This window comes from Streptomyces sp. NPDC079167 (genome assembly GCF_040686735.1).
Classification (GTDB): Bacteria; Actinomycetota; Actinomycetes; order Streptomycetales; family Streptomycetaceae; genus Streptomyces.
Genome location: NZ_JBFBLO010000016.1, coordinates 1 through 55961, shown reverse-complemented (window position 1 = coordinate 55961; position 55961 = coordinate 1). Strand labels below are relative to the sequence as shown.

Here is a 55961-nt window from a genome sequence, read left to right as displayed (position 1 = left end):
GCGGAGGCCGACGTGCTGACCGTCTGGCGCGAGGTGCTCGGCGAGCAGTTCTGGGTGGCGAGCCGTGACGAGGCCGTCGCGGCGGGCTGGTTCGGTCCGCGGATCGACGAGCGGGTGCACGGCAGGATCGGCGACGTGGTGGCCGCCGCCCACGACGACGTGGTGATCACCGCCTCGGCCAAGGAGCCCCACGAGTCCGCGATGGTGGGCATGCACGGTTCGCTGACCCCCGTGGAACAACTGGTTCCGCTCCTCGAAGTACGCTCCTAGCCGGTCTCCTCCACCCCTCCCCACCCGCACACTCCTTCGAAAGGCGCGCCACCTCTCATGCCCGAGCTCGTGTTCTTCTCCGGGACGATGGACTGCGGAAAGAGCACTCTGGCTCTCCAGATCGGGCACAACCGCTCGGCGAGAGGGCTGCAAGGCGTGATCTTCACTCGGGACGACCGCGCGGGTGAAGGCAAGTTGTCCTCACGGCTGGGGCTCGTCACGGAGGCTGTCGAGGCGGACGAGGGGATGGACCTGTACGCGTTCCTGGTTGCCCAACTGACCAAGGGCGGCAGGGCCGACTACGTGATCGTGGACGAAGCGCAGTTCCTGGCCCCGGCCCAGATCGATCAACTTGCCCGGGTCGTGGACGACTTGGGCATGGATGTCTTCGCCTTCGGTATCACGACGGACTTCCGCACGAGACTCTTCCCCGGTTCGCAGCGACTGATCGAGCTGGCCGACCGGGTCGAGCAGCTCCAGGTCGAGGCCCTCTGCTGGTGTGGAGCCCGTGCCACGCACAACGCGCGGACCATAGAGGGCGAGATGGTCGTCGAGGGGGCTCAGGTCGTGGTCGGTGACGTGGACCGGCCGATGGGCGAGATCGGCTACGAAGTGCTCTGCCGCCGTCATCACCGGCGCCGGATGACCGCTGCGTCCGCGCACACGGGCGCGCTGTCCCCGGATGTTCTTCCTGTGTCATCCACTTGATGCCCGGGGCGCCGTGCGAGGTCGGCTGCAAGGAGTCGACGGGCGCGACAGCTTCTCCAGATGCCGGGGTAATCGCTCGGGCGGAGGCCATTCCGTAAGAGCTCTCCATACGCTGAAGCATGGCCGTTCTTGGGCCGGTCCACGATCTGGGACGGCAGCAGGTCCCGCACGGATTCCCGGACTACTCCCTTGGGCGAGCCGCCGAGCGATTTCATGTCCCACGGGATGTTCCACGCGTACTGGATCAGGCGGTGGTCGCAGAACGGCACGCGTACTTCGAGGCCGACGGCCATGCTCACCCGGTCGACGCGGTCGAGCAGCGGGGGGAGCCACCGGGTGAGGGCCGGGTGGGCGTCAGCTGCCGGGCGGTCGCACGATCGTGAACACCGCGCCCTCGGGGTCCGCGACCGTTGCCAGCCTGCCGCTGGAGGCCTCACGCGGCGGCTGCAGCACGTGCCCGCCGAGCTCCACGACCCGCGCCGTAGCCTCGTCGGTGTCGGCCACCTGGAAGTACGTCATCCAGTGGGGCCCCCGATCGCGCGGCAAGGCGTGCCCCACGCCGTGCAGGGCGGCCACCGGGCGGCCCCGCAGGTGGAGGGTCTGGTAGTCGAAGTCGGCCGAGACGACCGCCTCGGTCTCGAATCCGAACACGGTCTGGTAGAACTTGGCGACCGACGCGGTCTCCCGGGTCACCAACTCGTTCCACACGGGCGTGCCCGGAGTGCCGGCCACGGCGGTACCGAGGTGCTCGGCGGCCTGCCAGACACCGAAGACCGCGCCGCTCGGGTCGGACGCGATCAGGAGGCGGCCCGCGTTCCCGGCGTCGAGGGGCCCGACGGCCACCGTCCCGCCGCAGGAGCGGATCGACTCCGCCGTGGCGTCCGCGTCCTCGGTGGCGAGATAGGTCGTCCAGGCGATCGGGAGGTGCCGGCCGGGCGGCAGCTGCCCGATGCCCGCGACCTCCTTGCCCCCCAGCAGCGCCCGTACGTACGGTCCCAGCTGCTCGGGCCCGGGCTGGAACTCCCAGCCGAACAGCCGGCTGTAGAACTCCTGGGTCGCGGTCAGGCCGTGCACGATCAGACTCACCCAGCACGGGGCTCCAGGCGTGCGCCGGGCGGCAGCCTCGGTCATCTTCTTCTCTCTCCTCGTACCATCGGGGTGGCCGTACGGGGGGACGGAGCCCAGTGCGGTGTCCAGCGGCACGGATACGGGTGCGTACGCTCCGTGCAGATGCTCGCACCACTGAGGCTCCGAGGCACCCCGGCCGCGCCGCGTTTCCCGGCTTCCGCTCAGGCTGGAGTCCGCTTTGTTGCGATACATCCAATTCGGTACCGCGTCACCGAGGGCGGTCGCCCCTGCGCGAAGATGGCACCCATGAAGCCCATCATCACCGCATCCGAATACCTGAGCGAGTCCGCCGGTCCGCGCCCGCCGGTGCTCCTGGACATCCGCTGGCAGCTCGGCGGACCGAACGGCCGCGCCGACTACGAGGCCGGGCACATCCCGGGCGCGGTCTTCGTCGACCTCGACTCCGAGCTCGCGGGTCCGGCGGGCAGCGGCGGCCGTCATCCGCTGCCGGACCCGGAGGCCTTCGGAGCCGTCATGCGGCGGGCGGGGGTCGGCCAGGACGGCCCGGTGGTGGTCTACGACGGCGGTCAGGGCTGGGCGGCGGCCCGGGCGTGGTGGCTGCTGCGCTGGACCGGACACACCGACGTCCGCGTCCTGGACGGCGGCCTCGCCGCGTGGACCGGTGAGCTCACCACCCGCGTCCCGGAACCCGCCGAGGGCGACTTCCGGCCCCGGCCGGGCGCGCTCGGCCTCCTCGACGCGGACGCGGCCGCGGATCTGGCCCGCTCCGGCCTGCTGCTCGACGCACGGGCCGCGGAGCGGTACCGGGGGGACGTGGAGTCGATCGACCGCGTCGGCGGTCACATCCCCGGCGCGGTGTCGGCGCCGACCACGCAGAACGTCGGCGAGGACGGGCGCTTCCTGGCCGCCGACGCCCTCGCCACCCGCTTCGCCGGCCTGGGGGCCGACGGCGGAACCCAGGTCGGCGTCTACTGCGGCTCCGGCGTCTCGGGCGCCCATGAGGTACTGGCACTGGAGCTCGCCGGACACCGGGCCGCCCTGTACGCCGGTTCCTGGTCGGAGTGGTCCTCGGACGAGTCCCGCCCCGTCGCCACCGGGCCGGACCCTGCCTGACGTGACCGGGATCCGGACGGAGCGAGGGCCCGCACGCGACTGCGTACGGGCCCTCCTCATGTCACGGTCACCCGGTCCGGTCCTCAGTCCTGCTTCTTCCGGCGGGTGCCGAAGACGATCTCGTCCCAGCTCGGCACCGCCGCCCGGCGGCCCGGACGTACGCCGTCCGCCTCGGCCTGGCGGTCCGTGGTCCCGGTCAGCCTGTCGCGGTGGCCGGCCACCGCGCGGGGCATCAGCACATCGGCGTAGGCGGATCCCGCACCGGCGGACGCCGCCGCGGCCGGCGGCTCGTCGGCCTCCGGCTCCTCCTGCTGCGCAGGCTCCAGGGCGGGCGGCTCGGGCTGCGAAGGCCGCTCCGGGACGACCATGTCGCCACGGAAGCTCGGCACCGCCTCCAGGAGGCTGGTCAGCGAGTCGCGCTCGCCGGCGGACACACCGCTGACGCGCTCCTCCGGCTCCGGCGCCGGGGGAGCCGGACGCTCGATCTGCCGGTCCAGCGCACGGTCCAGCGGCCGGTCGCGAGGCAGCCGCGCGATCCGGGGCACGAACGGGAAGCTCGGCTCCGGAGCCGCGACGTCGTCGGTCTCGCCGATCAGCGAGCGCGCCTCCTCGTCGACGGCCTGCACGAGCCGCCGCGGCGGGTCGTACGTCCAGCTCGCGGAGTGCGGTTCGCCCGCGACGCGGTAGACCAGGAGGACCTCCCAGGTGCCGTCGTCCCGGCGCCATGAGTCCCACTGGACGGTCTCCCTGTCGGCTCCGCGCAGCAGCAGCCGCTCCTGCACCGCCTCGCCGAGCTGGGGACCGGTGTTCTCGCCGGGGCGCCGCACCGGAGTCTTCCGGGCGCGCTCGGCCATGAACGCGCGCTCCGCGAGCACGGGGCCCTCGAAGCGGCGTACCCGGTCCACCGGGATTCCGGCGAACTGGGCGACCTCCTCGGCGGAGGCGCCGGCGCGTATGCGCGCCTGGATGTCGCGCGGGCGGAGATGGCTCTCCACCTCGATCTCGATCTGGCCGAGCCGGGCGCGGTCGTTGCGCACGGCGGCACGCAGCCGCTCATCGATCGGAAGCGTGTACTCCGTGCTGTCTGCAGCCTTGAGCACCAGTCGTGTGCCGTCGTTTGAGACGGCCACGACACGCAGTTCGGGCATGGGAACCTCCCGGGTGGTGCCTGCCGACGTCACGTGCGTCGCTGCTTCCGCTAGTCGAGTGTGACCTGCCCGGGTTCAGCCTGCCACAACCTTGCCAAGTTACCCGGCGTGTCGGGCCTCGGCCCTGGAACACCACTGGCACGGTTACCTGTTTACGACGCGGAGTGACCGGTTGGTCGCTCCATATGTAGCAGGCACCCGTGCGATGCCGCGGCGCCGCCGGTTCGGGTGCCACCCTTCGGCCCCCTCCCGTAGGTTCCGGATACCCGTGTGGGAGTCCGGCCCCAGGGCTCGCCACAGTACTCCATTCGGGCCACGTGGGTGGACCGGCGCGCCGCCGAAGTTCTCACCGGGTACGGCAGTTGGGTCACCCGGATGTCTGCGGTATGCCCTCAATGCGTGTGCTGCTTCACAAAATCTCCAGAATCGGAACCATTTGATTCGCTCAAATGTCCCTTCCTGGTGCAAGGTGGGGTAGTTGTCGAGCAGGGGCTGATCATGGTTCAGAAGCCGCAGAGCGGTGCGGAACGCAAGGAAAGGCGCATAGATCTGAGCCTCCCGCAGGTTGCGGGCAGTGCCGTCGCGGCGGTCGCGGCGGCGGTGATGGCCTCCCAGCTCGGCGTGTACGGAACCATTGCCGGCGCCGGTGTGATGAGCGTGGTGGCCACCTGCGGAGGCTCGGTCTTCCAGCACTTCTTCCGCCGCACCGGCGAACAGATCCGCGAAGTCACCGTCCAGGTGATGCACCCTGCGGGCCGTCAGGTGACCGTGCGCACACGGGAGACGTTTTCCGGCTCGCAGCGGCCGGAGGACGACGCGACGCGGGTCCTGCGCGCGGTGGAGCCCGGCGCGGACCGCACGACGGTGCTGCGGCAGGCCCGGCCCGGGGTGGCGGGGCCCGGCGGCGCGCATCCCGGAAGCCCGGCCCCCGACGAGGCGTTCCCGGACGGTTCCTACTCCGACGCTCGTACGCACGGCACGCGCGTCCGCGGCTGGAAGCGTTCGGCCCTCGCGGCCACGGGGGTCTTCGTCCTGTCGATGGCCGGCATCACGGTGTACGAAGTGGTCGCCGGGCAGGATCTGGGGGGCAACGGGAGGACCACCATCGGCACCGTCGTGAGCGGCGAGCGCCACGGCGGGTCGACCTCCCCCTCACCCTCCCCGTCGGACAGCGCGGGCCAGGAGGACGAGGGGGATCAGGGGGACGACGGGAACGCCCCCGGCAGCGGGAGCCCGACCTCGCCCGGCACCGGCCAGGACGACGGCGGGAGCGCGCGGCCGGACCCCTCGGGCGGCGACGGTCCGGCCACCGGCCCCGCCCCCACGCCCTCGGCGTCCGGTGGGGTCACCACCCCGGAAGCCACCACCCCGGCGGAACCGGGCGACACCGGCACCACGCCTGCCGCGCCGGACCCGGCCGGGACCGAGGAGGCCCCGGACCAGCAGGGCGGGGACACCGCCGGGAGCGGCACGGACCGGTGAGCCCGTCCCCGGGTGTGCGGGAACAGCTCCCGCTCAGTCCCCGAGCACGCGGCGCAGGTAGTCGTTGGCGAACAGCCGGTCCGGGTCGAGGCGGTCGCGTACGGCGGTGAACTCGCCGAACCGCGGATAGCTCCCGGCCAGGTAGCCGGCGTCACGGGTGTGGATCTTGCCCCAGTGCGGGCGGCCGTCGTACCCCGTCATGATCCGCTCGACGGCGGTGAAGTACGCCTGGTAGGGCGTGCCCCGGTACAGATGCACCGCGATGTACGCGCTATCCCGGCCCGAGGCCGTGGAGAGCGCTATGTCGTCCGCGGGGGCGGTGCGGACCTCCACCGGGAAGCTGATCCGCAGCGGCGAGCGCTCCACCATCGCCTTGAGCTCCCGCAGGGCCCCGACCGCCGCCTCGCGCGGCAGGGCGTACTCCATCTCGACGAAGCGCACCCGCCGCGGGCTGGTGAACACCTTGTACGGGATGTCGGTGTACGTACGGGCCGACAGGGCGCGGCTGGAGATCCTGGCGATGGAGGGGATGGCGCCGGGGACCGCGCGGCCCAGCGAACACGCGACCTGGAAGACGCCGTTGGAGAGGAGCTCGTCCTCGATCCAGCCGCTCACCCGCCCGGGCGGAGCGGCGGGGCCCGCGCTCCGGTTGTTGCGCTTGGTGTTGCAGTTCGCGGTGTGCGGGAACCAGTAGAACTCGAAGTGCTCGTTCTCCGCGACGAGCTGATCAAAATCGGCCGTGACCCGGTCGAAGGTCATCGGCTCCTCGCGGGCCGTCAGCAGGAAGACCGGCTCCACCGCGAACGTGACCGCGGTGATCACGCCGAGCGCCCCTAGCCCGATCCGGGCCGTCGCGAACACGTCCGGATGTTCGTCGGCCGAGCAGCGCAGCACCGTGCCGTCGGCCGTGACCAGCTCCAGCGCGCGGATCTGCGCGGCCACCGACGCCGAGTCGCGGCCGGTGCCGTGGGTGCCGGTCGAGACGGCCCCGGCGACCGTCTGCTCCATGATGTCGCCCATGTTGGTGAGGGAGAGCCCCTCGCGGGCGAGCGCGGCGTTGAGACGCTTCAGCGGTGTGCCGGCCTCGACGGTCACGGTCATCGACCGGCGGTCGACGCCACGGATGCCGGTGAGCAGATCCGGACGTATGAGGACGCCCTCGGTGGCGGCGGTCGCGGTGAACGAATGACCTGTGCCGGCCGGCTTGACCGTCAGGCCTTCGTCGGACGCCCTGCGGAGCACGTCGGCGAGTTCGTCGACGGAGGCGGGGGACTCCACGCGTGCGGGCCGGGCGGTGACGTTGCCCGCCCAGTTACGCCACGTGTTCGCCGTCCGTGCGTAGGTGTCGGTCATCTTCCCCGCGCCCTCCCCTAGGAACCGGCTCCGCGAGCCGGCGGTACCCCAGGAACGCCACCGCGGCCGCGAGCGCTCCCGCCACGGCGGGCACCGCGTACCCCGCCCCGGCACCGGAGGCGTCGACCACCCAGCCCGCGGCGGAGGAGCCGAGTGCGACTCCGACGGCGAGTCCGGTGCTGGTCCAGGTCATGCCCTCGGTCAGCTGGGTGCGCGGTACGTGCTGCTCGACGAGGGCCATCGTGGTGACCATCGTCGGTGCGATGGCGAGGCCCGCGACAAAGAGCGCCACGGCCAGGAACGGCAGGCTCCCGGCCAGTTGGAGGGGGATCATACTCACGGCCATCGCGCACACCCCCACCAGCCACCGGGTGGACGGCTTCCCCCGCAGGTGCACCAGGCCGAAGACGGCACCGGCGAGGCAGGACCCAAGGGCGTAGACGGCGAGTACGAGACTGGCCGCCACCTTGTGGCCGCGCTCCTCGGCGAAGGCCACGGTCACCACGTCGACCGCTCCGAAGATGGCCCCGGTGGCGACGAAGGCGCTCACCAGCACCTGGAGGCCGGGCGAGCGGAGGGCCGAGCCGCCCGTGTGGTGCTCCTTCGGGTGCGGCCGGGGTTCGGTGGCACGCTGGGCCGTCAGCCAGAAGACGCCGCTCACGAGGAACACACCGGCGACCAGGGGGCCGGCCTCCGGGAACCACGCGGTGGACAGGCCGATGGAGACGATGGGCCCGAAGATGAAGCACACCTCGTCGACGATCGACTCCCAGGAGTACGCCGTGTGCAGCTGACGGCCGGACCCCCGGTAGATCTCCGCCCAGCGGGCCCGGACCATCGAGCCCATGCTGGGCACGCAGCCCGCGCCGGCCGCGAAGACGAACAGGGTCCAGTCCGGCAGCCGCTGCTGGGCGCAGACCAGGAGCCCCGCCACCGCCGCCGCCGCGACCAGGGTCACCGGGCGCAGCACGCGCCGCTGCCCGTACCGGTCGACCAGCCGGGAGACCTGCGGGCCCATCACGGCCGCCGCCATGGCCAGCGTGGCGGAGAGCGCTCCGGCCAGCCCGTAGCGGCCGGTCATCTGGGAGACCATCGTCACGACGCCGATGCCCATCATGGCCAGCGGCATCCGGCCGAAGAATCCCGCCGCGGAGAACCTCAGGGACCCGGGGGCGGCGAAGATGGCACGGTAGGGGCTGGGCAAGGGGCGCTCCGGGAAAGCCTGTCAGGTGTATGGGTGGCCGATACAGCTTACGGGCGCGGCGGACCCGCCGACGGCGGTTGCCGCACTGTCGGTGGGGGGTGGCAGGATCGGGTGCATGTCCGATCTGCGTGGTCCCGCTCCCTACGACGCTCTGCTGCTGCTCTCCTTCGGTGGTCCCGAAGGCCCCGACGACGTGGTCCCGTTCCTGGCGAACGTGACGCGCGGCCGGGGCATCCCCGAAGAACGGCTCAAGGAGGTCGGCAAGCACTATTTCCTCTTCGGCGGCGTGAGCCCGATCAACGCCCAGAACAGGGCGCTGCTGGACGCACTGCGCAAGGACTTCGCGGAACACGGCGTGGAGATCCCGGTTCACTGGGGCAACCGCAACTGGGCTCCGTACCTCACCGACACCCTGCGCGAGATGATCACGGACGGCCACCGCCGGATCGCCGTGCTCGCCACCAGCGCCTACGCCTCGTACTCCGGGTGCCGTCAGTACCGTGAGAATCTGGCCGAATCGCTGGCCGCGCTGGAGGCCGAGGGGCTCCCGGTGCCCCGGGTGGACAAGCTCCGGCACTACTTCAACCACCCCGGGTTCGTACGGCCCATGGTGGACGGCGTGCTCGCGTCGCTGGCCGATCTCCCCGAGGACGTCAGGGCGGGCGCGCACCTCGCGTTCAGCACCCACTCCATCCCGGTGTCGGCGGCCGACACCTCCGGGCCGGTGGAGACCCACGGCGACGGCGGCTCCTACGTGGCCGAGCACCTGGAGGTCGCCCGGCTGATCGCCGAGGCGGTGCGCGAGGAGACCGGCGTGGAGTACCCGTGGCAGCTCGTCTACCAGTCGCGCAGCGGCGCCCCGCACATCCCGTGGCTGGAGCCCGACATCTGCGACCACCTGGAGGCACTCCACGGCGACGGTGTCCCGGCGGTCGTCATGGCCCCCATCGGCTTCGTCTCGGACCACATGGAAGTGCTGTACGACCTCGACACGGAGGCCACCGCGAAGGCCGCCGAGCTCGGACTGCCCGTGCGCCGGTCCGCGACGGTGGGCGCGGACCCCCGGTTCGCCGCCGCCGTGCGTGAGCTCCTCCTGGAGCGCGCCGCCGCCGAGCAGGACCGCCCGGTCGCGCCGTGCGCCCTGGGAGCACTCGGCCCCTCCCACGACCTCTGTCCGGTCGGCTGCTGCCCGGCCAGGGCCCCCAAGCCGGCCGCCGCGGGCGCCGACAGCCCGTTCTAGCCACCGCCCGCATCCGCCGCCCCGGGCGCCGACAGGCCCGTCCGGCCCCGCGAACCACCTCTGGAGCGTTGTGACCGACCCCCTCCTGTCCGAACTGCTCGACCTCGCCCTGGAAGCGGCCCGCCGGGCGGGCGCGCTCCTTCGTGACGGCCGCCCCGCCGACCTCGGGGTGGCCGCGACGAAGTCCAGCCCGATCGACGTCGTCACGGAGATGGACATCCGGGCGGAGAAGCTGATCACCGGCTATCTCTCCGAGCACCGCCCCGCCGACGGCTTCCTCGGGGAGGAGGGCGCCAGCGCCGAGGGCACCAGCGGCATCCGGTGGGTCATCGACCCGCTCGACGGCACGGTGAACTACCTCTACGGCCTTCCGACCTGGTCCGTCTCCATCGCGGCCGAGAGGGACGGCGAACGGGTCGTCGGCGTCGTCGAGGCCCCGATGCGGCGAGAGACGTTCCACGCGGTGCTCGGCGGTGGTGCGTACGGCAACGGGGAGGCGCTGCGCTGCCGGCCCACGGCGCCCCTCGACCAGTCCCTGGTGGCGACCGGGTTCAACTACGTCACCGAGGTCCGCGCCCACCAGGCGGCCGTCGCCCAGCAGCTCATTCCGCGGTTGCGTGACATCCGGCGCGGGGGGTCCGCCGCCATCGAGCTCTGCGACGTGGCGGCGGGCCGGCTCGACGGCTACTACGAGCGCGGACTGCACCCGTGGGACGTCGCGGCGGGTGATCTCATCGCCCGGGAGGCGGGAGCCCTCACCGGGGGACGGCCGGGCAGGCCGGCCGACGGGGACCTGACGGTCGCGGCGACTCCCGGCGTCTTCGAGCCCCTGCAGACGCTTCTGGAAGAGCTGGGCGCCTGGCACGACTGACGTACGTGCTCCCTGAGCCCGTCAGGACCCCCAGGAGGGTGACGGGACGGGAGAGGGCCCCGGAGAGCCATCGCGGCTCCCGGGGCCCTCTCATGGCGTCTCAGACGCTTGTGGCGCCGATTTCCACGCCGTGCTCGGCGGCGAGGCGGTGCAGGTCGTCAAGCTCTCCCTGCTCGACATCCGCGAGGAAGTCGTCGCCCGTCTCGCGAGCCCTCGTGAGGTCGGACTCGGTGGTCTTGATTCGTTGCAGCAGACCTGCGGTGAAAGCGTCCATGAAGCGCCCCCTCGTCGTGGGTCGGTGGCACGGGGGTGTGCCCGGTGGTCCTCCGGCCCACGGGGCCGGAGTGCGGGTGATCACGCAGTCCCTCTGGATGCGGGACGGGCTGTGGTACGCCACATGCAGGGCGTGATCGCGGGTGTGAGAGCGTCCTCCCCGCCGCCCGCCCGCGAGAAACCTCAACTGTCGTGGAAATCCGCTCAATTCCCTGGAGCGGCGGACCGGGCCGCGCCGTCTTACCGCCGGTTTATGCGCGTTGCGGGCAGGATGGACGCGCACAGTCGGTGCCGCTGACGTGCTGCGAGCGGCCGGAACGAGGGCCACTCGCCGTTTTTTCGAAGATCTAGGGAAGGACTGCGCCGTGCGCGTACTCGTCGTCGAGGACGAGCAGCTGCTCGCCGATGCGGTGGCCACCGGGCTGCGCCGGGAGGCCATGGCCGTCGACGTCGTCTACGACGGAGCGGCGGCCCTCGAGCGCGTCGGGGTGAACGACTACGACGTCGTCGTGCTGGACCGGGACCTTCCGGTGGTGCACGGGGACGACGTCTGCCGCAAGATCGTCGAGCTCGGCATGCCCACCCGGGTGCTGATGCTCACCGCCTCCGGTGACGTCAGTGACCGGGTCGAAGGCCTGGAACTGGGTGCGGACGACTACCTCCCCAAGCCCTTCGCCTTCAGCGAGCTGACGGCGCGGGTGCGCGCCCTGGGGCGCCGCACCACGGTCGCGCTGCCGCCCGTGCTGGAGCGGGCCGGCATCAAGCTCGACCCCAACCGCCGCGAGGTCTTCCGGGACGAGCAGGAGATCCAGCTCGCCCCGAAGGAGTTCGCCGTCCTGGAGGTCCTGATGCGCAGCGAGGGCGCGGTCGTCTCTGCCGAGCAGCTGCTGGAGAAGGCGTGGGACGAGAACACCGACCCGTTCACCAACGTGGTGCGGGTGACGGTCATGACCCTGCGCCGCAAGCTCGGTGAGCCGCCCGTCATCGTCACCGTCCCCGGCTCCGGATACCGGATCTGAGGGCGTGATGGCAGCTTCCCCGGCCCCCATGAAGGCACCCCCGAAGCCGACCTGGGAACCCAAGGCGCAGGAGTCCCCGTACCCCTGGCTGCGGCCGACCATCCGGATACGGCTCACCCTGCTCTACGGCGGCATGTTCCTGATCGCGGGCATCCTCCTGCTGTCGATCATCTACATGCTGGCGGCGCAGGCCCTGCACGACGCCGGCGGCCCGGCCTTCCAGGTCTCCGGCACGAACGTCCAGATCTCCAGCGACACCTGTCCGCAGCTCGGCTCCGCCCAGAACAACGGCCAGCTCAACGAGGCGATCAAGAACTGCACCGCGGCCCAGCGCCAGCACGCCCTCGACTCCCTGCTGAACAGGGCGCTGCTGGCCCTCGTCGGCCTCAGCATCATCGCCTTCGCGTTCGGCTACGCCATGGCAGGCCGTGTCCTGTCCCCGCTGGGCCGCATCACCCGCACCGCCCGCCGGGTGGCGGGGACGGACCTTTCCCGCCGGATCGAGCTGGACGGCCCGGACGACGAGCTGAAGGAGCTCGCGGACACCTTCGACGAGATGCTGGACCGTCTGGAGCGGGCCTTCACCGCCCAGCAGCGGTTCGTGGGCAACGCCTCGCACGAGCTGCGTACGCCCCTGGCGATCAACCGCACTCTCCTGGAGGTCCATCTCTCCGATCCGGAGGCCTCACCGGAGCTCCATCAGCTGGGCAAGACGCTCCTGGCCACCAACGAGCGCAGCGAACAACTGGTCGAAGGGCTGCTGCTGCTCGCCCGCAGCGACAACCAGATCGTCGAACGCAAGCCCGTGGACCTCGCCGAGGTCGCCGACCGCGCCATCGACCAGACCAGGGCCGAGGCGGCGGCGAAGGGGGTCGAGGTCCGCGGCGAGCGGGCCCAGGCCGTCGTCCAGGGCAACGGGGTGCTCCTGGAGCGGATCGCCCTGAACCTCGTGCAGAACGCCGTGCGCTACAACGTGGCGGAGGGCGGCTGGGTGGAGACCACCACCGAGCTCAGCCACGGACAGGCGCTCCTGACGGTCTCGAACACCGGACCCGTGGTGCCCGCCTACGAGATCGACAACCTCTTCGAGCCGTTCAGGCGGCTGCGCACCGAGCGCACGGGCAGCGACAAGGGGGTGGGACTCGGCCTGTCGATCGCGCGGTCCGTCGCGCGGGCGCACGGAGGCCGTATCATCGCGGAGCCCCGCGAGGGCGGCGGTCTCGTGATGCGCGTCACCCTGCCTGTCTGAGAGGCTTCACGGTGTGAACGCGCATTGGATCGCTCTGTTCGCTTTGGGCGGAATTTTCGGACCCTGTCTCCGTTCTGTCCCTGTGTGATCGATCACAGGGGCGTATTCCGGTCCCTCCACTCTCCGTGATCACAACTCTGTCCGAAAGCCTGGAAACGTCCGGGTTTCCGGGGGTCGATATCACGGGAAGTACACGGGGTGGCGCCCGTGAACTGCAGCAATAGGACCGTGTACGGTCCCCATCGCCACCCAAGCTGATCGCTCACGAGGGATCCGGTTGGGTGTCGATTGAGTAACAGACCTTGATGTGAGGCAAAATCTCCGCCTCAGGTCGGGCACAAGTCCGGCCTCTCACGCGTTACGTGCGCTGAGACACCGCAGACACCCATGAGGGGGAGAGCGACATGGCAACGGATTACGACACCCCACGCAAGACCGACGACGACGTGGACCAGGACAGCCTCGAAGAGCTCAAGGCTCGTCGGAGCGACAAGACGGCATCCGCCGTTGACGTGGACGAGTTCGACGCGGCAGAGGGACTGGAGCTGCCCGGCGCAGACCTGTCCAACGAAGAGCTGGCCGTGCGGGTGCTGCCCAAGCAGGCCGATGAGTTCACCTGCATGAGCTGCTTCCTCGTGCACCACCGGAGCCAGCTGGCGCGCGAGAAGAACGGCCAGCCCATCTGCCGCGACTGCGACTGAGGCAGGCCGGCCGTGGCAGGCGACACACCGTTCCGGAAGCGGCGCTTGCGGCGCACGAAGTCGTCGGAGGCACATCAGGGCGGCACAGGCCCGGCAGAGGGCGAGAACCCCGCTGCCGAGCACCAGGCCGCCCTGCCTGCCTCTCCCGGCACACCACCTGACGACGAGCGGGGCCGTCCGGCCTCGCTCGAAGCGGTAAGGGCGACGGATCCGTCACCCGGGCCCGGGCAGGACGGACCACAGGAGCCCCCCAAGGGTTCCGGCCGCCTGCACACACTGAAACGAGGCGTACGCAAGAGCCGGGAGAGCGCCACGGCGGCGGTCGGCATGGTGGCCGACCGCATCATCGACACGGCTCCCCGAGTCCCCGTGCGGGACCTCGCCACCCTGCGCAGACAGTTCCCGGGGCTCGGCCCGGAACAGCTCGCCGACAAGCTCGTCGCGGGCGCCTGCAACGCGACGGCGACCGTCGGCGCGGGCATCGGTGCGGCGGCGATGATGCCCGTACCCCCCGCCATGCTCGCCGAGCTGGCGGCGGAGATCACCGGAGTGGCCGCCATCGAGATGAAGCTGGTCGCCGAGCTCCACGAGGTCTACGGCCGGCGCCCGCCGGGCAATCTCGGCCAGCGCAGCACGGCGTATCTGACGGCCTGGACGGAAGAGCGCGGCATCGACGTCTCACGCCCCACCACGCTCAACGCGGCGCTGGGCGGGCAGATGAAGCGCGAACTCCGCCAGCAGATCATGAAGCGCACCGTGCGCGACCTGCCGAACCTCATCCCGTTCATGATCGGCGCCGCCGTCGGCGCCCTGATGAACCGACGGGACACCAGAAGGCTCGCCGACCGGGTCAGGAACGACCTGCGGCGCGGACAGGTCCCCTGGGACCGCCTCCCGGAGCTCCCCCCGCTGGAACAGCCCGAGAAGCTTGCCCCGGAGCTGCCCGAGGGCCTGGACGACCCCGGCCGCTGACCGCTCAGGCGGGTACGGGCGCGAGGGCCGCCACCAGAGCCTGCGGCTCCCGGGTCGACAGGTAGAGATACGGCGTCGGGTCGTCCGGATCCGTGACCTTCACCCGCACCGCCGTCGGGACGTAGCTGCGCAGCAGCATGAACGCCCGGGGATCCGCCTTGTACGAGCGCCAGGCGCGCGCCTCGTCCCCGTCCAGCACCTCGGCGTCGCCGAGTGCTTCGAGGGGGATCCGGGCATCGCCGGCGACGAGGGCGCCCGCCACGACCCGGATGCGCGCGGAACCGTACGAGCTCACGCCCACGCATGCCGCGGCCGTGCCGGCGACCAGACCGCCGAGCATCGGCAGGGCGCCGAGCGGCAGGAGTACCAGCGCACAGGCGACGCCGATCCCGAAGGCGATGAGCCACCACGAACGGGGTGCGGTGAGACGTTCGTCGAAGGGGGGTGCGGAAGGCTGCATGAAAGCAAGCTTGGCACGGCGCGACCCGCGGCCGGCCGCGCGGGTAAGGTCTGCGGCTGTGAGTGGAACATCTGCACGTCTGACGCCCCCGGCCGGAGCGGTGAAGCCTGTCCGCCATCCCGATGCCCCCGAGCCGGGCGAGCTCCTCGGGTCCCACTACGAACACTGTTTCGGCTGTGGCGGCGGACAACCGCACGGACTGCATCTCCAGGCGACGGCCGGAGAGGGCGTGAGCGTCACCGCCGAGTTCACCGTGAAGCCCGCCCATCAGGGCGCTCCGGGGCTGGCGCACGGCGGAGTCCTGGCCACGGCGATGGACGAGACGCTCGGGGCGCTGAGCTGGCTGCTGCGGGTCATCGCGGTGACCGGCCGGCTGGAGACCGACTACGTCCTGCCGGTGCCCGTCGGCACGGTGCTCTTCCTGGAGGCCGAAGTCACCGCGGTGCACGGCCGGAAGATCTACTGCCGCGCGACGGGACGGACCGGCGGCCCCGAAGGGCCGGTCGCGGTCCGCGCGGAAGCCCTCTTCATCGAGGTCAAGGTGGACCACTTCATCGACAACGGGCGGCCGGAGGAGATCCAGGCCGCGATGTCCGATCCGAACCAGGTCAGGCGCGCCCGCGCCTTCGAGGTGAACCCCTGATGCGCCACCCCGTCGACGTACTCATCCGCAGGGTCGACCCGGACGTGCCGATCCCCGGCTACGGACACCCGGGTGACGCCGGTGCCGATCTGGTCACCACCGAGGCGGCCGAGCTCGCCCCGGGCGAGCGGGCGGTGCTCCCCACCGGGGTGTCGATCGCCCTGCCCGACGGCTACGCCGCCTTCGTCCACCCCCGCTCCGGCCTCGCCGCCCGCTGCGGAGTGGCCCTCGTGAACGCCCCGGGGACGGTCGATGCCGGGTACCGTGGAGAGATCAAGGTCATCGTGGTCAATCTCGACCCACGCGAGACCGTGAGGTTCGAACGGTTCGACCGGATTGCCCAACTGGTCGTCCAGCAGGTCGAGAAGGTGCGCTTCCACGAGGTGACGGAACTCCCCGGCTCGGCGCGGGCCGAGGGGGGCTTCGGATCCACCGGCGGTCACGCCGCCGTGGACGGCGTCACGGGCGGTAACACCCAGGGTGGGAACAGCTACGCTTCGGTCGTATCCGACCGGGAAGGACGTTGACGTGTTCGGACGTCGCAAGAACAGTGGTTCCGCCAAGGACACGGCGGACGAAGCGCGCGAGGCCGAGCAGGTCGCCGACGAGCTCGACGACACCGCCGAGGGCGGTTCGCGCCGTAGGAACCTTCCGCCGGCCCCCCGCCCCGACGGGCCGTGGGACATCTCCGAGGTCTCCCAGCCCGGCGAGGGCCGGGTGGACCTGGGCGGCATCTTCGTGCCCGGGGTCGAGGGCATGGAGCTCCGCGTGGAGGTCGCCGGTGACGCGATCGTCGCGGCGACCGTCGTGCTGCGCGACAGCGCGGTACAGCTGCAGGCTTTCGCCGCTCCCAAGAAGGAGGGCATCTGGGGCGAGGTGCGCGAGGAGATCGCCTCGGGCATCACCCAGCAGGGCGGGGTCATCGACGAGGTCGAGGGCCCGCTCGGGTGGGAACTGCGCGCCCAGGTCCCCGTGCAGCTTCCGGACGGGAAGAACGGCGTACAGCTGGTGCGCTTCATCGGCGTCGACGGTCCGCGCTGGTTCCTGCGCGGGGTGATCTCCGGCCAGGGTGCCGTCCAGCCGGAGGCCGCCGGGCTCCTGGAGACGATCTTCCAGGACACCGTCGTCGTGCGTGGTGACGGCCCGATGGCGCCGCGTGACCCGATCGTCCTGAAGCTTCCCAACGACGCCCAGATGGTGCCCGAGGGTGTGCAGCAGGAGGACCAGGAGAACTCGAAGTTCTCCGGCGGCATGGGACAGCTCCAGCGCGGCCCCGAGATCACCGAGGTGCGCTGACCGCACCCCGGTTCGCCGGGAGGCCGGTGGGCGGTGCCCCGGGGAGGGGGCGCGGCCCACCGGCCTTTCCATTGCCTCACCGGCTGCCTCATGCACATACTGGCGGCTGCCTGAGGAGAGCGGTACGCACGGCGGCGTACGCACGGGGGAGAGCGATGACACGGAGCACCGACGGACAGACCGGCACGGCCCTGGCCGAGAGCCCGGCCGACGGCCCCATGGTGAGGGTCGAGGACCTGCACCGTTCGTACGGGAGCGGCGCTGCCGCCGTACACGCCCTGCGGGGGGTCTCCTTCGAGATCCCGCGCGGAGAGCTCGTCGCGCTCAAGGGCCGCTCGGGATCGGGCAAGACCACCCTGCTCAATCTGGTCGGCGGACTCGACACCCCGGACAGCGGCCGGATCACCGTGGGCGGCACCGACCTCGCCGGGCTCGGCGAGGACGGGCTGCTGGAGCTTCGCCGGGACAGGATCGGCTTCATCTTCCAGTCGTTCGGCCTGATCCCGATCCTGACCGCCGCGGAGAACGTCGGCGTACCCATGCGCCTGCGCAGGACCGACCCGCACGAGCGCGAGGAGCGCGTGGCGCTGCTGCTCTCCCTGGTGGGACTCGGTGACCACGCCCAGCAGCGGCCCGGGGAACTCTCCGGCGGCCAGCAGCAGCGTGTGGCGATCGCCCGCGCGCTCGCCAACCGGCCCGCCCTCCTGATCGCCGACGAGCCCACCGGGCAGCTCGACGCGGAGACCGGGCTCGCGGTCATGCAGCTGCTGCGGGCGGTCGTGCGCAGCGAGGGCGTCACCGTCCTGGTCGCCACGCACGATCCGCAGCTGCTCGGCTTCGCCGACCGGGTCCTGGAGATCGGCGACGGAGACATCGTCGAGCACGTCTGACCTGCTGAGCCGCGTCAGAATCGCGTCAATACGGACCCCCGGCGCGCCTCTCCTGGCCCTGGGCGAGAAATTCCCGGGGTAGCTTCGAACCCGGCTCCCCGTATCTGCGGTGGCCGGTGCAGGGAAGACAATGGGGCCATGGGACGCGGCAAGCTACGGATCTACCTGGGTGCGGCACCCGGCGTCGGCAAGACCTACGCGATGCTGTCCGAGGCCCACCGACGGGTGGAACGGGGCACGGACTGCGTCGTCGCGTTCGTCGAGCACCACGACCGTCCGCGCACCGAGGTGCTGCTGCACGGCCTGGAGCAGATCCGGCGCCGTGACATCGAATACCGCTCCGCGGTCTTCGCCGAGATGGACGTCGACGCGGTGCTGGAAAGGGCGCCGGCCGTCGCCCTCGTGGACGAGCTCGCCCACACCAACGTGCCCGGCTCCCGCAACGCCAAGCGCTGGCAGGACGTCGAGGAACTCCTCAGGGCCGGCATCGACGTGGTGTCCACCGTCAACATCCAGCACCTGGAGTCCCTCGGCGACGTCGTCGAGTCGATAACAGGGGTGCGGCAGCAGGAGACCATCCCCGACGAGGTCGCCCGGCGGGCCGACCAGATCGAGCTTGTCGACATGTCGCCCCAGGCGCTGCGCCGGCGCATGGCCCACGGCAACATCTACCAGTCGGACAAGGTCGACGCCGCCCTGTCCAACTACTTCCGCCCCGGCAACCTGACCGCCCTGCGCGAGCTGGCCCTCCTCTGGGTCGCCGACCGGGTCGACGAGTACCTCCAGCAGTACCGCGGCGAGCACGACATCAGCGCCCCCTGGCAGGCCCGTGAGCGCATCGTCGTCGGACTGACCGGCGGACCGGAGGGCCGTACGCTCATCCGCCGCGCCTCCCGGATGGCCGCGAAGGGCTCCGGCAGCGAGATCCTCGCGGTGTACATCGCCCGCAGCGACGGACTGACCTCCGCGTCGCCCAAGGAGCTCGCTGTCCAGCGCACCCTCGTGGAGGACCTCGGGGGCACCTTCCACCACGTCATCGGCGACGACATACCCTCGGCGCTCCTCGCGTTCGCCCGGGGCGTCAACGCCACCCAGATCGTCCTCGGCTCCAGCCGCCGCAAGACCTGGCAGTACATCTACGGCCCCGGGGTCGGTGCCACGGTCGCCCGCGAGTCGGGACCCGACCTCGACGTGCACATCGTCACGCACGAGGAGGTCGCCAAGGGGCGCGGGCTGCCGATCGCGCGCGGGGTCCGGCTCAGCCGCACCCGGATCCTCTCGGGCTGGCTCGTCGGCGTCGGCGGGCCGTCCCTCCTGACCCTGCTCCTGCACGGAATGGAGAACGGACCGGGACTCGCCAACGACGTCCTGCTCTTCCTCTTCCTGACCGTCGCCGCCGCGCTGCTCGGGGGCCTGGCCCCCGCGCTCGCCTCCGCGGCGGCGGGCTCCCTGCTCCTGAACTACTGGTTCACACCGCCCACCCACACCCTGACCGTCCAGGACCCGGAGAACTTCGTCGCCATCGTGATCTTCTTCGCGGTGGCGGTGGCGGTCGCCTCCGTGGTCGACCTGGCGGCCCGGCGCACCCACCAGGCCGCACGACTGCGCGCCGAGTCGGAGATCCTCTCCACCCTCGCCGGCAGCGTCCTGCGGGGCGAGACCGCCCTGGACGCCCTGCTCGACCGGGTCCGTGAGACCTTCGGCATGGAATCCGTCGCCCTCCTGGAACGGCAGAACGACGTCGAGCCCTGGACCTGCGCCGGATCGGTCGGGCCCGCGCCGGTGGCCCGGCCCGACGACGCGGACGTGGACATGCCGGTCGGCGACCACATGGCGCTGGCGCTCTCCGGACGGGTGCTGCCCGCCGAGGACCGCCGGGTCCTCGGCGCCTTCGCCGCGCAGGCCGCGGTGGTGCTCGACCGGCAGCGCCTGGTGGGGGAGGCGGAGGCCGCCAGACGGCTCGCCGAGGGCAACCGGATCAGGACCGCGCTGCTCGCCGCCGTCAGCCACGACCTGCGTACCCCGCTGGCCGCCATCAAGGCAGCGGTGAGCTCCCTGCGCTCCGACGACGTCGCCTGGTCCGACGCGGACGAGGCGGAACTCCTCGCGGCCATCGAGGACGGCGCCGACCGCCTGGACCACCTGGTCGGCAACCTGCTCGACATGTCCCGCCTGCAGACCGGCACGGTGACCCCGCTGATCCGCGAGCTCGACCTCGACGAGGTCGTCCCGATGGCCCTCGGCGGCGTACCCGAGGGCAGCGTCGACCTGGACATCCCCGAGACGCTGCCCATGGTCGCCGTGGACCCCGGACTGCTGGAGCGGGCGGTCGCCAACATCGTGGAGAACGCCGTCAAGTACAGCTCCGGCCGGGAACGCGTCACCGTCGCCGCCAGCGCCCTGGGCGAACGCGTCGAGCTGCGGGTGGCCGACCGGGGCCGTGGAGTCCCGGACGAGGCCAAGGAACGCATATTCGAGCCGTTCCAGCGGTACGGCGACGCGCCGCGCGGCGCCGGGGTCGGCCTCGGGCTCGCCGTCGCCCGGGGCTTCGTGGAGTCCATGGGCGGCACGCTGGACGCCGAGGACACCCCGGGTGGCGGCCTCACCATGGTCCTCACGCTCACGGCCGCGCCGGGGCAGGTGCGGGCCGGCCCCGTCCCGCCCGTGCGCGTCGCCTCGTGAGATCCCCGCGGCGCGCCCCCGTCCCGTACACGTTTCCAGGAAAGGCAGGTCCGCGATGACCCGGGTGCTCGTGGTCGACGACGAGCCGCAGATCGTGCGCGCCCTCGTGATCAATCTGAAGGCGCGCAGGTACGAGGTGGACGCGGCGCCCGACGGGGCGACCGCCCTCCAGCTCGCGGCGGCACGCCACCCCGACGTCGTCGTCCTCGACCTCGGGCTGCCCGACATGGACGGCGTCGAGGTGATCAGGGGCCTGCGCGGCTGGACCCGGGTGCCGATCCTCGTGCTCTCCGCCCGCCACACCTCAGACGAGAAGGTCGAGGCCCTGGACGCCGGTGCCGACGACTACGTCACCAAGCCGTTCGGCATGGACGAGCTGCTGGCCCGGCTGCGCGCCGCCGTGCGCCGGGCCGAACCGGTCGGCCAGGACGTCGGCGACGACCTGGTGATCGTCGAGACCGAGGGTTTCACCGTCGACCTGTCGGCGAAGAAGGTGCACCGTGAGGGCCGCGACGTGCGCCTCACGCCCACGGAGTGGCACCTGCTGGAGGTCCTCGTCCGCAACGCCGGGCGGCTCGTCAGCCAGAAGCAGCTGCTCCAGGAGGTCTGGGGGCCCTCGTACGGCACCGAGACCAACTATCTGCGGGTCTACATGGCGCAGCTGCGCCGCAAGCTGGAGGCCGACCCCTCGCACCCCAGGCACTTCGTCACCGAGCCCGGCATGGGCTACCGCTTCGAGCGGGGACGGTCCGTCCCCGAGTGACCGGCCTCACTCGTTCGGGTGGCATCCGTACGGGCCAGCCCCCGCCGCGGGAGACCGGTACCCTTCGGGTATGAGCGCTGTTCCCCGATCCGAGAAGTCAGGCGGGACCTCGAGGTCCGGCCGCTTCCGCCGCATGCTCGACCGGCTGTCCAGCTCCCAGGAGGACCTGGAGTCCGAGGAGCTGCAGGAGGACACGCACGCGTCGGGCTGCACGCGCATCTCCGAGTGCTCGGACCGCCAGATCGTCAAGGTCACTGGTACCTTGCGGACGGTCACCCTGCGGCCGCGTGCCGGAGTGCCCGCCCTGGAGGCGGAGCTCTTCGACGGCACCGCGCCGCTCGACGTGGTCTGGCTGGGCCGGCGTTCCATCGTCGGCATCGAGCCGGGCCGCAAGCTCATCGCGTCGGGCCGCGTGGCCATGAGCCACGGCCGCCGGGTGCTGTTCAACCCCAAATACGAACTCCGACCGCTCGGCAAGGAGTAGCCGGTGACGTCTCTCGACAAGCCGACGTCCGAAACGGACCAGCCCCACCGCACCGACCAGCAGGACTCCGACGCGAAGGCGGTCACGGAAGCCGCGCTCTTCGAGGCCTTCGGCGGCGTGCGCGGCATGGTGGAGACAGTCCTGCCCGGGCTGCTCTTCGTCACGATCTTCACCGTCAACAAGAATCTGACGGCCTCGGCGGTCGCCGCGCTGGCCGTCTCCCTGGCCCTCGTCGTCGTACGGCTGCTCCGCAAGGACACCGTCAAGCACGCCTTCAGCGGCGTCTTCGGTGTGGCCTTCGGTGTGCTCTTCGCGAAGATGACGGGCAACGCCAAGGACTTCTACCTCCCGGGCATGATCTACACGCTCGGCCTGGCCCTCGCGTACCTCGTCACGACCCTCGCGGGTCTGCCGCTGATCGGACTGATCCTCGGCCCGGTCTTCAAGGAGAACCTCTCCTGGCGCACCCGGAACCCCGGCCGCAAGAAGGCGTACGCCAAGGCCAGCTACGCCTGGGGGCTGATCCTGCTCGCCAAGTGCGCGATCCTCTTCCCGCTGTACTGGTGGGCCGACACCGCTCAGCTCGGATGGGTGCTGGTCGCGCTCAAGATCCCGCCTTTCCTGCTCGCGGTGTATCTGACCTGGGTCTTCCTCGCCAAGGCGCCGCCGCCCATCGACGTCTTCGCCGAGATGGAGGCGGAGGAGCAGGCAGAGAAGGACCGCAAGGCGGTCCGGGACGGCCTGGCCCCCGAGTTCGCGCAGGCCGAAGAGGACCTGGCCACGGGCGTGGCCGGCACGGACCGCGACCCCGGTCCCGCCAGGCACCGGCGTACGGACTGAGTCCGGACGGGCCTGGACTCGGTCCGCCACTCGCAGGAAGGGGCCCGGACCGTACGTCGACGACGTACGGTCCGGGCCCCTTCCGTGCGTCGGAACGCGGCCCTGCCTCAGTCCTCGGCGGGCTCGCGGCGGACCGACAGCAGGTCCTCCAGCTGCTCCTCGCGGGCCTGGGCGGCTACGAACAGCAGCTCGTCACCGGCCTCCAGGGTCTCCTCGGGGCTCGGCGTCAGCACCCGGGTGCCGCGGATGATCGTGACGAGCGAGGTGTCCTCGGGCCAGGCCACATCACTCACCCGGATGCCGGCCAGCGCAGACTCCGGGGGCAGCGTCAGCTCGACCAGGTTGGCGTCGCCGTGACTGAAGCGCAGCAGCCGGACGAGATCGCCGACGCTCACCGCCTCCTCGACGAGGGCGGACATCAGACGCGGGGTGGAAACCGCGACGTCGACGCCCCAGGACTCGTTGAACAGCCACTCGTTCTTCGGGTTGTTCACGCGGGCCACCACCCGCGGGACGCCGTACTCGGTCTTCGCCAGCAGCGAGACGACCAGGTTGACCTTGTCGTCACCCGTCGAGGCGATCACGACGTTGCACCGCTGGAGCGCCGCCTCGTCGAGCGACGTGATCTCGCAGGCGTCCGCGAGGAGCCACTCGGCCATCGGGACGCGCTCCACCGAGATCGCGGTCGGTGCCTTGTCGATCAGCAGCACCTCGTGCCCGTTCTCCAGGAGCTCGGCCGCGATGGAACGGCCCACCGCACCGGCCCCGGCAATCGCGACGCGCATCAGTGACCGCCCTCCTCGGGACCTTCGGCAAAGGCCTCCTCGACCTTCGCGATCTCGTCCGTACGCATCATCACGTGGACCAGGTCGCCCTCCTGCAGAACCGTCTGCGACGTGGGCAGTATGGCCTCACCCAACCGGGTGAGGAAGGCGACGCGGACGCCCGTCTCCTCCTGCAGTGTGCTGATCTTGTGCCCGATCCAGGACGGCGTGGTGTGCACCTCCGCGAGCTGCACACCGCCGCTCGGGTCGCGCCACAGCGGCTCCGCGCCCGACGGCAGCAGCCGCCGCAGCATCTGGTCCGCCGTCCAGCGGACCGTGGCGACCGTGGGGATGCCCAGACGCTGATAGACCTCGGCACGCCGCGGGTCGTAGATGCGCGCCGCGACGTTCTCGATGCCGAACATCTCGCGGGCCACGCGGGCGGCGATGATGTTGGAGTTGTCGCCGCTGCTGACGGCCGCGAACGCTCCGGCCTCCTCGATACCCGCCTCACGCAGGGTGTCCTGGTCGAAACCGACCCCGCTGACCCGCCTGCCGCCGAAGCCGGAACCGAGCCGGCGGAACGACGTGGGGTCCTGGTCGATCACGGCGACCGTGTGCCCCTGCTGCTCCAGGGTCTGCGCGAGAGCGGCTCCGACGCGCCCGCAGCCCATGATGACGATGTGCACCTTGCGCCTACCTCGCCGTCCTGGTCGTCCGGATGACCTGCGAAAACACCCTGCTCACACTTCTCTCTCAGCTTGCGGGGCAAACAATCGGGCAACCACCTTCGGCGTTGCCCGTGGATGAGCTTATGCGGCGACGCCCGGACCGCCTCATCCGAGTGTGCGTATCGCACGGGCCGATGAGCAAAGCGAGGCGGGCCGCTGGGCGGGAGGGGGAGCCACCGAGGGGTGACGCCGATCCGCACCGCAAGGATTTCGTTAAGGATTCCATGGACTTTTGCGGTGAGGGCGGGTAATTATGAAGGTTTTCCGGTCGCCCAGGGGGTGGTGCCTCGGCGGCGTGTCCCCGCAGCGCTTACGATCCTCACCGTGTCCAAACTGACCGACGTGCCCAAACGGATCCTGATCGGCCGGGCGCTGCGCAGCGACAAGCTGGGGGAAACACTCCTCCCCAAGCGCATCGCGCTCCCCGTCTTCGCATCCGACCCGCTGTCCTCCGTTGCGTACGCACCCGGAGAAGTCCTCCTCGTGCTGTCCATCGCGGGCGTGTCGGCATACCACTTCAGCCCGTGGATCGCGGTCGCGGTCGTGGTCCTGATGTTCACCGTCGTCGCCTCGTACCGGCAGAACGTGCGCGCCTACCCGAGCGGGGGAGGCGACTACGAGGTCGCCAACACCAACCTCGGCCCCAAGGCCGGTCTGACCGTCGCCAGCGCCCTCCTCGTCGACTACGTCCTCACCGTCGCCGTGTCGATCTCCTCGGGCGTGGAGAACCTCGGCTCCGCCATCCCCTTCGTCGTCGAGCACAAGACGTTCTGCGCCATAGGCGCCATCGTGCTGCTGACGCTGATGAACCTCCGGGGCGTCAAGGAGTCGGGCAAGCTCTTCGCCATCCCGACCTACCTGTTCGTGGCCGGGGTCTTCGTGATGATCCTCTGGGGCGCGTTCCGGGGGCTGGCTCTCGGCGACACCATGCACGCGCCCACCTCGAACTACGAGATCAAGCCCGAGCACCAGGGGCTCGCCGGCTTCGCCCTCGTCTTCCTGCTCCTGCGCGCCTTCTCCTCCGGATGCGCGGCCCTCACCGGCGTCGAGGCGATCAGCAACGGCGTCCCCGCCTTCCGCAAGCCGAAGAGCAAGAACGCCGCGACCACCCTCGCGGCGATGGGCCTGCTGGCCGTCACCATGTTCTGCGGCATCATCGGCCTTGCCATGGCCACCGACGTGAAGATGGCGGAGAACCCCGCGAAGGACCTGCTCCACAACGGTGTCGCGGTCGGTGCGGGGTTCACCCAGGACCCGGTCATCTCCCAGGTCGCCGCGGCGGTCTTCGGCGACGGGACGTTTCTTTTCGTCTTCCTCGCGGCGGCCACCGCCCTCGTGCTCTTCCTCGCCGCGAACACCGCGTACAACGGTTTCCCGCTGCTCGGCTCGATCCTCGCCCAGGACCGCTACCTGCCCCGCCAGCTGCACACCCGGGGTGACCGGCTCGCCTTCTCCAACGGCATCGTGCTCCTCGCCGGGGCCGCGATCCTGCTCGTCTGGATCTACGGGGCGGACTCGACCCGGCTGATCCAGCTCTACATCGTCGGTGTCTTCGTCTCCTTCACGCTCAGCCAGACCGGCATGGTGCGGCACTGGAACCGCCATCTGCGTACCGAGAAGGACCCGGCCGCGCGCCGGCACATGATCCGCTCCCGGGCGATCAACACCTTCGGCGCGTTCTTCACCGGACTGGTCCTGGTCGTCGTCCTGGCCACCAAGTTCACCCACGGTGCCTGGGTCGCGCTGCTCGGCATGGTGATCTTCTTCGGCACGATGACCGCGATCCGCAAGCACTACGACCGGGTCGCCGAGGAGATCGCCGCGTCCGACACCCCGTCCGACGACACCGTGAGGCCCTCGCGGGTCCACTCGATCGTCCTGGTCTCCAAGCTCCACCGGCCCACGCTGCGCGCACTCGCGTACGCCAAGCTGGTGCGCTCGGACCAGCTGGAGGCGCTGTCCATCAGCGTCGACCCGGACGAGACCAAGGCGCTCAGGAACGACTGGGAGCGGCGCGGCATCGACATCCCGCTGAAGATCCTCGACTCGCCCTACCGCGAGGTGACCCGGCCGGTCATCGACTACGTCAAGAGCCTGCGCACGGACCGCCCGCGCGACGTGATCAGCGTCTACATCCCCGAGTACGTGGTCGGCCACTGGTACGAGCACCTGCTGCACAACCAGAGCGCGCTGCGGCTCAAGGGCAGGCTCCTCTTCACACCCGGGGTGATGGTGACCTCGGTCCCCTACCAGCTGGAGTCCTCCGAGGCCGCGAAGGTACGGGCCAGGAGGCGTGCGGACTGGATCGCCCCCGGATCGGTACGCCGCGGCCCCGTGGAACGGCGCCACAAGGATCCGAGCCAGAAGGGCTGACTCCGCGCTCCGCCTGTGGTAAGCGGCCGGCTTCCGTCCACGTAGACTGGTGGGCTGTTGTCCGGCCGTTTCGCCGTTTTCCCCTCTTCCTGACCTCTGGAGCCACCCCCTCATGCAGAACGAATCCACGTCGCCGCAGGCCGGGGAGTCGCAGGCCAAGGAGTCCGAGGTCAAGGAGTCCGAGGTCAAGGAGTCCGAGGTCAAGGAGACGCAGGCCGGCGAGTCACAGGCCGGCGAGTCACAGGCCGGCGAGGACCTGGTCGGCCGGGAGTACGAGGTCGAGGTCGGCCCCGTCGCCCACGGCGGCCACTGCATCGCCCGTACATCCGAGGGCCAGGTGCTCTTCGTGCGCCACACCCTCCCCGGCGAGAAGGTCGTCGCCCGGGTCACCGAGGGTGGGAGCGACTCCCGCTTCCTGCGCGCCGACGCGGTCACGGTCGTCGAGGCATCCAAGGACCGGGTCGAGGCCCCCTGCCCGTACGCAGGGCCCGGCAAGTGCGGCGGCTGCGACTGGCAGCACGCCAAGCCCGGCGCCCAGCGCCGCCTCAAGGGCGAAGTGATCGCCGAGCAGCTCCAGCGCCTCGCGGGCCTCACGCCCGAGGAGGCCGGCTGGGACGGCACGGTCATGCCGGCGGAGGGCGACAAGCTCCCGCCGGGCGAGGTCCCCGCGTGGCGCACCCGCGTGCAGTACGCCGTCGACGCGGACGGCCTGGTCGGACTGCGCAAGCACCGTTCGCACGAGGTCCAGCCCATCGACCACTGCCTGATCGCCGCTCCCGGCGTCTCCGAGCTCGGCATCGAGAAGCAGGACTGGCCGCAGATGGCCACGGTGGAGGCGATCTCCGCGACGGGCTCCCACGACCGCCAGGTCATCCTGACTCCCCGTGAGGGCGGCCGCCTCCCGCTCGTCGAGCTCGACAAGCCCGTCTCCGTGCTCCGCGTCGACGAGAAGGACGGCGGCGTCCACCGCGTCCACGGCCGTGCCTTCGTCCGCGAGCGCGCCGACGACCGTACGTACCGCGTCGGCTCGGGCGGCTTCTGGCAGGTGCACCCGCAGGCGGCCGACACGCTGGTCCGCGCGGTCATGCAGGGCCTGCTGCCGCGCAAGAACGACATGGCGCTGGACCTCTACTGCGGTGTCGGCCTGTTCGCCGGCGCCATCGGCCAGCGCATCGGCGAGAAGGGCGCGGTGCTGGGCATCGAGTCCGGCAAGCGCGCCGTCGAGGACGCCCGGCACAACCTCAAGGACCTGGACCGGGTCCGCATCGAACACGGCAAGGTCGACCAGGTGCTGCCGCGAACGGGCATCACCGAGTGCGACCTGATCGTCCTGGACCCGCCGCGCGCGGGCGCGGGCAAGGCCACGGTCAAGCACCTCGCGTCGCTGGGCGCCCGCCGCATCGCGTACGTGGCGTGCGACCCGGCGGCACTGGCGCGGGACATCGCGTACTTCCGGGACGGGGGATACAAGGTGCGGACGCTGCGGGCGTTCGACCTGTTCCCGATGACTGCGCACGTTGAGTGCGTGGCGATTCTGGAGCCTGTCGCAAAGGGGCTCTGACCCGCGGCCTTCTCGGGTTTTCCAGATGTGGTCGGTGGTGCTCGACCTGTTTCCCGAAGTGCACGACGTGTGCCGGTGTCGAGGAACGCGCAGACGGCTCGGTCGAGCGCGTCGCCGTCGAGGCGTTCCAGCAGGCGGCGGATGGTCGCGGGGTGCGGGGCGGAGGTCTGCCCGGTGAACGGGTCGGGGGTGTAACCGAGTGTCCGCAGGGCCCAGGGCTGCGCGTCGGTGATCCATTCCCCGATCGCGACCAGCGACTTCGTACCGGACAGGACGGCGGCGGCCACCGCGCAGACCAGTGCGGTGAAGGGGTGGCCACGTCGACGAAGCGATCGCCCGCCGACTCGGCATGAAGGTCCGCACCTGCCGCGGCCACATCGCCGAACTCTCCGCCGCCCTCGGCAGCGGCAGCCGCGCCCGACTCGGCTACGTCATCGCCCGCTCGGGCATCCTCGGCGACCGCACGGCCGACCCGGCGGACCGAAACCGGCCCTCCTCCCCCGTACAACCATCCGCCGATCTCCGCTGTCTTGATCCCCGTGAAGAAGACGCTCATCGCCTCCGCCGCCGCACTCGGCGCGCTCGCCGCCGTCACCGGCCCGGCCGCGGCCCCCGCCGCAGCCGCCTCCGACGCCCTGTGGCTCTGGTCCGACCCGTACGAGATCACCCTCGCGGGCCCGTCCGAGGACGGCTCCCCCGCACCGTCGCAGTCGCTGACCGTGCAGATCAGCCACGACAACACGGCGACCACCGTCCCGGCCGGCACGCTCACCGTCGACGCCTCCGGAGTCGCCTCGTTCGCCGACGTCACCTGGCCCGCGAACTGCCGCCCGGAGAACGAGACCACCGCCGTCTGCACCACCCCCGAACTTCCCGGCGGCGCCAACGCCCCCGCCGCGCGGATCGGCCTGACCACCAAGCCGGGCGCCACCGACGGCAACGACGGCTACGTCCGCTACACCGCCCAGGCCGGCGGCATGAACGCCTACCCGGGCGAGACCTACGTCGCCGTCAACGACGGTCCCGCGCTCGGCCTCACCCAGGCCGAGTACCGCACCGGCATGGCACCCGACCAGCCCTTCGACTCCTCCGTCGTCCTCGGCAACCAGGGCAACCGCACCGCCGACCGCACCCTGCTCACCGTCTTCACCTCCCGCGGTATCCGCCTCGGCATGTCCGTCCCCTCCAACTGCGAGTCCACGAACGCCGTCACCGGCCGTACGTTCCTCTGCGTCCTGGACGAGCGGACGACCCCGGGCTCGTACCACTCCCTCCCGCTGAAGTTCCGCACCAAGGACATGGCCCTCTTCGACCGCGTCGACTATTCGGCGCAGCCCTACTCCGAGCAGGCACTCGCCGAGGCCCGCGCCGGCCGCGCCTTCACCCCGGGCGCCGGCCCGGAGCTGAACCTCACCCCGGCCGCCGCCCCTTCCGACGAGCTCCAGCCATACCGCAGCTTCACGGTGAAGACCGTCAACCAGGCCGACTACCGGCTGACCGCCTCCACCGTCTCCGGCGCGGCCGGCGACACCGTCCCCGCCACCGTCACCGTCCACAACGCGGGCCCCGCCTGGGTCGCCTCCCTCGGCGCGGGCGAACCCGCCGCGACCGTCGACATCGACATCCCCGCCGGCACCTCGGTCGCCTCCGCCCCCGACGCCTGCTGGTCCCAGTCCGAGACCCGCTACCGCTGCAACACCCCCATCTACCTCACCGAATCCGGCAAGCCGGCCACCCACACCTTCCCCCTCCACATCGACGAGGTCATCCCGAACGCCACCGCCCGCGCCGCCCTCTACAACGACGCCTACGAACCCGCCGTCCGCACCTTCGACCCCGACCTGACGAACAACACGGCCACCCTCATCGTCAACCCCTCGACGAGCTGACGCACGCGCCCTCCGGCTGCCCGGCCCGACCCCTGCGCCGGCCCTGTACGAGCCGGGCAGCCGCCCCCCGCACCGCCCCGGTAACCCCACCCACACCACCCGTGGGCGACTGGCCCGCCCAGAGGGCGCGCGCCGAACCGGCCGACATCATCGCCGCGCTCGACGCCCTGAGCTGAGGCGCCGTCCGTCAGGCAGCCGCCCGGGTTCGGACGAAGGTGTGCCGGTGAGCACCGGGTATCCGGATGCGTCCGGAAGCGGCGGCGCATGGTGGCTGAACTCCCGGTGCGGCCGCAGGACCATGTTCCGGGCGATCTGTGAGGCGTAGGCGGCGCCGTGGTCGGGGCCCACCAGATGAAGGCACAGGTCGGTGGTGCAGGGATCGCTCGACCGCCGTACCAAGCTGCGGTGTTCTCGCGCCGGCCGACGTCGGGGCGAACGATGTCGACGCCGCCCCGTCGAGGCCGTCATCCAGCCTGACCTGCTGCTCCGGACGCGTCTGACGGTGACCGGGAGGGCCAGTGGGGTGCGGCGTGGGCCAGGGCTCGGCCCTCCAGTATCGCGACCAGCCGTTCGAAGAGGTGGACAGCGGCGGAGCCGCTCCAGGTCTCGGTCAGGACTTCGAGCGGCAGACCGGGGTCACGGAAGGGCAGTTTGCGCCAGTGGTCGATGACGGCGAGGTAGGTGATCAGGGCCTGCTTGCCCTCGATGAAGGGGGCTCGGGCGAGGCGGTCGGCCTCGGGCTCGTAGGCGTCGATGAATTCCTTGTAGCGCCGGTCGATCTCGTCGATGTCCCACCCGTTGCGGACCAGTGACGTCAGGTCCTGGCCCGCGGCGTAGTGTCCGACGAAGACGGCGCACTGCCCGGACAGGTTCAGTTCGGCGATGATCGCTTGCGCGGCCGGCAGCATCCGGGCGGGTGCGATCCATACCGCTGAGCCGGTGTTGCCGAAGCCGAGAGACGTGAGGTGCGCGGTCAGCTGGTGGCGCTTCGCCCTGGCGGACTCCGGCACGGAGAAGTTCACCAGGCACCAGCCGTCTCTCAGGTCAGCGGGTTGCCGTGCGTGCCAGATCACCTGGTCGCCGGCAGCCAGGGCTTCCAGGGCAGTGGCAGTCAGAGCGTAGCCCCGTACCCCTGAGCGGGACTCCGACTCCAGCCAGCCGCGCTTCTTGAGGCGGAAGACCGCGGTCCGGACACTGGACGCGTCCAGACCCGACTGGGCGAGCAGCTCCACCGTCGCCCCGATCGGCATCCAGCCGCCCATCTTGCGGACGACGGCGCCCAGGAAGCTCACCAGCAGGGTGCGGGATCGGTGCGTCGATGCGGTGGTCTGTGCTTCCTGGGTCCGGCTCACCCGACTCAGTATGGCCGACGCTCAGCAGGCGCTCGCGTACCCCCCTGAAGTGCGGCGATCCATTCGGGCGGCCAGGGCCGGCCGGCGGCTTCTCCGGACGGGGCACGGTCGATGTGGGCGGTCACGTAGCGGCCGTGCGCTGCCCGGTGGGCCGGGCGGCCCTGGAACTCCTCACCCCATACGTCGAAACGGAACGTCATCGACGTGGTTCCGATGGCGGTGAGTTCCACCGTGGTGCGGGTCTTCTGGCCGAAACGGAGCGGTGCCTCGAAATCCACCTCGTAGTGGACGCGCGGTGCGGCCGGGAAGTAACCGTGGAGACCCCGTTCGTCCATCAGCCGCGCCTCCGCCGCCTCCACGAAGCGTATGACGGTGCTGTTGTGGTAGATGCCCGCGGCATCGGTGTCGATCCACTCGATACGGGTCCGGTGGACGCCGACGGCCTTCGGTACCTGGGACGAGGAGGTCACTCGGATACTCCGCGCGGACCCGGTGTCCACCGCAGGTGCGTAGAGCCCGTCTCTCCCTCCCGCAGGAGAGACAGCCGGGGCGGGATCTTGTCGGTACGCGATGTCGGCGGCTTGCGGCGCCCCGCCTTCCACTGCACCGGCCATTCCGCGCCCGCGCCCCGGTACTCCTGCTCGGCAGCCGCGTGCAGCGTCCACTGCGGGTCGTACAGATGGGTGCGGCCCAGGGCGCACAGGTCGGCGCGGCCGGCCAGCAGGACGGAGTTCATGTCGTCGTAGGAGGAGATGGCGCCCACCGCGATCACCTTCACACCCGCGGGGCCGGCGGCCTTGTGACGGATCATGTCCGCGAAGGGTGTCTGGTAGGAGCGGCCGAAGGCGGGCTTCTCGTCCTTGGTCACCTGCCCGGAGGAGACGTCGATCGCCGCGGCACCGTGCTCGATGAAGGCGCGGGCGATGTCCACGGCGTCACCCTCGGTGGTGCCGTCGGGCACCCAGTCGGTGGCCGATATGCGGACGGTGACGGGGATACGGGACGGGACGGCCCGCCGTACTGCGTCGAAGACCTCCAGCGGGAACCGCAGCCGGTTCTCCAGGCAGCCTCCGTACGCGTCGGTGCGCCGGTTGGCGACGGGCGAGAGGAAGGACGACAGCAGGTAACCGTGGGCCGCGTGCACCTCGATGAGGTCGAATCCGGCCTGTACACCTCGTTCGGCGGCGGTGGTGAAGTCGGCGACCACCTTGTCCAGGTCCTCGCGCGTGGCCTCGCGCGGGATGTGGCAGCCCGGGCCGTAGGGAAGGGGGGACGGGCCGGTCACCTCCCAGTTGGCCTCGTCGAGGGGCTCGTCGATGCCCTCCCACATGAGCTTCGTGGACCCCTTACGGCCGGCGTGGCCGAGCTGCAGGCCCACCTTCGCGCTCGTGCGTGTGTGCACGAAGTCGGTGACGCGGCGCCAGGCGTCGCGCTGCTCGTCGGTCCACAGCCCGGGGCAGCCCGGGGTGATCCGTGCCTCGGCTGAGACGCAGACCATTTCGCTCATGACCAGACCCGCTCCGCCAAGGGCCTTCGAGCCCAGGTGGACGAGGTGGAAATCGCCGGGGACCCCGGCCTCCGCGGAGTACATGTCCATGGGGGAGACGATGACCCGGTTCTTGAGTTCCAGTGGCCCGATGGTGACCGGCTGGAACATCGCGGGAGCGACGCCCGGGGATTGTTGGCTCCGGGCGAACTCGCTCTCGATCACCGCGGCGAACTCGGCGTCGCGTTCCCTCAGGTTGTCGAAGGTGATCCGGCGCGAGCGGGTCAGCAGGTTGAAGGCGAACTGGGCAGGTTCCTGGTCGGCGTACATGCCGATGTTCTCGAACCACTCCAACGACGCCTGCGCGGCGCGCTGGGTCGACTCGACGACCGGCTTGCGCTCTGCCTGATAGGCGTCAAGCGCCTCGGTCACGGTGGGGTGCTCGTGGAGGCAGGCCGTCAGGGCGAGGGCGTCCTCCATGGCGAGCTTGGTGCCCGAGCCGATCGAGAAGTGCGCCGTGTGGGCGGCGTCGCCGAGCAGGACCACATTTCCGTCGTGCCAGCGTTCGTTGCGGACCGTGGTGAAGTTCAGCCACTTGGAGTTGTTCGTCAGGATCCGGTGTCCCCGGAGCTCGTCGGAGAAGATCTCGGCGATGCGGGCGACGGCGTACTCGTCGGAGACACCCGGCGGGAACGCCGCGTCGGCGGTGCGGTCGAACCCTGCCCGTTGCCATACGTCTTCGTGCATCTCGACGATGAAGGTCGAGCCGTTCTCGGAGTAGGGGTAGCCATGGATCTGCATGGTGCCCCACTCCGTCTGCTTGACGAAGAACTGGAACGCTTCGAAGGCGAGGTCCGTTCCCAGCCAGATGTACTTGTTCCGACGACGGTCGAGCGACGGACGGAAGACGTCGGCGTACTTGGTGCGGACGGCGGAGTTGAGGCCGTCGGCGGCGAGGACCAGGTCGTGGGAGGCTCGCAGCTCGTCCACGTCGGGTGCCTCGGTGCGGTAGTGGACGGTGACGTCGAGCTCGGCGACCCGCTGCTGAAGGAGCTGCAGGAGCTCCTTCCGGCTCATCGCTGCGAAGCCCTGCCCGCCGACGGTGAAGCGGTGTCCGTCGAACTCGATGTCGATGTCGGTCCAGCGGGCGAATCTGCTCTCCATCGCGGCGTGGACGGTCTCGTCGGCGTTGTCGATGCCGCTGAGCGTCTCGTCGGAGAAGACGACACCGAAACCGAAGGTGTCATCGGGCGCGTTGCGTTCCCAGACGGTGATCTGGTGGGCGGGGTCCATCTGCTTCATCAGGGCGGCGAAGTACAGACCTCCGGGGCCCCCGCCGGTGATTGCGATCTTCATGGTGTTTCCTCAACGATCCGGCGGAGCTTGAAATGCTGGAGCTTGCCGCTGGGATTGCGCGGCAGTGAGTCGGTGAAGCGCACGTCACGCGGGTACTTGTAGGGCGCGATCTGTTGCTTGACGTGGTCCTGGATGTCCTTGGCCTTCGTCGCGTCCCCGGTCACGTTCTCGCGGAGTACGACGAACGCGCACACGACGGAGCCGCGGTCGGGGTCGGGCCGGGAGACCACTGCCGACTCCACGACGTCCGGGTGGGTGTCGATCGCGGCTTCGACCTCGGGGCCGGCGATGTTGTATCCCGACGAGAGGATCATGTTGTCGTTGCGTGCCTGGTACCAGAAGTAGCCGTCCTCGTCGCGCAGAAAGGTGTCTCCGGTGACGTTCCAGCCGTTCACGACATAGTCGTCCTGCCGGCTGTCGTCCAGGTAGCGGCAGCCGACAGGGCCGATCACGGCCAGTCGGCCCTCTGCGCCGGGGCCGAGTTCCTCGCCGTCCAGGCCGAGGATGGCGGCGCGGTAGCCGGGGACCGGTTTGCCGGTCGCCCCCGGGCGGATGTCGTCACCGGCGGCGGAGATGAATATGTGCAGCATCTCTGTGGCGCCGATTCCGTCGACGACCTTCAGGCCCAGCTCTTCGCGCATCTGCTGCCACAGGTCCTGGGGGATGTGCTCTCCCGCGCTGACCGCGCAGCGCAGCCCGGCGAGCTGCTCGGCCTGCCCGGACTTGAGGATCTGCTTGTAGGCGGTCGGTGCGGTGGCCAGCACGGTCACGCCGTTGTCCGCGACGAGCCCGGCCAGCTGCGCGGGGGTGGCCGCCTCCGTCAGCAGCGCGCAGGCACCTGCGCGCAGGGTGAAGACGACCAGCATGCCCAGACCGAAGGTGAAGGCCAGGGGCGCGGTGCAGGCCACCACGTCGTCGGGACGGAGCCGGAGGGTGCTCTGTCCGAAGGTGTTGTCGATCGAGAGGAGGTCTCGGTGGAAGTGGACGGTGATCTTCGGGACGCCGGTGGTGCCCGAGGTCGGCCCGAACAGCGCGACGTCGTCCGCAGCGGTGTCGGCCGCATGGAACCGCCCCGACTTGGAGGCGGCCCGCTCGCTCAGGTCGTCGAGGCCGTCGCCTCCGTAGGGCACTACGCGCAGGCCGGGTGCGACCGTGTCCCGGACGGCGAATACGTCGTCGAGGAAGCGGTGGTCGACGAGCGCGATGGCCGGCTCTGTCTTCTCCACGACCGGCGCCAGCTCCCTGGCGCGCAGCGCGGACATGATGGTGATGACGATGCCGCCGGCCCTGAGCACACCCAGCCACGCGGCCACGGTCCACGGGGTGTTCGGGGAACGCAGCAGCACCCGGTTCCCGGGCACCAGACCCAGGTCCTCGGTGAGGACCTGGGCGACCTGACAGGAGCGCCGCTGGAGTTCGCCATAGGTCCAGGACTCGCCCTCGGGGGTGCGCAGGGCGGGTCGGTCCTCGCCGTGGAGGGCCACCTGGCGGTCGATCAGCTCGGTGGACGCGTTGAGCCGTTCCGGGTACTGCAGCAGGTCGGTCGTGAACTCCAGGACCGGCCACCGGTCGGTCGGGGGCAGATGATCGCGGGCGAAGGTGTCGTCGTGGCCGCTGGGTGACAGGGTCATCGGTGCTCTTCCTGGGAGGCGCGGATCATCCCTTCCTGGACCACGGTGGCCAGGTGTGTGCCGTCGGGTGTGAAGAAGCGGCCGGCGGCAAGACCGCGCCCCGCATCGGCTGCCACGGCCTGCTGGACGTAGAGCAGCCAGCCGTCGGCGGCCTGCGACTGCGGGGCACGGTGGAACCACATCGCATGGTCCAGACTGGCGGTGACCAGCCCCTCCCGGGCCCAGGACAGGCCGAGGACGCGCAGAAGGGGCTCCAGGATCGTGTAGTCGCAGACGTAGGCGAGGGCGGCGGTGTCCCGCTGGCGGTCGGTGAGTCCCTCGACGGGCCGCAAGGCATCGAACGGCCTGAGCCAGACGGCCTGGTGGGGGGCCTGCCTGCCTTCGACGGTCAGGTACACGGGGCCCGGCACGTGCCGTATGTCGAATCCACGTCCGGCCGACCAGTAGTCCTTGGACCTCGTGGTCATCGTCCCGCCCTTACGGCCCGCCAGGTATGCGGCGGAGCTCGGCAGTTCCTCCGGGCGGGCCAGATCCGCGGCGCCCAGCCAGTCGGGGGGCCCGTCGGTGTAGCTCGCCCCGGGCTCGCCGACCGCGAAGTTGGCCAGGCACACGTAGAGGGCTTTGCCTCCCTGGTAGCCGCGGACCTGCCGGGTCGCGTAACCCCGGCCGTCGCGCAGCACTTCCACTTCGTAACGCACCTTCTCGCCGATCTCGGCGGGGCGCATGAAGTAGGAGTGCATGGAGTGCAGTTGTTTGCCGTCGGCGACGGTCCGCATGGCCGCGGCGGCCGCTTGGGCGACCAGGTCACCGCCGTACGCCTTGGGCCACGGGCAGGGCTGCGTCTCCGCCGTGAACGCCAGATCGAGGTGCTCGGGCTCCGCGGGGGTCAGGGTGACAGCGGCGCTGAAGATCTCCGAGGTGATGTCGGTCATCAGGCCCGGTCCGTCCAGTGGAGGAGTTCCTCGTCCGGGACCTGGGGGAGATTGACCACGATGTTCTCCGGGGTGCGCGTGGTCATCCAGGTGAGGGGTTTGTTGCGGTCGAGGTTGCACTCGACGTGCGGCATGAACGGCGGGACGAAGACCCAGTCCCCCTCGGACATGTCGATGTAGTCCTCGAACCTCTTGCCGAAGTAGATCCGCGCGCGGCCGGACAGCACGTAGCCGCCGGTCTCCGCCTCACCGTGGTGGTGGGGGACGGAGCGGTAGCCCGCGTCGTTGCTCACCTTGCCGAACCAGATCCTGGTGGCCGGGGTGTGCTGGGCACTGACCCCCGAGATGCGGGTGGCACCGTCGGACTGCCCGGTGCTGCCGGGCTCGGCTCCGCCACGCGTGACGACCGGGACCACCAGGCCGCTGTCCGTGGCGTACATCGAGTTGTCGCCCTCGAGGGCGTACGAGTCGTAGAACCCGGGAGTACCGGAGTTGGGGTGCATGGGGAGCTCCTCGTCGTTGACGGGTGGTGCGTGGTCAGCTTTCGAGCCGAAGGGTGTTGCGCAGGGTGCCGATGCCGGGTATCTCGGTCTCGACGACGTCTCCGTCGGCGAGGAACCACTGGGGCTTGCGGGCCGCCCCGATGCCGCCGGGGGTTCCGGTCAGGACGAGGTCGCCCGGGCGCAGCACGGTGAAGGTCGAGATGTAGGCGAGCAGGTCCGCGGCGTCGAAGACGAGCGTCCTGGTGGTGTCCCGCTGGACTTCCTGACCGTTGATCCGGCAGATCACGTCGACACCCGCGGCGGGATCCAGCTCGTCCGGCGTGACGATCACGGGCCCGACGGGAGTGGTCGCGTCCCATGTCTTGCCCTGGAACCACTGGAGCGTGCGGTACTGCCAGTCGCGCACGGAGATGTCGTTCGCAACGGTGTAGCCGGCGATCCCGTCCAGCGCCGCCGCCCGGTCGGCATGCCGCAGCGGCGTGCCCACCACGACGGCGAGCTCGGCTTCCCAGTCGACCTGCAGCCCCTGCGGCATGACCAGGTCGTCACCGGGACCGGTGAGCGTGTCGGCGTACTTGGCGAAGAGCGTGGGATAGGCCGGAAGGTCTCGCCCGGTCTCCGTGATGTGGTCGGCGTAATTCAGACCGCAGCAGATCACCTTGCCGGGGCGGGGCAGCGGCTGTACCGGGACGGCACCGTTGAGCATTTCACCGGCCAGGTCGGCCGCACGTGCCGGCGACGTCGTCGCCAACAGGGCGGACAGGTCGGCGGCAGGCAGTGCCCGCCAGAGATCCCCCTGAAGAACGGCGGCGGACGTACCGGCCGCGTGTGCGACGGTCGCGAGGCGCATGGTCGTTCCCTCTCTTTCTGTGCCGCCAACCTGCAAGCACATTTCATTTCTCCTACGGTCGTCACCATATTGTCAATAGCTGTTACGGTGGCGATCAACCAGCACCCGTCTCGCAGGAGTCCCCATGGCGACCACATCGACCCCCGCACCCGTCAACCCCGCTTCGCTGCCCCGGCCCAGCGGCTATTCGCACGGAACGCTCGCCGGCAACACGCTCCACCTGGGCGGCCAGACGGCGCTCGACAAGGGCATGGAGATCGTGCCGGGCGGCATCGTCGAGCAGTTCCGGCAGGCATTCGGCAACGTCCTTGCGACCCTGTCCGAAGCGGGTGGCATACCGGAAGACCTGGTGAGCGTCACCATTTACCTCACCGACATCCCCGACTACCAGGCTCACGGCAAGGAGATCGGAGCGGTCTGGCGGGAGCTGGCGGGCCCGGTCTATCCCGCGATGGCCGGCATCGGCGTCACCGCGCTCTGGCAGTCGGAGGCCATGATCGAGATCGCGGGCGTGGCGGTCATCCCCGACGAGCGCCTCGCCTGCCCGGCGCAGTCCTGACCGACAGGCCCCAGTGCGGCAGGCCCGGCTGCGCCCCGGTCCTGCCGTACGACGGCGGGGCCGATGGTGACGTCACCTCCCGACCGAGCCGCTCGTACATTCGTAATCGTTGACGCCCGCAACAGAGGGGCGATACCTTCCGGGGAGTCGTCGCCGATCAGGAGCGGCGACCTGAAGCACCGACGTCAGGACGGGCCGCGTTCACGATGCCGCCGGCGGCCCGCCGGAATGCCCCGTCGGCGGTCCGGTGCGTGCCACATCCGGCACCTGCGGCCCGGCACCGGCGGCTCCCCACAGGTACAGCGATCCCGACTTCCGACGAGAGGCTCCCTTCGCCATGCCCGTTCCCGGCACCCCTACCCGACGCGGCGTGCTCGGTGCCGCGCTCGGCCTCGGTGCAGGCTGCGCCTGCACGACGGCCACCCCGGTCGCCGCCCGCCCCGCCTTCTCCGGGCCCGCCCCGGTCTCCGGCGGCCCGCCCCCGGACAAGGGGACGCACCTGGTCATGCTCGGCACCCAAGGCGGCCCCATACCGGGGCGGCGCGCAGCTACCGCGACAGCCCTCGTGGTGAACGGCGCGATCTACCTCATCGACGCGGGCAGCGGACTGCCCGTGAGGTTCTACGAGGCAGGACTCGACTTCGCCTCGGTGCGCGGCATGTTCATCACACACCTGCACTCGGACCACTACGCCGACGCCTTCACCTTCTTCTCCGTCAACTGGACCAACTGGCGCTTCCCCTCGCAGCAGATCCAGGTGTACGGCCCGGGCCGCGCGGACAGGAGCGACGAGGGTACCGGCCCCGTGCCGGGGCTGCCGTCCGAACCTCACGCCGCACCGGTGCGACCGGAACTCCCCACGCCGGGCATCGTGGACTTCTTCGAAGCCTCCATCAGCGCCAACGCCTATGACATCAACGAACGGCTCCGCTCCACCCGGCGGGCGGACGGCGTACCCATGGACCTGACCGGCACCAGCGGCAACGCACTGATGGTGCCCCACGGCATACGGCTGCCCCCCGCCGCCGCCTTCTCGAACCGCGTTCCGGAGATGAGGCCCATCCCGGTGTACGAGGACGACCTGGTCCGGGTGACCGCGATCCTGGTCGACCACCCCCCGGTCTTCCCGGCTTTCGCCTTCCGGTTCGAAACGGAGGACCGGACGATCGTCTTCAGCGGCGACACGTCCCCCAACGACAACCTGATGGAATTCGCACATGGCGCCGACGTGCTGGTCAACGAAGTCATGGACATCGAAGCCGCCACCGCACAGTTCGACGGCATGCCCATCCAGAAGACCATGCAGGAGCAGTTCAGCACCGCGCACTCACCGTCACGCGACTGGACCTCGCCGGTGACGGGAAGGACGAAGCCCGGCGTGGGTACGGTCGCGCGCCGGTGCGGGGTCAAGTCCCTGGTGCTCAACCACGTCTACCCCGGTGACGGCTCCGTCCCTGACAGTGCCTTCTCCGGCGAGGCGCGCAGGACCTTCCGGCGCCCCGTCGTCGTGAGCAACGACCTCATGGTCCTTGACACCGCGGAGCTCAGCGGCCGCCGCGCGTGAGTTCGCGGCCCCGTCCCGTGGCTCCCCGCCGCCCGGAGGCGGGCCGCGGGGAGCTCACGGGGCGTGTCACCGGCCGGCGGTCCCTCCGTACAGGTCCCGGCGCGCGGTAGTGAAGCGGCGCAGGGCGTCGGGCAGCGGGCTGACACCGATACCGGGAGTGCGCGGGACCGGCAGGTGGCCGTCCTGGAGGACGAACGGCTCGGTGATGTCCTCGGCGAAGTAACGGCTGGAGGCGGAGGTGTCACCGGGCAGGGTGCAGCCGGGCAGGGCCGCGAGGGCCAGGTTCGGGGCACGGCCGATGCCTGTCTCCAGCATGCCGCCGCACCACGCGGGCACGCCGTGGGCTGCTGCGACGTCGTGCACGCGGCGGGCCTCCAGATAACCGCCGACCCGGGCGGGCTTGATGTTGACGACGCGGCAGGCGTCCGTCGCGATGGCCGATGCGGTGTCGCGGGCGTTGTGCAGCGACTCGTCGAGGCAGACCGGGGTGGCGATACGGCGTTGGAGCAGCGCGTGGGCGTGGAGGTTGTTCTCCTCCAGAGGCTCCTCGATGAGCAGCAGACCGAACTCGTCGAGGCGGCGCAGATGGTCGGCGTCGGCGAGGGTGTAGGCGGTGTTGGCGTCCACCTGGAGCGGAAGCTCCTCGCCGAAGCGTTCGCGGACGGCGCGGACGGGCTCGATGTCCCAACCGGGTTCGATCTTCAGCTTGATCCGGACGTAACCCTCGGAGAGATAGCCTGCGACATCGTCCAGAAGGGCGGGGACCGAGTCCTTGATGCCGACGGAGACCCCGGCGGGCACCCGTTCGCGCACGGCGCCGAGGTAGGTGGCCAGAGACATCTCGTGGGCACGCAACTCGGCGTCGAGCACAGCCGTCTCCAGGGCGGCCTTGGCCAGCTCGTGACCCTTGACCTTCGCCATGGCGGGAGCCAGGCCGGCCGTCGTCAGGCCGGGGCGACGGGCGACCCGGGGCAGCAGGAAGTCGCGGATCACGGTCTCCGCACCTGCCACGTACTCGGAGCAGTACAGCGGCTCCGGGTCGGCGGCGAACTCCGACCAGCCCTCCGCCTCGTCGGTGACGACGCGGAGCAGGAAGGTGTCCTTCGTCGTCATCGTGCCGAATGACGTACGGAAGGGAGTGACCAGGGGGATGGCGACGTGGAGGATCTCGACGCGGTCCAGTTTCATGCCGGGTTGCCTTTCTGCGTACGCGCGTTGCCGAGGGTGAGGGTGTACCAGCCGTCGCGGGACATCGATGTGGCGGTGTATCCGTCGGCGAACGCCTGGGTGAGGACGTCACGCACCGCGTGGCGCCAGCGCAGTGCGAGCGCCGGATCGGCGGCGCGCACTTCCACGATGTCGTCGGGGACGCGGCAGCGGACCGTGTCCCCGGTGCGGGTGGCGAGCGGGGCGCCGTCAGGGGCGGTGGCGAATGCCGTGCCGGTCCCCACCGGGGGGTCCGCAGCAGGCGCCCGGGAGCCCGCCAGGTCCCAGGTGACGGTGAGGCGGTCGCTCTCGTCGCCGCCGTTGAGACCGTCGGTCATCGGCCCGTAGAAGTCGGGGAGGTACTCGGTGCCGGCGGCGCCCAGCTTGACCAGGTTGAAGCGGGCGTTACGGCCCACCAGCGGGTCGAACGTCCAGCGCATGGTGCGGGCCCCGCGGTCCAGCGCCCACACCCGCTGCGCCTGTTTCACGGCGAGCCCGACGCCCCGGTCGCTGGTACGGGCCGCGGCCACGAAGGAGTACACGTCGCGCGCTCGCGGCTCCCCGAACACGGCGACGGCCGCGCCGCACAGTTCGCCCTGGCGCGTGTACGCCGCGTGCACGGCCCCGCCCGCGTGCACGAGGCTGTGCAGTACCTCGGCGGGATAGGGCGGGGTGCTGCGCGGGGTCTGCCACACGTCGCTGAAGAAGTCGACGACGGCCGCGATACCGGCTACGCCGTGGACGGTGCGAGTCGTGACGCCGGCCGCGCGCGCAGCGGCCTCGGCGCGCTCACGTACTGAGGGTGCTGCTGTCATGCCCTGAGTCTCCGTGGCCCGAGCAGGAGTCTGGTTGTCTGCGGGTACAAGAGATGCCTAAGGTCGTGTTGCGATCGGCCAAAGAGTGGTCGGCGCGGGCCCTTGGTGAGCGGCAGCCTCCGGTGCCGACGGTTCTGCCGCGAACCGGGAGGTCTCATGGACGCCCCCACCCTCAGCGATTTGCTCGACGTGCTCGGCGGGTCGTCCGTGCGGGCGGTCGCCTCGCCGGGCGGCCTCGGCGTGCCGGTCGGCGAAATTCTGCTGTACGACGCCGGGACGCCGCTGCCGCACGCTCCGGGCGCCGTACTCCTCGCGGTCGGGGTGCGGGCGTCGGAGGCAAGCCACCTGTTGCACGCCGCTGCCGGCGCCCGGATGGCGGCGGTGGTCGTACGGGGCGCGGACGGGCCCCTCGCGGAGGCGGAGAAGGCCGGGATCGCGCTGCTCACGGTCGACGAGGACGCGGCCTGGCACCGGGTGCATCTGCTGCTGTCCTCGGCCGCGGGGGCGCGGGCCGGGAGCGCACCCACCGCGGCCGGGGACCTGTTCGCCCTGGCCGACGCCATCGCCGCCGCGGTCGGCGGGGCCACCGCCATCGAAGACCCGCGCCAGCGCATCCTTGCCTACTCGACCGTGCCCGGACAGGCCGTGGACGAGGACCGGCGCCAGGGCATCCTCGGCCTCCAGGTCCCCGACAGCCCGGAGAACGCCGAACAGTACCGTGCCCTGTTCGCAGCGGACGCGCCGCTGCGGCTCCCCGCCATCGACGGTGAGAACCTGCCCCGGCTCGCCGTCGCCGTGCGGGCGGGCGGCGAGACGCTCGGCTCTCTCTGGGTCGTCGACGACGGCGGCCTCGCCCCTGACGCCGTGGACGCTCTCGACCAGGGCGCCTCCACGGCGGCCCTGGTGCTGCTGCGGGCCCGAGCAGCACAGGAGCTGGCCCGCAATCTGGGCGGCGACCTGCTGCGTCGGGTCCTGGACGGCACGGCCGACCCGGCCACCGCCGTGCACCGGCTCGGCCTGGGCGGAAGCGCCGACCCGGTGCGTGTGGCGGCGTTCGTCCCGGCGGGCGCCAGCACCGCACCGGACGTCCAGCAGACGGCGCTGCGCCTGCTCGACCTCGTACGTCTGCAGTGCGAAGCGCGCTACGGACGGCATGCCTGCGTCCTCGTCGACGGGGTCGTGTACGCGCTGCTCCCGGCGGCCGACGAGCGTGGTGCCCACCGGCACAGGCAGCTCGCGCAGGACATCGTGGACAGAGCCGAGCAGGCCCTGCGGATGCCGGTGCGGGCCGGTCTCGGTGCCGTGGTCGCGGGGATCGCGCAGGCAGCGGGCTCCCGGGACGACGCCGACCTCGTCCTGCGCTGCCTCGACGCGGAACGCCCGGTCGCCCTGGTCGATGACGTCCAGGCTCGGGTGACGTTGCTGCGTCTGGGCGAACTGGTCGACGGGCGGAGAGAGTTCGGAGGCGGCGCCTGGGCGCGGGTCCTGGCGCACGACGCGGCGCACGGCACGGAGTACTCCCGGACGGTGACGGCCTGGCTCGAGGCGGGCTGTGACATGGCGGGCGCTGCGGAGCGCCTCGCCGTCCACCCCAACACGTGCCGCTACCGCCTCCGGCAGGCCAGGGAACAGGTGGGCCTGCAGCTCGACGATCCCGACGAGCGGCTGGTGCTCTGGCTGCAGGCCAGGCTGTCGGACGCGGTCTGAAACCGGCGGGACGACGCATCGGCCGACAGCCCCCGCTCATTTCAGCCAGGCGGCCAGCTTGTCCTCGCAGTCGCCGAGCTGGGCCACCGGCACGAACTCGCCGGCCGTATGCGCCAGGGAGGGGTCGCCCGGCCCGAAGTTCAGCGCGGGCACACCCAGCTCCGTGAACCGGGCCACGTCGGTCCAGCCCAGCTTGGGGCGCGGCTCGGCGCCGAGGACATCGACCAGCGAGGCCACCTCCGGCCGCTTCAGACCCGGCAGCGCCCCCGGCACGATCTCCGTCACCTCGAAGGTGTGGTCCTCCGGGGGGAACTGCTCAGCCGGGAAGAGCCCTCGCACGTACTCCTCGGCCTCGTACGGCGAACGGCTGGGCGCGAAGCGTGCGTTGAGGGAGATGACACAGGTGTCGGGGACGACGTTCCCGGCCACCCCGGCGCGTACGGAGACGGCGCTGAGCCCTTCCCGGTACTCCAGCCCGTCGATGACGACCCGCTCCGGCACATGGTCGGCAAGGCGTTGCAGTACGGCTGCGGCGCGATGCGCGGCGTTGACGCCCATCCAGGCCCGCGCCGTGTGGGCCCGGGCGCCCCGCACGGTGATGTCGGCGCACAGGACACCCTGGCAACCCGCCTCGACACCCGCGTCGGAGGGCTCCATCAGGATCGCGAGGCCGGCGTCGAGCAGCAGTTCCGACCGCTCGGTGGCGATGCGGTGCAGCCCGTTGCGGTCGCCCTCGACCTCCTCGCACTCGTAGAAGACGTACGTGACGTCGCGGGCCGGCGCGGTGAGCGCTGCAGCCAGCCGCAGGGCCACGGCCACGCCGCCCTTCATGTCGCAGGACCCGAGTCCGTGCAGCCGCTCGTCCTCGAGCCTGGCGGGCAGATTGTCCGCGGCGGGCACGGTGTCGAGATGACCTGCGATGATCACGCGCTCAGGACGGCCGAGCTCGGTACGGGCGACGACGGAGTGGCCCAGCCGTTCCACGCTCAGGTGTGGCAGGGTGCGCAGGGCCGCCTCCACGGCGTCCGCGAGGGACTCCTCCTCACCGCTCTCGGAGGGGATGTCGACGAGGGCGCGGGTCAGCTCGACGACGTCGGCCGTGAGATCGAGGACGTGGCTCATGACTGCTGCTCCTTCGAGGCGCCGAGCTTGGAGTGCTTCATCCCGTACAGCCCGTACACGGCCAGTCCGAGCGCCATCCACACGCCGAACGTGATCCACGTGTCCGTGCCGAGGCTGAAGAGCATGTACACGCAACAGACCACGCCGAGAACCGGCACCAGCGGCGACAGCGGCACCCGGAAGCTGCGGGGCGCGTCGGGGCTGCGGCGGCGCAGCAGGACGACGGCGACGTTGACCAGCGCGAATGCGAAGAGCGTACCGATACTGGTGGCGTCGGCCAGGCTGCCCAGCGGGACGAGCGCGGCGAGTACGGCGATGAAGGAGGAGACGATCACGGTGTTGGCGCGCGGCACCCCGCTCCTCGCGTGCACCCGGGAGAAGACAGGGGGCATCAGGCCGTCGCGCGACATGGCGAACAGGATGCGGATCTGTCCGTACTGGACGGTGAGTACGACGCTCGTGGTCGCTACGACCGCCCCGATCGACAACAGGATCGGCCAGAGGCTGCCACCGCCCACGGCCCGCGTGAGGACCTCACTGAGGGTGGCCTCGGTGCCTTCGAAGAGACGCCACGGCATGGCGCCGAGCGCGGCCACCGCGACCAGGACGTACAGGACGGTGACCAGGACGAGGGAGAGGATGATCGCGCGCGGCAGGTCACGCTGCGGGTTCTTCGCTTCCTCGCCCGCCGTCGACGCGGCGTCGAAACCGATGTACGAGAAGAAGAGCGAGGCGGCGCCCGCGCTCATCCCGGCGGCGCCGAGGGGGAACAGCGGCTGGAAGTTGCCCGCGCGGAACGCGGTGAAGGCCACGGCGCAGAACATCACCAGGGCGGCCACCTTCACCCCCACCATGACGACGTTGACCACCGCGCTCTCCTTGGCGCCGCGAAGCAGAACCACCATGGAGAGGACGACGATGACGGCGGCCGGGACGTTGACGACCCCGCCGGCGCCGGGCGGGGCGCTGAGCGTCTCGGGCAGGGTGACGCCGAAGACCAGGTCGAGCAGCTCGTTCACGTACTGGCCCCACCCCACGGCGACCGCCGCGACCGAGACCCCGTACTCCAGGATGAGACACCAGCCGCACACCCAGGCCACGAGTTCGCCGAGTGTGGCGTACGTGTAGCTGTAGGAGGAACCGGAGCGGGGGATCATGCCCGCCAGCTCGGCGTACGACAGGGCCGAGAAGAGCGCCGTGACCCCGGCGAGGACGAACGACACGATGATCGCGGGCCCGGCCTTGGGCACCGCCTCGCCCAGGACGACGAAGATGCCGGTGCCGAGCGTGGCGCCGACGGACAGCAGGGTCAGCTGCCACATGCCCATCGTGCGCCGCAGCCCGTTCTCGGCCGGCGCCGCGCCCGACACGTCCTGCCGTCTCGTCAGCTTCTGTGTCAGGCCACCCTCAGGGCCTTCGCCCGGACGCGTCTGGACCGTCTCCACGGCACCGCTCCCCTCGCCACGCACTGGTTGTCGCCCCGATGATCCTGAGTGGCGCCCGCAGGAGGGTGAGAACATCCGCCATAAAGGAGCAGGGTGTTTTGGCCTGTAGGCCAAACGCCTCGCGGCGCTCAGGGCTGTCCCGCAAACTGCCTGCTCGGGGGCCTGATGGCATGATCGAGGCGTGATCGGTGAACCTGCTCAGTTCGGAGCCAAGAAGCATGTCCTGTTTGATGTCGATGGCACGTTGATCGATGCCGTGGACAACCAGCGCCGGGTTTGGCGCGTGTGGGCGGAGAGATACGGACTGGATCCCGATGAGGTCTACCAAGTGGCGCTGCGGACCAGACCGATGGAGACCTTCGCGCAGGTCACTCCTGACCGTGACCCGCGGGAGTGCCTGGCCGCGCTGCACGACCTGGAGGACGAGGATGTGCGGTCCGGCGTGTACACGGCCTTCGACGGGGCCTCCGAGCTGCTGGACGCTCTGCCCTCCGGGGTGTGGGCGTTGGTGACGTCGAATTACGAGCACCGGGTGCGCGGACGCTTCGCCCGGACCGGCCTGCCGGTCCCGGACGTCGTCGTGGATGCCGCCTCCGTCGCGGAAGGCAAGCCCTCACCAATCCCCTATCAGCTGGCTGCCAAGCGGCTCGGTGCCGAGCCGGGGGACTGCCTGGTCATCGAGGACGCCCCCTCCGGGGTGCAGTCCGGACTGCGTGCCGGCATGACGGTGTGGGGAGTCAACACACCCCTCGCCGTCGACGGCGTGCACCGGCACTTCCGGAGCCTGCGCTCGGCGGTCCTCGACATTCTCGCCTTCACGTCCGGAACCCACCCTCACGAGCCGGAGGGCTCAACCCCAGTGAAATGATCTTGCGATGGCTGGTGTGATCACGGCGTCGGAGTCGTCTTGGATATCCCCGTTCACCGGGCTGAGCCCGCGCCAGTTCGCAAAGCCGGTGACGGTGCTGCGCCGCACAGGTGTCGATGCGGTCCACCGGGGCCGGCCATGGGGTCTGTCGCTGGGCGACCGAACGTTGCTGGTCACGGCATACTGGCGCACGAATTTGACGATGTGCCAGGTCGCTCCGCTGTTCGACATCTCGGGCAACCTCGGCGCCGCTTCGCGAAGGACGCCGTACTCATCGTGGACGGCACCCTGGCCCCGACCCGCGACCATGAGGTCGCCGAACAGTCGAAGAACTACCGGTACTCCACCAACCAACAGGTCGTCATCGACGCCGACCCGGCCCGGTCGTCGTGGTCGGACGGCCACTGCCGGGCAACCGCAACGACTGCAGGGCGTGGGGCGATTCCGGCGCCAAGGCCGCGGTTGGCCCCACCACGACGATCGCTGACGGCGGCTACCCCGGGACTGGCCTCGTGATGCCGCACCGTCGCCGCGCCGACGAGGAACTGACCGAGTGGGAACAGGAGCACAACCGCTCGCACAAACTGGTCCGGGCCCGCGTCGAGCATGCCTTCGCCCACTTGAAGACCTGGAAGATCGTGGTGCCGTTGACTGACGCGCACTGGGTGAGGACTGACCCCTTATCCCCGGACCGGAACGAGAAGCGGGGGGCCGGTGGCGGGCCCACCGTGAGGTGATCGACGCGATCGCCTGCGCATTCCAGGTGCGGGGCATGATGAGTGAGTTGGGGTGCGAAGCGGGCGGGGACGGACCGCCGGGAAAGCTGGCTTCGGCAGCCTATTCACCGACGGTCGGCTGTGACGTTCGTTTGACGCTCCAGGTACCCACACGCAGGGACGGCGAACTGAGAAACGGTGTCTGACCTGGGCTTCTCGGTGATGCGCTCCGGCCGACATCTTTTCGATGACCCACCATGTCGAGTGCGTGGCAATCCTGGAGCCTACCGTAAAGGGCGTTTGACCTGCTGTTCTGTGGTTTGGATGGGTCGCTTGACATGTTTCGCTCTGCGCAACGGGTCGAGCAGGCGGCCTGCCCCTTCCAGGCCATCTCGCCTGCGAATTCGTGTGGGGTGGGAGTGCAGCGGCGACGTCCTCAGAATCTCCTCCGGAACATCTTGACGCTCGGATGACGCTCGCAGCGGAAGGCTGAATCTGCCGAACCTCGTCGGCCATGGCTGTTCTGACGAGTTGTCCGCACGAGGAGGAGTCCGCCCGCACGGTGTGGGACTCCTGGTGTCAGCGGTCGCAGGACCCTGGCGGCTGTGGCGCTGCTGCACTCCGGTGGTGATGTACTGGGTCGTTTGCCAAGCGTCTATGGGTCGGGCAGTCCGCTTCGTGGTGTCAGCAGTCGTGAGTTCCGACTTGGACCGTAGCCGAGCATCCATCACCACTGGCCGCCACAGAACTTCCCGCCCCGCCAGCCGTTAGCCTGGGGATCCACGACATCAGCGCTGTCCCCGGCCTTCGCCGGCTGGCTGACAGGTGGATGGCTGCACTGGGCTTCCACGCGCGCCGTCCCGCTGCGGGTCTGTACAGACCCCCCTACAGCCGCCTGCCGTACAGGCGTTGCAGCACGATCCCCACGCCGTCGGCGTCATTGCCGGGTGCCACCTCGTCGGCGACCGCCAGCAGCTCCGGATGCGCGCCGGCCATGGCGACCCCGTGCCCGGCCCAGGCCAGCATGGGGGCGTCGTTGGGCATGTCGCCGAAGGCGACGGTGTCCGCGCCGGTCAGGCCGAGGCGGCGGGCCACGAAGGCGAGCCCCGTGGCCTTGTCGAGGCCGATCGGCAGCAGCTCCACCTCGCCGGGCCCGGCCTTGGTGATGCCGACCAGGTGCCCGGCGGCCCGGAGCGCCGCTTCCGCGAGGCGCTCCTCGTCGAGCGTGCGGTGCTGGACGTAGAACTTGCGCACCGGGGCGGCCCACAGCTCGGCGCGGTCCCCGACCGGGACGACCGGCAGGTTCCCGACGGGGTCGTGGCGGTAGCCAGGTCCGGTCAGCACCTGGCCGTCCAGCCCGGCCAGGTCGGAGGCCAGCGACAGCGGCCCGACCTCGGCCTCGATCTTCGCGACGGCCTCGAAGGCGAGGGCGCGGTCGAGGGTGACCGAGGTCAACTCCCGGTGCGCGTCGGCGTCGTAGACCTGCCCGCCCTGACCGCACACCGCGAGCCCGGTGTATCCCAGGGCGTCCAGCACCGGCCGGGTCCAGGCGACCGAGCGTCCGGTGACGACGACGTGGTGGGCGCCCCGCCGGGTGGCGAGCGCCAACGCGGCACGGGTGCGGGGGCCCACCGTATGGTCCGGGCGCAGGAGAGTGCCGTCCAGGTCGGTGGCGATCAGTGCGAAGGGGCACCGGACCCGATCGACGCGTGGTGCGGGGGTGGCGGGCATGGTCTCACTGCCCGAACAAGGAGTTGAGGACGCGGATCATCGGAAGGCCCCGGACCAGGTCGGGGCTCTTGACGGCGGTCAGCTCGGTCTCCCACAACTCATGGGGCGTCTGGCCGTGGACGGGGACGACCCCGGGCGGTGCGTCCAGCAGGGGCCAGTCCACCTCGCCGCTCGGCAGTTTGAGGGCCGTGCACACGGCACGGACCGCGTCCTCGGCCGCCAGCGGCGCCAGGGTGAGTTTCGACGGGCTGGTCACCACCACCCTGCCGTCGAGGAACTCGCGGCCGAACTCATGGGCGACCGTGCCGCTCTGCGGCAGCAGCCCGGACTTGGTCGCGGCGTACCCGGACAACAGATCGGCCCCCTCCAGGGTCCGCGAACCGACCAGGGAGCGGAGGGTGGCGAGAGCCCGGCGGGCCCACCAGCCGGCCAGCTCACCGGAATCCGGATCCGTGCCGTCGAACGACTGGAAGTCGGAGATCAGCCACGTGGTCCGCCGGTCCGGCCCGATCCTGCTGGCGAGGAAGAGCCCGTGGTGCTCCCGCTCCGGAAAGATCGCGCTGACGGCCGGGAGATCCCCCCGGAGCACCAGCATGTGCGATTTCCGGCACTGGACCACGCAGGGCAGCCCCGAGCGTTCCAGCACGCCCGCCGCGCCCGCACCCGCCGCCACCACGGCGACGCGGCTGGTGACCGAGACCGTGGAGCCGTCCGGCTCGGTGTACTCGGTGGTGACCCCGTTCCCGTCCCGGCCGGTGCGGATCACCTCTCCCCGTGTGACACACACACCGGCCTTCTCCAGCCGCTCACCGAGAGCGTGCAGGAGATGGCCCAGATGCAGGGTGGACTCGCTGCTCCGGAAACAGGAAGTGATGCGCGACGCGAGCCAGGCCGGAGGGTCGACCCGCTCCACCGGCAGCCCGGCGGAAGCCCAGTAGGCGGCGGCGCCACGGGCCGCTTCCTCGCCGGCGAAGGCCACCGTGGACCGTTCGGTCACGGGGGTCAGATGCGCCGCCAGCCGGTCCCAGCGGGACCTGGCCAGAGCGAACAGCGACGGCAGCCGCGGCTCGGCCGTGCCGTATGCGTAGCCCTGGTGGAGGTACCCGTGCGACCGCCCCGACTGGCCTCCGCCCGGCCGGCTGCTCTCCACCAGCACTACACCGATATCGCGTTCGGCCAGGGCCAGCGCGGTCAGCATGCCGACCATGCCGGCGCCGATGACGACGACATCATTGCGATGGTGCATGCTCTTTCCCGTCTTGGAGGACATCTGGGCGTCAGCAGGGGGCGTGAGGCTTTCCGTCCGGCATCACCCGGTCAGAGAACGGGTTCGATCGCGGCGATGAGACCGGAGGTCTCCGAGATCCGGACCAGCCACTTCTCGCTGGACACCGTCTCCAGCAGCAGACTCGACGGGCCGCTCCTGGTCGCCGACCACAGCGGTCCGAGGCCGACCAGCAGCAACCGGTCCACGCCGTCCGCCGATCGGCAGACGACGTCCCCGCTGACCAGTGAGACCTGTATGTCTCCCCCCAGGGAGACGTGCGCCTCAGAAGCCATCGCCGGCCCCCTCGATCAGGGCCATCGCTGCCAGCGTGGCCGAGTCCGGAACGCGTCCCGCCTGCACCGAATCGCGCAGTTCCGACCAGGACGAAGTCCGTACGTGGAGGTCCCGCTCGAAGACGTCGCGGGAGGTTTCGCCCCGCCCGGCGGCATCGCCCACGAACACGTGGCACGAGGTCGTGGCGAATCCGCTGCTCTCCGCGAAGCTCCCGACCCGGCGCAGCCCGGTGACGCGCAGACCCGTCTCCTCCAGGACCTCGCGGCGGGCCGCCGACTCGGGCGATTCCCCTTCCTCGATCCCGCCCTGGGGAAACTCCAGGCTGGGCGCTCCGTCGAAGGTGGGCCGAGGCAGGTCGACCAAGACCACCCGGCCGTCTTCGAGCCGTACAACGACGAGCACCGAGTCCGGCTTGCTGACCATGAAGTACTGGTGCGTATCGCCCGCCTCACCCTCGTAGTCCTTGCGGACGACGGAGAACCAGGGATTACGGTGCACCGTCTCGCGGTTCAGTTCACGCATGGCGCCTCACATCACGTCAGGGGTGTCAGATAGACCTTCGACAAGACGTGGTTGCCGCCGCACAGCTGTGCGTAGTCGGCGGCCAGTGCGCGCGCGGTCGCGGTGGCCGCGGCGTCGTGGACATCGTTGCCGTCGATGCTGTCCAGCAGCCTCACGCCCATCAGCGTTCCGGCGAGCAGCGGCTGTCCCCGGTACAACTCGTCGCGGTGCACGCCGCGTTCGTTCACCGCGCAGCCCGAGTGCTGGGCGATGTCGAGGACGATGCGCTTGGTGATCGAGTCCAGCACTCCGGAGTCCAGCGAGGGAGTGGTGACGCTCTTCCCGCCGACCAGCAGCACGGCGGCCCCGTCGGCCTCGGCGACATGGCCCCTCTCGTTGAGGATGAGCACGTGCTCGACCCCGTGCTTCAGGCGCTCCCGCTCGAACAGGCGGAAGTCCAGATAGGAACCGCCGGCCTTGGCCATCGCTCCGATGGGCCCGCCGAACCGCCGGTGGCCGCTGACGACGGCACGGGCCTGCGGCGGGGCCGTCGGGTTGAACTCGAACCCGCCGATGTACAGCCCTCCCGCGCTGTCGGGCGACAGCGTCGACCGGCCACTGGTGGCGTAGAACGTCGGCCGCAGATAGACGTCCGAGCCCGGGTGGGCGGAGGCGACCTCGGCCAGCGCCGACCACAGTTCGGACCTGGTCGCCGAGGTCGGGATGTCGGCCAGGTGCGCGGAGGCGAAGAGCCGGTCCACGTGCGCCGGGCCGGCCAGGATCCGGTGCATACCGGTGCCGGCGTCCCAGAACGCGGTGATGCCCTCGAAGACGTTGGCGCCGCGGAGGGCCGATTCGTCCCAGACGTGGACTCGCGCCTCCTCCCACGGCACCACGGCCCCGTTGAACCACATGACTCGATCGCCCATGGCTGCACATCCCGTTCACTTGAAAGGTTCGTCACATAGCGGGGACATCGACGGACAGCCGGACGGTGCTGATGTCGAGTCGCGCCCGGCCCTCCGTCCAGATCTGGAAGGGCACGTCCACGTGGTCGAACTCGACACCGATGCCGACGAGTTCGGACAGGGGGACGACGACTTCGGCCCACTCCCCGTAGGGCAGCGCGGCCAGCCGTGCGGAGATGTCCAGGGCGGGCTGCTGCGGGTAGTCGTCGTGGCAGGTCAGATGGAACGGCCCGGTCGGCGCTTCGAACACCCGCACCTGGAACGTCAGCCTGCCCCCGCTCGCCACGTAGCCGCGAAGGTCCCGGAACCCGCCGTCGCGGGTCTGTGCGTAGACGAAGGTCTGGATGCCCTTGAAGGACAGCGACAGGCCGTCACCCCGGCCCAGGTGGTCGATCGGCTCGGCTTCGAGGAACGGGGACGACGTGGGGCCGTCCATGCGGAGCGGACGTGGGTCGTAGTCCTCGGCGGCGGTCCGGAACTCGTACGTCGTGTCACCGCGCAGAGCGATCGGGATGGCGGTGATGTCGTCCAACAGGGCTTCCGGGAGCCGGGGCTCCGCGTCCAGCGGCAGTTCGCCGAGGTTCTTGAGGCCGTCCTCGTGGCTCTCGGCCAGCGTCAGCCCGTAGCCGTAGGGGAAGAGCGGGGTGTCCCGGCCGGTCGGCAGCACCTCGCCTTCCGGCGCCTCGTAGTGCGGTATGTGAGGGGGTATCCGGTTGGTCGTGAAGGAGGTCCGGGTGGCGGGCCAGCCGAAGGACAGGCGGCCCTGGAAGTCGTGACCGGGGCCGCCTCCCGCATCCTGGAAGAGCACGTCGGCGATGCCGGACGCGTCCGGTCCCGGCAGCCACGCGGCGACGAAGGCGTCGGAGAGGTTGATCTCCTCCGTGACGTACAGCGGACGTCCGCCGAACATGACGGTCACCACGACGGCCCCGGCCCGGCGGAGCCTGCGCAGGGTCTCCAGATCCTTCGCGTACCCGGGCTTCAGCTTCGCGTACGACAGCGAGCGCCAGGGCTTGATGCTGCCGAGCATCTCGGCGTACGCGTCCTCGCCCATGGCGACCACGACGACGTCGAATGCTGCCGGGTCCGTGTGCTCCAGGTAGGGGTCCACCTTGCAGCGGTCCGCACCGACGGCCTCGCCGACCGCCATCGCGAGGGTGCTGCCGGAGGGGAAGTCCTTCAGGTCGATGTCATCGCCCTGCCAGCTCACCGTGAAACCGCCGGACTGCTTGGAGAGCGCCTCCGCCGCGCTGCCAGCCACCAGCACCCGTGAGGTGCGGGGGAGCGGCAGCACGCGGTCGTCGTTCTTCAGCAGAACCAGCGACTTGCGTACGGCCTCGCGGGCCAGGGCCCGGTGCTCGGGGTGCCCCAGAACAGTGCCGTGACCCGCCAGCGAACGCGCCAGTGGCCGAGGTTTCTCCCAGAGGCCGGCCCGGGCCTTGACCCGCAGCACCCGCAGCACCGCGTCGTCGATCCGCGACATCGGGATCGCACCGCTGCGGATCTCGTTCAGGGCGGCGCCGTGCACGGCCTGCCACTTCACCTTGGTGGAGATCATCAGCACGTCGATGCCGGCTCGGATGGCGTTCCCGGCGTCGCCGTCGGAGCAGCCTTCGACGTAGGCGTGGGCGTCCCAGTCGCCGATGACGATGCCGTCGAAGCCCATCCGCTCCTTGAGCACGTCGGTGATCAGGTAGTGGCTGCCGTGCAGCCGCCCCTCGTCGCCCCAGGCGCTGTAGGAGACCATCACGGACTGGGCGCCGGCCCGGATCCCCGAGATGAAGCCCATCGCGTGGACGTTGCGCAACAGGTCCTCGTCGCAACGGGTGTAGCCGCGGTCCTCCCCCTCGAACGTGCCGCCGTCGCCCACCCAGTGCTTCACGCAGGACAGCACCCGGGTGTCGGTCCGGAGCTCGTCGGCGTCGCCCTGGAGCCCCCGGACCATCTCATCGGCGTAGGCGTGGACGATCTCAGGGTCCTCGGAGTACCCCTCGTAGTGCCGGCCCCAGCGCCGGTCCCGGGGCGTGGCGACGGTCGGCGCGAACGTCCAGTCCATCCCGGTCGCGGCGACCTCCCGTGCGGTGGCCGCGCCGATCCGGCGGACCAGCCCGGGCTCACCGGCCGCGCCCAGGCCGATGTTGTGCGGGAAGATCGTGGCTCCGTGCACGTTGTTGTGGCCGTGCACCGCGTCCGTGGCCCACATGAAGGGGATTCGAAAGCCCCGGTCGCGGTACGCCTCCTCGGCCGCCTGCCAGAAGCCGTCCAGCACCGCGGCCCACTCGGTCGCACCGGCCCGGCGGTCCTCGCCCGGCCACCGCCCGGCGCCGTTCAGCCCCGACCCCAGCCGGTACGCGCGCACGTCCTCGGGGGTGAGTTCCCACAGGTCGGGCTGAATCATCTGCCCGAGCTTTTCCTCGACCGTCATCCGGGCCAGAATGCCCCGGACGAATTGTTCCAGATCCGCATTCTCGGGCAGATCCGAGCGCAGGTCGGGCCAATCCGGCAAGTAATCCAGCCGAGCCATGTACTTCTCCCCACCTTCGCACGCCGCCCGAGAGCCCTCCCGCGCCGTGGTGGACGTTTTCACAAGGCCCATGATTCGTCAATCATGGGCGTCGCCCCTGTTCCATCCGAGGGGAATGCGCCCTTCGCGGCCCGGGTGGTAACTGTGCCGTCTCCCAATGGGAGTTGTGACCGGAAACGAAATCGGCGAACGCGAATGTTCCGCGGTCCCGGCGGCGGGTTCGCCGTACACGTGATGCCATAATGGAAAAGTGAAGTCGCCCGGAATTTTCCGAATCACGAGAACGCCTTCCGCATCCGGTATTCGAACTCGGACTTAGACCGTGTCCTATGTGGTGAGTCGAGCGAGTCGTTTATAGCAGCAGAGGGCGGCGGCGAGGCCGAGAAAGGCCAGGTAGTTGCGGGGGTGGCGTTCGTAGCGGTGGTTGAGTCTGCGGTAGCCGGTCAGCCAGGACATGGTGCGCTCGATGACCCATCGGCGGCGTCCTAACCGTTCA

The 55961-nt window shown here is 70.6% G+C and carries 52 protein-coding genes and 4 pseudogenes (1 of these 56 running past the window's edge); 27 read left to right on the top strand and 29 right to left on the bottom strand.

Features of this window, described 5'->3' with window-relative positions:
- On the top strand, positions 1 to 270 hold the final stretch of the coding sequence (locus AB0P41_RS28430) for a nucleotide pyrophosphatase/phosphodiesterase family protein (protein ID WP_356710262.1). 918 nt of this gene lie to the left of the window's left edge; 270 of the gene's 1188 nt are visible here — the last part of the coding sequence; its start codon lies off the left edge, out of view; it ends in the stop codon at positions 268 to 270.
- 57 nt (positions 271 to 327) lie between these two features.
- Positions 328 to 978 carry a thymidine kinase gene (locus tag AB0P41_RS28425; RefSeq protein ID WP_356710264.1) on the top strand — a complete coding sequence of 217 codons (651 nt, stop codon included), beginning with the start codon at positions 328 to 330 and terminating at the stop codon, positions 976 to 978.
- Here AB0P41_RS28425 and AB0P41_RS28420 read toward each other — a convergent pair.
- Together AB0P41_RS28420 and AB0P41_RS28415 are read right to left on the bottom strand one after the other, a co-directional pair.
- Positions 900 to 1415 (bottom strand): asparagine synthase-related protein, encoded by a 516-nt coding sequence (locus tag AB0P41_RS28420; RefSeq protein ID WP_356710266.1) that lies wholly within the window; start codon positions 1413 to 1415, stop codon positions 900 to 902. The two genes, AB0P41_RS28425 and AB0P41_RS28420, sit on opposite strands and share 79 nt — an antisense overlap.
- Entirely contained in the window at positions 1333 to 2109 is a 777-nt protein-coding gene (locus AB0P41_RS28415) for a VOC family protein (protein ID WP_365934875.1), read from the bottom strand. Before AB0P41_RS28415 ends, AB0P41_RS28420 begins: the two co-directional genes overlap by 83 nt.
- Positions 2110 to 2352: 243 nt before the next feature.
- Between AB0P41_RS28415 and AB0P41_RS28410 the strand changes: the two genes are divergently transcribed.
- On the top strand, positions 2353 to 3180 hold the full coding sequence (locus tag AB0P41_RS28410) for a sulfurtransferase (protein WP_365934873.1): 828 nt from the start codon (positions 2353 to 2355) through the stop codon (positions 3178 to 3180).
- A gap of 83 nt (positions 3181 to 3263) precedes the next feature.
- Here AB0P41_RS28410 and sepH read toward each other — a convergent pair whose 3' ends face one another.
- The gene (gene sepH / locus AB0P41_RS28405; protein ID WP_104789620.1) at positions 3264 to 4328 is read right to left on the bottom strand and encodes a septation protein SepH; all 1065 of its coding nucleotides are present in this window, start codon (positions 4326 to 4328) and stop codon (positions 3264 to 3266) included.
- 498 nt (positions 4329 to 4826) lie between these two features.
- On the opposite strand from sepH, the gene AB0P41_RS28400 reads away from it, so the two are divergent.
- Positions 4827 to 5810 carry a hypothetical protein gene (locus AB0P41_RS28400; protein ID WP_365934872.1) on the top strand — a complete coding sequence of 328 codons (984 nt, stop codon included), beginning with the start codon at positions 4827 to 4829 and terminating at the stop codon, positions 5808 to 5810.
- Positions 5811 to 5843: 33 nt separating this feature from the next.
- On the opposite strand, the gene AB0P41_RS28395 is transcribed toward AB0P41_RS28400, so the two are convergent.
- Entirely contained in the window at positions 5844 to 7163 is a 1320-nt protein-coding gene (locus AB0P41_RS28395; protein WP_365934870.1) for a D-arabinono-1,4-lactone oxidase, read from the bottom strand.
- Positions 7123 to 8367 carry an MFS transporter gene (locus tag AB0P41_RS28390; protein WP_365934868.1) on the bottom strand — a complete coding sequence of 415 codons (1245 nt, stop codon included), beginning with the start codon at positions 8365 to 8367 and terminating at the stop codon, positions 7123 to 7125. Before AB0P41_RS28390 ends, AB0P41_RS28395 begins: the two co-directional genes overlap by 41 nt.
- 115 nt (positions 8368 to 8482) lie before the next feature.
- Here AB0P41_RS28390 and AB0P41_RS28385 point away from each other — a divergent pair, with 115 nt between their 5' ends.
- On the top strand, positions 8483 to 9607 hold the full coding sequence (locus AB0P41_RS28385) for a ferrochelatase (RefSeq protein ID WP_356710278.1): 1125 nt from the start codon (positions 8483 to 8485) through the stop codon (positions 9605 to 9607).
- A 70-nt stretch (positions 9608 to 9677) separates the two neighbouring features.
- Positions 9678 to 10478 (top strand): inositol monophosphatase family protein, encoded by an 801-nt coding sequence (locus AB0P41_RS28380; RefSeq protein ID WP_356710280.1) that lies wholly within the window; start codon positions 9678 to 9680, stop codon positions 10476 to 10478.
- A gap of 100 nt (positions 10479 to 10578) precedes the next feature.
- Here the strand turns inward: AB0P41_RS28380 and AB0P41_RS28375 are convergent, their stop codons facing one another.
- Positions 10579 to 10752, bottom strand: coding sequence for a hypothetical protein (locus AB0P41_RS28375; protein ID WP_164992724.1), 174 nt, complete (start codon positions 10750 to 10752; stop codon positions 10579 to 10581).
- A gap of 364 nt (positions 10753 to 11116) precedes the next feature.
- Between AB0P41_RS28375 and AB0P41_RS28370 the strand changes: the two genes are divergently transcribed.
- From AB0P41_RS28370 to AB0P41_RS28355, 4 genes are all read left to right on the top strand, one after another.
- Positions 11117 to 11770 (top strand): response regulator transcription factor, encoded by a 654-nt coding sequence (locus AB0P41_RS28370; RefSeq protein WP_031089418.1) that lies wholly within the window; start codon positions 11117 to 11119, stop codon positions 11768 to 11770.
- Positions 11771 to 11777: 7 nt separating this feature from the next.
- Positions 11778 to 13019 carry an ATP-binding protein gene (locus tag AB0P41_RS28365; protein WP_356710281.1) on the top strand — a complete coding sequence of 414 codons (1242 nt, stop codon included), beginning with the start codon at positions 11778 to 11780 and terminating at the stop codon, positions 13017 to 13019.
- Positions 13020 to 13423: 404 nt separating this feature from the next.
- Positions 13424 to 13720, top strand: coding sequence for a DUF4193 domain-containing protein (locus tag AB0P41_RS28360; RefSeq protein ID WP_003965732.1), 297 nt, complete (start codon positions 13424 to 13426; stop codon positions 13718 to 13720).
- Between the two features lie 12 nt (positions 13721 to 13732).
- A complete protein-coding gene (locus AB0P41_RS28355; protein ID WP_365934866.1) occupies positions 13733 to 14692 on the top strand; it encodes a hypothetical protein in 960 nt (319 codons plus the stop codon).
- A 4-nt stretch (positions 14693 to 14696) separates the two neighbouring features.
- Here the strand turns inward: AB0P41_RS28355 and AB0P41_RS28350 are convergent, their stop codons facing one another.
- The gene (locus AB0P41_RS28350; RefSeq protein ID WP_356710285.1) at positions 14697 to 15152 is read right to left on the bottom strand and encodes a DUF3093 domain-containing protein; all 456 of its coding nucleotides are present in this window, start codon (positions 15150 to 15152) and stop codon (positions 14697 to 14699) included.
- Between the two features lie 58 nt (positions 15153 to 15210).
- On the opposite strand from AB0P41_RS28350, the gene AB0P41_RS28345 reads away from it, so the two are divergent.
- From AB0P41_RS28345 to AB0P41_RS28310, 8 genes are all read left to right on the top strand, one after another.
- The gene (locus tag AB0P41_RS28345) at positions 15211 to 15795 is read left to right on the top strand and encodes a PaaI family thioesterase (RefSeq protein ID WP_356710287.1); all 585 of its coding nucleotides are present in this window, start codon (positions 15211 to 15213) and stop codon (positions 15793 to 15795) included.
- On the top strand, positions 15795 to 16322 hold the full coding sequence (dut, locus tag AB0P41_RS28340; protein ID WP_014153608.1) for a dUTP diphosphatase: 528 nt from the start codon (positions 15795 to 15797) through the stop codon (positions 16320 to 16322). The genes AB0P41_RS28345 and dut overlap by 1 nt, the downstream gene beginning before the upstream one ends.
- 1 nt (position 16323) lies before the next feature.
- A complete protein-coding gene (locus tag AB0P41_RS28335) occupies positions 16324 to 17091 on the top strand; it encodes a DUF3710 domain-containing protein (protein ID WP_356710289.1) in 768 nt (255 codons plus the stop codon).
- Between the two features lie 155 nt (positions 17092 to 17246).
- Positions 17247 to 17981: an ABC transporter ATP-binding protein gene (locus AB0P41_RS28330; protein ID WP_356710291.1), complete on the top strand. Its 735-nt coding sequence runs from the start codon at positions 17247 to 17249 to the stop codon at positions 17979 to 17981.
- Between the two features lie 138 nt (positions 17982 to 18119).
- Entirely contained in the window at positions 18120 to 20663 is a 2544-nt protein-coding gene (locus tag AB0P41_RS28325) for an ATP-binding protein (RefSeq protein WP_365934863.1), read from the top strand.
- A gap of 55 nt (positions 20664 to 20718) precedes the next feature.
- Positions 20719 to 21426, top strand: a complete 708-nt coding sequence (locus AB0P41_RS28320; protein WP_356710295.1) for a response regulator — start codon at positions 20719 to 20721, stop codon at positions 21424 to 21426.
- 70 nt (positions 21427 to 21496) lie between these two features.
- The gene (locus tag AB0P41_RS28315) at positions 21497 to 21910 is read left to right on the top strand and encodes an OB-fold nucleic acid binding domain-containing protein (RefSeq protein WP_356710297.1); all 414 of its coding nucleotides are present in this window, start codon (positions 21497 to 21499) and stop codon (positions 21908 to 21910) included.
- Between the two features lie 3 nt (positions 21911 to 21913).
- Positions 21914 to 22750 carry a DUF3159 domain-containing protein gene (locus AB0P41_RS28310; RefSeq protein WP_365934860.1) on the top strand — a complete coding sequence of 279 codons (837 nt, stop codon included), beginning with the start codon at positions 21914 to 21916 and terminating at the stop codon, positions 22748 to 22750.
- A gap of 107 nt (positions 22751 to 22857) precedes the next feature.
- Here the strand turns inward: AB0P41_RS28310 and AB0P41_RS28305 are convergent, their stop codons facing one another.
- Together AB0P41_RS28305 and AB0P41_RS28300 are read right to left on the bottom strand one after the other, a co-directional pair.
- Positions 22858 to 23535 carry a TrkA family potassium uptake protein gene (locus AB0P41_RS28305; RefSeq protein WP_104789637.1) on the bottom strand — a complete coding sequence of 226 codons (678 nt, stop codon included), beginning with the start codon at positions 23533 to 23535 and terminating at the stop codon, positions 22858 to 22860.
- The gene (locus AB0P41_RS28300; RefSeq protein ID WP_356710301.1) at positions 23535 to 24203 is read right to left on the bottom strand and encodes a TrkA family potassium uptake protein; all 669 of its coding nucleotides are present in this window, start codon (positions 24201 to 24203) and stop codon (positions 23535 to 23537) included. Before AB0P41_RS28300 ends, AB0P41_RS28305 begins: the two co-directional genes overlap by 1 nt.
- Before the next feature lie 366 nt (positions 24204 to 24569).
- Here AB0P41_RS28300 and AB0P41_RS28295 point away from each other — a divergent pair, with 366 nt between their 5' ends.
- Positions 24570 to 26618, top strand: a complete 2049-nt coding sequence (locus tag AB0P41_RS28295) for an APC family permease (protein ID WP_365934856.1) — start codon at positions 24570 to 24572, stop codon at positions 26616 to 26618.
- A 112-nt stretch (positions 26619 to 26730) separates the two neighbouring features.
- A complete protein-coding gene (locus tag AB0P41_RS28290) occupies positions 26731 to 28179 on the top strand; it encodes a TRAM domain-containing protein (protein ID WP_365934854.1) in 1449 nt (482 codons plus the stop codon).
- Positions 28180 to 28322: 143 nt separating this feature from the next.
- Here AB0P41_RS28290 and AB0P41_RS28285 read toward each other — a convergent pair.
- Positions 28323 to 28466: pseudogene (locus AB0P41_RS28285) on the bottom strand (ISAs1 family transposase); the annotation flags it as partial.
- Positions 28467 to 28492: 26 nt separating this feature from the next.
- On the opposite strand from AB0P41_RS28285, the pseudogene AB0P41_RS28280 reads away from it, so the two are divergent.
- Both AB0P41_RS28280 and AB0P41_RS28275 read left to right on the top strand, forming a co-directional pair.
- Positions 28493 to 28633: pseudogene (locus AB0P41_RS28280) on the top strand (helix-turn-helix transcriptional regulator); the annotation flags it as partial.
- An 85-nt stretch (positions 28634 to 28718) separates the two neighbouring features.
- Positions 28719 to 30068, top strand: a complete 1350-nt coding sequence (locus tag AB0P41_RS28275) for a hypothetical protein (protein ID WP_365934852.1) — start codon at positions 28719 to 28721, stop codon at positions 30066 to 30068.
- Positions 30069 to 30338: 270 nt separating this feature from the next.
- On the opposite strand, the pseudogene AB0P41_RS28270 reads toward AB0P41_RS28275, so the two are convergent.
- The 8 genes and pseudogenes from AB0P41_RS28270 to AB0P41_RS28235 all read right to left on the bottom strand — a co-directional run.
- Positions 30339 to 30434: pseudogene (locus tag AB0P41_RS28270) on the bottom strand (AraC family transcriptional regulator); the annotation flags it as partial.
- A 98-nt stretch (positions 30435 to 30532) separates the two neighbouring features.
- Positions 30533 to 31420: a PaaX family transcriptional regulator C-terminal domain-containing protein gene (locus AB0P41_RS28265; protein ID WP_356710334.1), complete on the bottom strand. Its 888-nt coding sequence runs from the start codon at positions 31418 to 31420 to the stop codon at positions 30533 to 30535.
- A gap of 5 nt (positions 31421 to 31425) precedes the next feature.
- Entirely contained in the window at positions 31426 to 31890 is a 465-nt protein-coding gene (locus AB0P41_RS28260) for an acyl-CoA thioesterase (RefSeq protein WP_365934850.1), read from the bottom strand.
- The gene (locus tag AB0P41_RS28255) at positions 31887 to 34262 is read right to left on the bottom strand and encodes a bifunctional salicylyl-CoA 5-hydroxylase/oxidoreductase (protein ID WP_365934848.1); all 2376 of its coding nucleotides are present in this window, start codon (positions 34260 to 34262) and stop codon (positions 31887 to 31889) included. Before AB0P41_RS28255 ends, AB0P41_RS28260 begins: the two co-directional genes overlap by 4 nt.
- A complete protein-coding gene (locus AB0P41_RS28250; RefSeq protein WP_365934846.1) occupies positions 34259 to 35893 on the bottom strand; it encodes an AMP-binding protein in 1635 nt (544 codons plus the stop codon). Before AB0P41_RS28250 ends, AB0P41_RS28255 begins: the two co-directional genes overlap by 4 nt.
- Complete coding sequence (locus AB0P41_RS28245; RefSeq protein ID WP_365934844.1) at positions 35890 to 36825, bottom strand: acyl-CoA thioesterase domain-containing protein; 936 nt, start codon at positions 36823 to 36825, stop codon at positions 35890 to 35892. The genes AB0P41_RS28250 and AB0P41_RS28245 overlap by 4 nt, the downstream gene beginning before the upstream one ends.
- The gene (locus AB0P41_RS28240) at positions 36825 to 37328 is read right to left on the bottom strand and encodes a cupin domain-containing protein (protein ID WP_356710344.1); all 504 of its coding nucleotides are present in this window, start codon (positions 37326 to 37328) and stop codon (positions 36825 to 36827) included. The genes AB0P41_RS28245 and AB0P41_RS28240 overlap by 1 nt, the downstream gene beginning before the upstream one ends.
- Positions 37329 to 37362: 34 nt before the next feature.
- Complete coding sequence (locus AB0P41_RS28235) at positions 37363 to 38178, bottom strand: fumarylacetoacetate hydrolase family protein (RefSeq protein ID WP_365934842.1); 816 nt, start codon at positions 38176 to 38178, stop codon at positions 37363 to 37365.
- A 124-nt stretch (positions 38179 to 38302) separates the two neighbouring features.
- Between AB0P41_RS28235 and AB0P41_RS28230 the strand changes: the two genes are divergently transcribed.
- Both AB0P41_RS28230 and AB0P41_RS28225 read left to right on the top strand, forming a co-directional pair.
- Complete coding sequence (locus AB0P41_RS28230; protein WP_365934840.1) at positions 38303 to 38737, top strand: RidA family protein; 435 nt, start codon at positions 38303 to 38305, stop codon at positions 38735 to 38737.
- 370 nt (positions 38738 to 39107) lie between these two features.
- Positions 39108 to 40301 carry an MBL fold metallo-hydrolase gene (locus AB0P41_RS28225; protein ID WP_365934838.1) on the top strand — a complete coding sequence of 398 codons (1194 nt, stop codon included), beginning with the start codon at positions 39108 to 39110 and terminating at the stop codon, positions 40299 to 40301.
- A gap of 66 nt (positions 40302 to 40367) precedes the next feature.
- On the opposite strand, the gene menC is transcribed toward AB0P41_RS28225, so the two are convergent.
- Both menC and AB0P41_RS28215 read right to left on the bottom strand, forming a co-directional pair.
- Complete coding sequence (gene menC / locus AB0P41_RS28220) at positions 40368 to 41489, bottom strand: o-succinylbenzoate synthase (RefSeq protein ID WP_365934836.1); 1122 nt, start codon at positions 41487 to 41489, stop codon at positions 40368 to 40370.
- Positions 41486 to 42322 (bottom strand): chorismate synthase, encoded by an 837-nt coding sequence (locus AB0P41_RS28215; protein ID WP_365934834.1) that lies wholly within the window; start codon positions 42320 to 42322, stop codon positions 41486 to 41488. Before AB0P41_RS28215 ends, menC begins: the two co-directional genes overlap by 4 nt.
- 156 nt (positions 42323 to 42478) lie before the next feature.
- On the opposite strand from AB0P41_RS28215, the gene AB0P41_RS28210 reads away from it, so the two are divergent.
- On the top strand, positions 42479 to 44029 hold the full coding sequence (locus AB0P41_RS28210; RefSeq protein ID WP_365934832.1) for a helix-turn-helix domain-containing protein: 1551 nt from the start codon (positions 42479 to 42481) through the stop codon (positions 44027 to 44029).
- Positions 44030 to 44065: 36 nt separating this feature from the next.
- On the opposite strand, the gene dapE is transcribed toward AB0P41_RS28210, so the two are convergent.
- A complete protein-coding gene (gene dapE, locus AB0P41_RS28205) occupies positions 44066 to 45151 on the bottom strand; it encodes a succinyl-diaminopimelate desuccinylase (protein ID WP_365934830.1) in 1086 nt (361 codons plus the stop codon).
- Positions 45148 to 46596 carry an amino acid permease gene (locus tag AB0P41_RS28200; protein WP_365934828.1) on the bottom strand — a complete coding sequence of 483 codons (1449 nt, stop codon included), beginning with the start codon at positions 46594 to 46596 and terminating at the stop codon, positions 45148 to 45150. Before AB0P41_RS28200 ends, dapE begins: the two co-directional genes overlap by 4 nt.
- A 181-nt stretch (positions 46597 to 46777) precedes the next feature.
- On the opposite strand from AB0P41_RS28200, the gene AB0P41_RS28195 reads away from it, so the two are divergent.
- Together AB0P41_RS28195 and AB0P41_RS28190 are read left to right on the top strand one after the other, a co-directional pair.
- On the top strand, positions 46778 to 47464 hold the full coding sequence (locus AB0P41_RS28195) for an HAD-IA family hydrolase (RefSeq protein WP_356710362.1): 687 nt from the start codon (positions 46778 to 46780) through the stop codon (positions 47462 to 47464).
- Positions 47465 to 47471: 7 nt separating this feature from the next.
- Positions 47472 to 48105 (top strand): annotated as a pseudogene (locus AB0P41_RS28190) (transposase); the annotation flags it as partial.
- A 960-nt stretch (positions 48106 to 49065) separates the two neighbouring features.
- Here AB0P41_RS28190 and AB0P41_RS28185 read toward each other — a convergent pair.
- From AB0P41_RS28185 to AB0P41_RS28155, 7 genes are all read right to left on the bottom strand, one after another.
- Positions 49066 to 49911, bottom strand: coding sequence for an HAD family hydrolase (locus AB0P41_RS28185; RefSeq protein ID WP_356710364.1), 846 nt, complete (start codon positions 49909 to 49911; stop codon positions 49066 to 49068).
- 4 nt (positions 49912 to 49915) lie between these two features.
- Positions 49916 to 51157, bottom strand: coding sequence for an FAD-dependent oxidoreductase (locus AB0P41_RS28180; RefSeq protein WP_356710366.1), 1242 nt, complete (start codon positions 51155 to 51157; stop codon positions 49916 to 49918).
- Positions 51158 to 51228: 71 nt separating this feature from the next.
- Positions 51229 to 51471 (bottom strand): hypothetical protein, encoded by a 243-nt coding sequence (locus tag AB0P41_RS28175; protein WP_356710369.1) that lies wholly within the window; start codon positions 51469 to 51471, stop codon positions 51229 to 51231.
- Positions 51461 to 51994, bottom strand: coding sequence for an NUDIX hydrolase (locus AB0P41_RS28170; RefSeq protein WP_356710371.1), 534 nt, complete (start codon positions 51992 to 51994; stop codon positions 51461 to 51463). Before AB0P41_RS28170 ends, AB0P41_RS28175 begins: the two co-directional genes overlap by 11 nt.
- Before the next feature lie 11 nt (positions 51995 to 52005).
- Positions 52006 to 52902, bottom strand: coding sequence for an aminotransferase class IV (locus AB0P41_RS28165; RefSeq protein WP_365934825.1), 897 nt, complete (start codon positions 52900 to 52902; stop codon positions 52006 to 52008).
- A gap of 31 nt (positions 52903 to 52933) precedes the next feature.
- Positions 52934 to 55366: a glycoside hydrolase family 3 N-terminal domain-containing protein gene (locus AB0P41_RS28160; protein ID WP_365934823.1), complete on the bottom strand. Its 2433-nt coding sequence runs from the start codon at positions 55364 to 55366 to the stop codon at positions 52934 to 52936.
- A gap of 426 nt (positions 55367 to 55792) precedes the next feature.
- The coding region (locus AB0P41_RS28155; protein ID WP_365934955.1) for a transposase at positions 55793 to 55961 on the bottom strand (169 nt) is incomplete at its 5' end.

Excerpts from the sequence above, each read along its gene's own strand:
- AB0P41_RS28425 (WP_356710264.1), top strand. The coding sequence starts at position 328 with ATGCCCGAGCTCGTGTTCTTCTCCGGGACGATGGACTGCGGAAAGAGC.
- AB0P41_RS28415 (WP_365934875.1), bottom strand. The coding sequence starts at position 2,109 with ATGACCGAGGCTGCCGCCCGGCGCACGCCTGGAGCCCCGTGCTGGGTG.
- AB0P41_RS28410 (WP_365934873.1), top strand. The coding sequence starts at position 2,353 with ATGAAGCCCATCATCACCGCATCCGAATACCTGAGCGAGTCCGCCGGT.
- sepH (WP_104789620.1), bottom strand. The coding sequence starts at position 4,328 with ATGCCCGAACTGCGTGTCGTGGCCGTCTCAAACGACGGCACACGACTG.
- AB0P41_RS28400 (WP_365934872.1), top strand. The coding sequence starts at position 4,827 with ATGGTTCAGAAGCCGCAGAGCGGTGCGGAACGCAAGGAAAGGCGCATA.
- AB0P41_RS28395 (WP_365934870.1), bottom strand. The coding sequence starts at position 7,163 with ATGACCGACACCTACGCACGGACGGCGAACACGTGGCGTAACTGGGCG.
- AB0P41_RS28385 (WP_356710278.1), top strand. The coding sequence starts at position 8,483 with ATGTCCGATCTGCGTGGTCCCGCTCCCTACGACGCTCTGCTGCTGCTC.
- AB0P41_RS28375 (WP_164992724.1), bottom strand. The coding sequence starts at position 10,752 with ATGGACGCTTTCACCGCAGGTCTGCTGCAACGAATCAAGACCACCGAG.
- AB0P41_RS28365 (WP_356710281.1), top strand. The coding sequence starts at position 11,778 with ATGGCAGCTTCCCCGGCCCCCATGAAGGCACCCCCGAAGCCGACCTGG.
- AB0P41_RS28360 (WP_003965732.1), top strand. The coding sequence starts at position 13,424 with ATGGCAACGGATTACGACACCCCACGCAAGACCGACGACGACGTGGAC.
- AB0P41_RS28350 (WP_356710285.1), bottom strand. The coding sequence starts at position 15,152 with ATGCAGCCTTCCGCACCCCCCTTCGACGAACGTCTCACCGCACCCCGT.
- dut (WP_014153608.1), top strand. The coding sequence starts at position 15,795 with ATGCGCCACCCCGTCGACGTACTCATCCGCAGGGTCGACCCGGACGTG.
- AB0P41_RS28330 (WP_356710291.1), top strand. The coding sequence starts at position 17,247 with ATGACACGGAGCACCGACGGACAGACCGGCACGGCCCTGGCCGAGAGC.
- AB0P41_RS28325 (WP_365934863.1), top strand. The coding sequence starts at position 18,120 with ATGGGACGCGGCAAGCTACGGATCTACCTGGGTGCGGCACCCGGCGTC.
- AB0P41_RS28320 (WP_356710295.1), top strand. The coding sequence starts at position 20,719 with ATGACCCGGGTGCTCGTGGTCGACGACGAGCCGCAGATCGTGCGCGCC.
- AB0P41_RS28315 (WP_356710297.1), top strand. The coding sequence starts at position 21,497 with ATGAGCGCTGTTCCCCGATCCGAGAAGTCAGGCGGGACCTCGAGGTCC.
- AB0P41_RS28305 (WP_104789637.1), bottom strand. The coding sequence starts at position 23,535 with ATGCGCGTCGCGATTGCCGGGGCCGGTGCGGTGGGCCGTTCCATCGCG.
- AB0P41_RS28290 (WP_365934854.1), top strand. The coding sequence starts at position 26,731 with ATGCAGAACGAATCCACGTCGCCGCAGGCCGGGGAGTCGCAGGCCAAG.
- AB0P41_RS28255 (WP_365934848.1), bottom strand. The coding sequence starts at position 34,262 with ATGAAGATCGCAATCACCGGCGGGGGCCCCGGAGGTCTGTACTTCGCC.
- AB0P41_RS28250 (WP_365934846.1), bottom strand. The coding sequence starts at position 35,893 with ATGACCCTGTCACCCAGCGGCCACGACGACACCTTCGCCCGCGATCAT.
- AB0P41_RS28245 (WP_365934844.1), bottom strand. The coding sequence starts at position 36,825 with ATGACCGACATCACCTCGGAGATCTTCAGCGCCGCTGTCACCCTGACC.
- AB0P41_RS28240 (WP_356710344.1), bottom strand. The coding sequence starts at position 37,328 with ATGCACCCCAACTCCGGTACTCCCGGGTTCTACGACTCGTACGCCCTC.
- AB0P41_RS28235 (WP_365934842.1), bottom strand. The coding sequence starts at position 38,178 with ATGCGCCTCGCGACCGTCGCACACGCGGCCGGTACGTCCGCCGCCGTT.
- AB0P41_RS28230 (WP_365934840.1), top strand. The coding sequence starts at position 38,303 with ATGGCGACCACATCGACCCCCGCACCCGTCAACCCCGCTTCGCTGCCC.
- menC (WP_365934836.1), bottom strand. The coding sequence starts at position 41,489 with ATGAAACTGGACCGCGTCGAGATCCTCCACGTCGCCATCCCCCTGGTC.
- AB0P41_RS28215 (WP_365934834.1), bottom strand. The coding sequence starts at position 42,322 with ATGACAGCAGCACCCTCAGTACGTGAGCGCGCCGAGGCCGCTGCGCGC.
- AB0P41_RS28210 (WP_365934832.1), top strand. The coding sequence starts at position 42,479 with ATGGACGCCCCCACCCTCAGCGATTTGCTCGACGTGCTCGGCGGGTCG.
- dapE (WP_365934830.1), bottom strand. The coding sequence starts at position 45,151 with ATGAGCCACGTCCTCGATCTCACGGCCGACGTCGTCGAGCTGACCCGC.
- AB0P41_RS28185 (WP_356710364.1), bottom strand. The coding sequence starts at position 49,911 with ATGCCCGCCACCCCCGCACCACGCGTCGATCGGGTCCGGTGCCCCTTC.
- AB0P41_RS28180 (WP_356710366.1), bottom strand. The coding sequence starts at position 51,157 with ATGCACCATCGCAATGATGTCGTCGTCATCGGCGCCGGCATGGTCGGC.
- AB0P41_RS28175 (WP_356710369.1), bottom strand. The coding sequence starts at position 51,471 with ATGGCTTCTGAGGCGCACGTCTCCCTGGGGGGAGACATACAGGTCTCA.
- AB0P41_RS28170 (WP_356710371.1), bottom strand. The coding sequence starts at position 51,994 with ATGCGTGAACTGAACCGCGAGACGGTGCACCGTAATCCCTGGTTCTCC.
- AB0P41_RS28165 (WP_365934825.1), bottom strand. The coding sequence starts at position 52,902 with ATGGGCGATCGAGTCATGTGGTTCAACGGGGCCGTGGTGCCGTGGGAG.
- AB0P41_RS28160 (WP_365934823.1), bottom strand. The coding sequence starts at position 55,366 with ATGACGGTCGAGGAAAAGCTCGGGCAGATGATTCAGCCCGACCTGTGG.